Here is a 56,392-nt window from a genome sequence, read left to right as displayed (position 1 = left end):
CTTCGAACTGCGCCCGTTCACGGCGTGGTTGGCGACGGGCAGGTCCTTGTGGAGGAAGAAGGGCAGCGCCATGCCCCACCCGGTCTCGGGCGCGGCGTCGGCGTACTTCTGCGCGGCGGTGGAGTCACCGGCGATGTAGAGCGTGCGGGGGCGGTGACCGGAGGCGTGCGCGGGTGCGGCCGCGACAGCGCCGAGCGGGAGGGCGGCAAGAGCGGCGGAGGCGACCTGCCTACGGGTAAGGGACACGGACGTGCACCTCTCAACGGGGGGTGAGTGTCTCGACCTGAGGGGCGCGGGGCCATATCGATATGCGGCTTCCGCCGCGTGGGCGCGCCCAGCCGGGGACGGCCCGCAGCCCGCGGCGAAACGGACCGCCCCACGGCGAAACCCGGCACTGTCAGCCGGCCTGCTTGCTCCACTCGGCCTGAGCCGCGTTCAACTGCTCGGCCAGCGTGTCCAGGAACTCCTTGGCACTGAGCTTGCCCAGCAGCACCTTCTGGAAGTTCGGCTCGTTGTCGGCCTTGGAGATCGTGTTCCAGTCCGGCAGGTAGTACGGCAGCTGCACGATCGTCGTCGACCCGTCCGACAGCGCCTGCGCCGCCAGCTTCGTCGGCTCGGACTCGGTGACCCAGGTGTCCGACGCGGCCTCGGTGTTGGCCGGCACCTGCCCGGCGGACTCGTTGAACTTGGAGTTCTCCGCCTTCGAGACGGCGAACTCGATGAACTTCCAGGCGGCTTCCTTGTTCTTGGAGTTCTTGAACAGCCCGAGCCCGTCGACCGGGTTGGACACCTGGACGCGCTTGCCGTCGGCGCCCGTCGGCTGCGGGATGCCGCGGAAGGTGTCGGCGCCGAGCGCCTTCACGTGGTCCTGGTAGGAGCCCAGGTTGTGGTTGAGCATGCCGATGGTGCCCGAGTCCCACTGGGCGACCATCTTGGTGAAGTCGTTGTTGAGGTCGGCCGCCGGGGTGACCTTCTTGTAGAGGGCGGCGTACTTCTCCAGCGCCGCGACGTTCTTCGGGTCGTTGACCGTGGTTGTGTCGCCGTTCCAGAACGAGGTGATCCCGCTCTGCCCGTACATCGCGTCCAGCGCCTGCGCGATGGAGCCGGCGCCGCCGCGGATCGTGTAGCCGAACTCGTTCTTCTTGGAGTCCGTGAGCTTCTCCGCCGCCGCGTAGAACGCGTCCCAGGTCGTCGGGTCCGCCAGGCCCGCGGCCTTGAACAGGTCGGTGCGGTAGTATAGAACGCCGTTGTTGGCGGAGGTCGGGACCGAGTAGAGGGTGCCGTCGCCGCCGCCGGCCGCCTTCAGCGACTCCACCATGTCCTCGTTCAGCTTGCCCTTGAGGGAGGACGAGCCGAGCCGGTCGTCGAGCGGGTCGAGCGCGCCCTGCGCGGCGAACCCGGCGAGCATCGCCGCGCCGACGCCGCCGACGTCGGGCAGGCCGCCGCCCTGGATGGCGGTGTCGACCTTGGACTGGTACTCGGTGGAGGCGATGCCGACGTACTCGACGTCGATGTCGGGGTTGGCCTTCTCGAAGTCGGCGATGATCTCCTTCCAGATGTCGGTGCGCACACCGCCGTTGTTGTCCCAGAAGACGATCTTGCCCTTGCCGCTGCCCTCGGAGCCCTTGTCGCCGCCGGCGCCGCTGCCGTCGTCACCGCAGGCGGTGGCGGTCAGGGCGAGCACGGCACCCAGGGCGACGGCCGTGGCGGCGCGCCTGCTTCTGCGGATGCTGATCTTCATTGGTCGGCTCTCTTCTTCTGGATCCAACGAACTTCTGTGACGTGGTGGGGGTCAGTGGTGGCGGGCGTACGGAGCCCAGTCGTCCGTGCCCGCGAGGTAGTGCGCGACGGTGCGGGTCCGCGCCTCCTCGTCGCTCAGCTGCGGCCGGTCCGCGGCCTGGGCCGCCCCCGGTCCGGTGTTGCGGTACTCGGCGAACCGGGCGTCCCGCCAGGAGAAGCCGCTCATGTCGGTCCAGGGTGCGGACTTGACCGCGGCGGGCAGTTCGGTGTCCCGGATCAGCACCTGGGCGACCGCCGCCGGCTCCCCGCCCGGGTGCCAGGGCCGGCCGAGGTGGAAGGTGCCGTCCGGCGCGTCGCTCACGATCCTCGACCGGGTGATCAGGAACCCGTACGGGTTGCCCGTCCAGGTGGACGCGGCCGTGATGTAGCCGTTGTTGTCGGCGGAGCCGCGGCTCAGCGCCCGGATCACGGAGCGCTCGATGACGGTGGTCGCCCGCCCGTAGACGAAGTCGACGTCGCCCTCGACGTAGGAGTCGCGGATGTAGACCCGGCTGATCACGTCCAGCTTGGGGCTGTCGGTCATCAGGGTGTCCTGGTTGCCCAGGAAGGCGGTGTCCTCGAAGACGATCCGGTCGCCGGTCGTCTTCACCGCCAGCGCCTGCTCGCCGTTCAGCTCGTGCGCGGCCTCGTCGAAGTCGTTGCTGAAGGTGAGGTGGCGGGCGGTGACGTCGTGGGCCGCGATCCGTACCGTGGCGCTGCCCGTCGAACCGCCGTACGCCGCGGGCGTGTCGTAGACGATGACGGTGTCGGAGCGGTCCTGTCCAGTCCCCTGCAACGTGATGTCCGGCTTGGTCGCCGGGACGAACACCTTCTCGCGGTAGGTGCCGGGCGCGATCGCGATGGTCACGGGCAGGGTGTTGCCCTCGGGCACGGCGTCCACGGCGGACTGGACCGTCGGGTAATCCGCCGGGACGTGCAGCGTCACCGAGGCGCCGATCCGCCGCTGCGGCCCGGACCAGCGCGTCACCAGCGCGGGCACGGCCGCCGCCGGGTCCAGCCGGTAGGCGTAGAAGTCCCGCGGGTCGAACGCTTCACCCCACTCGTCGTGCCGGCCGGTGGTGTTCTTCAGGATCGACCCGCGCTCCACCAGCTCCGCGGTGGCGTCGGCCTGGTAGGGGTGCTGGACGTCCCGGTAGTAGCTGTTCTCGATGACCATCTTCGTCCGGCCGCGCGACCAGTTCCCGTAGGTCCACACGGGGTCGTCCGGATCGACCTGGGCGGTCAGGTAGTTGTTGTAGAGGTGCGCGTAGGCGGCGTTGTCGACGGACGGGTTGCGCTGCTTGGTGTGCGCGAACAGGTTGTGGTCGACGGTGATCTGCGTCCTGACGTCACTGGTCCAGCCCAGGCCGAAGGTCTTGTTGTTGTCCTCGAAGCGGTTGTAGGAGACGGTGACGTACTCGCTGTCCTTGCGGATGTCGAGCTGGCCGTCGCAGATCCGCGAGAAGCGGTTGTGGTCGACCCACACGTGGTGGACGGTGTCCATCTGGATGCCGTCGAAGTCGGTGTCCTTGCAGTCCCAGTTCCCCTCGATCGCCGAGTCGCGGATCGTCAGATTGCGGATCACCACGTTGTGCGTACCCGGGTTCAGGTGCAGCTCCCCGTGCACGATCTCGCCCGTGTCGCCGACGCCGAGGACGGTCTTGTCCGAGGCGACGGCGATCTCCGCGCCGAACGGCTCCACGGCGATGGTCCCGGCCACCCGGATGACGTACGGCTCCTCGGCGGCCGCGTACCGCTCCAGCGAGGCCTGGTCGGTGACCGTGACGACCTTGCCGCCGGCGCCGCCGGTGGTACCGCCGGCCAGGGAGGCGAAGCCATGGGCCCGGTCGGACCACCGCGGGGCGGCGGTGGCCGGCTCCGGCGCCGCGTGCGCCTCGCCGACCACGCCGAGGCCCAGCGCGGCGATCAGGCCCGCCACGGCGGCCATCACCGCACCCGGTCTCGGCAAGCGCTTGTTACGGAAGTGCGTCATTGCGGCTCCCCACAGGCGTACGGACGAAAAGGGGTCAGAGGGATCTGATCCGGAACTCGGTGAACGTGGCAGCCCCGGCGTGACCCGCTCCGTCGGGGGCGACGGCGAACAGGCCGAGCAGGGCGCCCACCCAGCGCCACGGCGTGGCGGCGAAGACGGGACCGGAGGAACGGAAGCCCTCGCCGAGGTCGTAGGCGAAGCGGCAGCGGGCACCGGCGCCGGTCTCCACGCGCAGCCGGGCCCGTCCGGCGGGGGCGAGCCGCGGATGGCCGGCGTCCCGCTCCTGCTCGGCCACCGCCTCGGCGAACCGGTGCACGAGGTGGACCGTGCCGTCGGTGCCGCGTTGCAGCCCGATCCAGCCGAAGGAGTCCCCGAGGACGGCGAGTCCGGCCCGCGCGCCCGGTTCCTCGCCGTGCAGTTCCAGCGTGACCTCGGCGACGGACGGGATGCCGGGCAGCCGCTGGGTGAGCACGTCCGGCAGCCGGCGCAGGTCGTGCGCGTCGGCCGTGCGGACGCAGCTCAGCCGTAGCCCGTCCCCCGAGTGGTGGGTGGCCCGGCCGTCCTGGGGGTTGGCCGTCCACTGCCACTGCCGGCCGAACCTGCCGCCGGGGAAGTCGTCGTCGGTGGCGGGGGCGGCGGGCGGCTGCGGCGGCAGCGCGGGGCGCCGGTGCGCGGCGACGGGGGCGCCGTCGTCCCCGATCACCGGCCAGCCGTCCGCGCCCCACCGCATCGGCTGGAGGTGGACGACCCTGCCGTACGCGCCGCGCTGCTGGAAGTGCAGGAACCAGTCCTCGCCGGACGGGGTGCGCACCCAGCCGCCCTGGTGGGGGCCGTTGACGGGGGTGTCCCTCTGTTCCAGGACGATCCGCTCCTCGTAGGGGCCGAAGAAGTCCCGGGCGCGGAAGGCGCCCTGCCAGCCGGTCTCCACTCCCCCGGCGGGCGCCAGGATCCAGAACCGGCCGTCGTGCCGGTAGAGCTTCGGGCCTTCGAGCGTGAACCAGCCGGGGATGCGGTCGCCGTCGACGATCACCTTGCCCTCGTCGAGCAGTGAGGTGCCGTCGGGGTGCATACGGTGCCCGGTGAGGCGGTTCTTGATCCCGGAGCGGGACCTGGCCCAGGCGTGCACCAGGTAGGCCTCGCCGGTCTCCTCGTCCCACAGGGGGCAGGGGTCGATCAGGCCCTTGCCCTCCTTGAGCAGGTGCGGCTCGGTCCACGGTCCCCTGATCGCGGGGGCGTTGACCTGGAAAATGCCCTGGTCGGGGTCGCCCCAGAAGATCCAGAAACGGTCGTCGTGGTGGCGGAGCGAGGGGGCCCAGACCCCGCAGTCGTGCCGGGGCCGCGCGAACTCGGCCGCCGGCCTCAGGCGTTCGAGGGCGTGGCCGACCAGGGTCCAGTTGACCAGGTCGCGCGAGTGCAGCAGCGGCAGTCCGGGGGCGCGGCCGAAGCTGGACGCGGTGAGGTAGAAGTCGTCGCCGACGCGTACGACGTCCGGGTCGGACCAGTCGGCGTTCAGGACGGGGTTGGTGTAGGTCTCCTGGGTCGGAGGCATTCCGCGGGTCACTGGCTGACCGCCTTCCGGGCGAGGGCCGCCGCGTCGTCGTGGCCGAGGCGGCCGTCGGCGACGACGGTGACGATCCGGCGGACGGCGGTGTCGCCGGGCGGGATCGCGAGCCGTTCGGCGGAGGCGAGGGAGGAGCCGACGCCCGGGTACTCGGCGGTCCGCACGAACCAGGGGTCGCGGCGGGTGGCGTCGGTGGCGCCCGCGAAGACCAGCGTCCAGTCGGCGCCCGCGAGGGCGAGCCAGTCGGCGCGGTGGCCGTGCACCCCGGTCTCGCCCTCGGCGGCGGCGGTGAAGACGTCCGGCGCCGAGGCCTCCTTGCGGGCCCGCCAGAAGAAGCCGCCGTAGGCCGCTCCGGGCCGTCCGTTGGTGGCGGGGCTGCCGATGGTCACCGGCTCGGCGGTGACGTTGGTGAGCGAGAAGGTGAAGTCCAGCGCCCAGGCGGTGTCGGTGAGTCCGGTGGCCGCGACGGTACGGCGCTCGCGCAGCAGCTCGGCCCCGGCGGCGACCCAGCGCAGCTCCTCCACGAAGCCGTCGGGGTCGCGCAGCTGGAAGCCGGTGTGCCGCTGGGCGCCGTGGTTGTCGAGCTCGGTCGGGCCCCGGTCGCGGACGTAGGTGCGCCCGCCCCAGAAGTTGTGCCCCTCGACGTCGGGAACGGCGACACCGACGCCGAGGTGGTGGGTGTGGTCGGCGGGGCTCAGCTCGGTGACCGCCGTGCCGGCCAGGGTGGTGACGGGGTGCAGGTAGGGGCGCGGGGAGAGCCGGGCGGGCAGCTCGGGCCGGGTGACGTAGCGGCCGACCGGGCGGCCCGCGACCCGCAGGACGACCGGTGCGTCGGGTGCCGTCATCAGGTCCTCACCTCTTTCACGAGCGCGGTCGGGGACGCCCAGGCGGCGCCCAGTTCGGAGAAGAGGGCGAGGGAGTCGGCGGCGGCCGCGACCAGGCCGTCGACGCCGGGGACCACCCGGCGGTCCTCGCCGGGCAGCCGGTGCCAGGCGTCCTCGGGGAGCTGGAGCGGGTCGGGGGCGAGCCGGATCGCCTCGACGACCCGCATGAACGACTCGGTCGCGGCCGGCGGGACCAGCAGCGGAACACCGTCGGTGAGGTGGTCGACGAGGTTCTCCAGCAGGTCGGTGCGGCCGTGCTCGAACTCCTCGGGGCCGTGGCCGGCGCGCTGGAGCAGGACGCGGTCCTGCTTGTACCAGAAGGTGATCCGGCCGCGGCTGCCGTGGACGAGGACGTACGGGTCGTCCGGGTCCTCGGCGCACAGCGTGGCCGCCACGACGACCGGGCGGCCGTCGGCGGTGGTGACCCGGACGCAGGAGGTGTCGTCGGCCTCGATGGCGTTGGCGTGCGCCAGCTCGGTCTCGATGCCGGTGACGTCGTCGGCGCGGGTGGCGCCGGCCAGCGCGAGGGCGGTGGCGACGGCGTGCGCGAGCGGGTTGGTGAGGGCGCCGTCGATCACGTCGACGCCGTTCAGGCGCCGCCTGCCCGCCCAGGGCGCCCGCCGGTAGTACGACTCGGCGCGGGCCCAGGCGCCGGCCCCGCCGACCCCGGTCACCTCGCCGATCACCCCGTCGGCGATCAGCTCGCGGATCGCGGGCAGGGCGTGCGAGCCCAGCGACTGGAAGCCGATCTGGCAGGCCACGCCCGCCTCGGCGACCCCGTCGGCCATCCGGCGGAAGGCGGCGTACGACGGCGCGGGCGGCTTCTCCAGCAGCAGGTGCACGCCCCTGCGGGCCGCGGTCAGGGCCAGGTCGGTGTGGGTGGGGATCGGGGTGCAGATCACGGCGATCCGCGCGCCGGTGGAGTCGAGCAGCGCGCCGAAGTCGGCGGACTGCTCGGGCGCGCCCAGCCCCTCCGGGATCTCGTCCGGGGTGAGCGGGGTCAGCTCGCAGACGCCCGCGAGGCGGACGATGCCCTTGTCCTGGAGCCGGCGGAGGTTGTCCAGGTGCCAGCGTCCGTGGCCGCGGGCGCCCGCGAGGACGACGGGGACGGCCGGACTCCGCTGTTCGGCGGTGCTCATGACAGCCTCCCCGCGCCCGCGCCGCGGGCCACCGCGCGGTCGGCCACCGCGGCGCTGTCGACGGTGGTGTGCAGGGTGGGCGTCCAGCCGACGTCCGCGGTGAGGTCGCGCTCGCTGCCGGAGTTGTAGGCGTTGTGGATGGCGAGCAGGTCGACGGGATAGCCGTCGAAGAGGGTGCCGCTCTGGTGCAGGGCGGTGCCGTTCCAGCTCTTGACCAGGTCGGCGACCTCGATGTGGCCGGGGGCGTGGAAGGCGTTGTTCTCGGCGTACACCGCGGACTCGGTGCCGGCGCCGAGGGAGTAGCGGTGGCCGTCGGTGACCTCGTACCGGTTGTTGTAGAGGTGCACCTGGCCGAAGCGGACGCGTGGCGCGCGCTGGACCACGGACGTGAAGGCGTTGTGGTGCAGGGTCACCCGCAGCTTGCCCCGGTCGCCGGTGGCGGTGTCGCCGTTGCCGATGAGGATCGCCTTGTCGTGGTCGGCGAACCGGCTCCAGGAGACGGTGACCAGGTCGGAGCCGTTCGTGATGTCCAGCAGGCCGTCGTGGCGGAGGTAGTTGCGGCCGAAGCAGGTGGGTTCGGCGGCGTCCGGGTGGCCCTGGTCGGAGGCGGTGACGTGGTCGATCCAGACATGGGTGGCGCCGGTGAGCCAGATGTTGTCGTAGGCCGTCTTCCAGTCGCCGAGGCCGCCGGTGTTGGGCTGCCAGACGGGGAAGCAGTCGTAGGCGTCGCGCAGGTCGAGGTTGCGCACGATGACGTTGTCCGCGTTCTTGACCTGGAGGCTGGCGCCCTTGAGGACGGCCTCGGAGCCGAGGCCGACGATGGTGGTGTTGGATCCGACGGGCAGCACGATCCGCTCGGCCTGCCGGGCCGCCGACGCCTGCCGGGCCTCCTCCTGCGGGCCGGACGGCTTGGCGGAGCCCCAGGTGCGGGGGTCGTAGGCGGCCAGGTACTTCTTCGTGGTGTAGCCGTCGGTGGCGTGGTCGGCGCAGTCCAGGGGGGTGCCGTCGTCGGCGGTGTCGGCGTCGATCGTCCCCGCGATCTTGATGATCTTCGGGGTGTCGCTGCCGTGGTCGAGGGCGCGGACCAGGCCGGCCCGGTCGGTGACGGTGTACACGTGGGCGTCGTCGGCGGCGGCGCCGCCCGTGGTGCCGGTGCCGTACGAGGCCCAGCCGTCGTTCGTGGCGAGGGTGTCCCGGGAGATGTCGCGGGCCTCGGCGTGCGCGGGGACGCACAGCAGCCCGAGCAGTCCGGCGGCGACGGCGATGTGACGTGTTCTCACCCCTTCACCGCCCCCGCGCTGAAGCCGGTGATCAGCCACTTCTGGATGAAGGCGAAGACGATCACGACGGGGACGGCGGCGATGATGCCGCCCGCGGCGAGCGCGCCGAGGTCGACGCTGTCCGAGCTCATCAGGGTGTTGAGGCCGACCGGGATGGTCTGCTTGGCCTGGTTGTTCAGGAACATCAGGGCGAACAGGAAGTGGTTCCAGGAGTGGACGAAGGCGAAGGAGCCGACGGCGATCAGGCCGGGCCGCAGCAGCGGCAGGACCACGATCCGGAAGGCCGTCAGACGGTTGCAGCCGTCGACCCAGGCCGCCTCCTCCAGCGAGTACGGCACGTTCTTGATGAAGTTGCTGATCAGGATCATCGACAGCGGCAGCTGGAAGACGGTCTCCGCGATGATGACGCTGCCCAGCGAGTTGATCATCCGGAGCTCGGCGAAGATCTCGAACAGCGGGACCAGGAGCAGCGCGCCCGGGACGAACTGCGAGCAGAGCAGCGCCAGCATGAACGCCTGCTTGACCTTGAAGTCGAAACGGGCGAGCGCGTAGCCGCCGGCGAGCGCGATCACCGTCGTCATCACCAGTGTGGCCAGGCCGACGAGCAGGCTGTTCTGGAAGTAGGTGCCGAAGCTCCGCTCGGTCCACACCTTGTCGAAGTGGTCGAAGGTCATCGGCCAGGGCACGAGCGAGGTCGAGCCGGCCGGGCGCAGGGCGAAGAGCAGGATCCAGTAGAAGGGGATCAGGGTGAAGACGAGGTAGACCGACAGGGGCAGGTAGATCTGCCAGCGCGGGACCTCGTCCCAGGAGCGGTTCCTCCCGTGCGGCCGCTGCTCGGGCGCGGCGGGGGCGCTCACGGGCGGGGGCGCCACCTCGGTGGCCTCCTTGGTGATCACTTGGCCTCCCTTCCGAACTTGCTCAGCCGCAGGTAGACCATCGAGCAGAAGAGCAGGATCACGAACGCGACCGTCGTCAGGGCGGACGCGTAACCGAAGTTGTGGGCGTCGACCGAGGTGTTGGCGATGTAGAGCGGGAGGGTCGTGGTCTCGCCCGCCGGACCGCCGCCGGTCAGGGTGTAGAGCAGGTCGACGTTGTTGAACTCCCACACCGCGCGCAGCAGCGTGGACAGGATGATGGCGTCCTTCAGGTGGGGCAGCGTGATGTGCCAGAACTGCTTGAGCCGGCTCGCCCCGTCGACCTCGGCGGCCTCGTACAGGTCCTTGGAGACGGACTGGAGGTCGGCGAGGATGAGGATCGCGAAGAAGGGCACGCCGCGCCACAGGTCGGCGACGACCGCCGCCGGGAACACGGTGGAGGTGTCCGACAGCCAGCTGGTGCCGTAGGAGCCGATGCCCATGTCCGCGAGGTAACGGGTGATGCCGGTCTGGGAGTTGTAGAGCAGCACCCAGATCGCGGAGGTCAGCACGCCGGAGACGGCCCACGGGGAGAAGACCAGGGCGCGTCCCAGCGCCCGGCCCACGAAGGTCTGGTTGACGATGAGCGCCAGCGCCAGACCGAACAGCAGTTGCAGCCCGACCTCGACGACGACCCACTGGGCGCTGAAGGTCAGCGTGTCCCAGAAGACCGGGTCGTCGGTGAAGGCGTGGACGAAGTTGTCGAAGCCCGCGTAGCCGTTCCGCCACGGCTTGGTGGGGTTGTAGTTCTGCAGGCTGTAGTAGAAGACGCTGATGACCGGGTAGGCGATGAACCCGAGCATCAGCAGGGCCGCCGGGGCGATCAGCAGGTACGGCAGCCTGCGCGGCGTGGCGGAGGCACGGCGCCGCCGGGGTGGCGCGGGCGGTTTCGCCACGGCTGCGGCTTGGGCCATGACTGTTCTCCGTTCTTGGTGCGTCGTGCGTGCGTCTAGCGTGTGTGCTTTCGTGGTGCGTGCTGGCGTGATGCGTGCTGTCGTGGTGCGTGCTGGCTCGGTGCGTGCGGTGAGCTGCGTGCGGTGAGCTGCGTGCTGTCGTGCCCCGCGCCCCCACGCAGGAAGCGCTTTCTCCATGGGCAGGGGTGTGCGCGGTGGTGCTGCTCCGGCTCAGCCGGCGTACGGGTCCTGCACCATGCCCGGGCGGGCCAGGAAGGCGAAGTCGCAGCCGGTGTCGGCCTGGGTGATCTGTTCGTTGTAGAGCGCGCCGTAGCCGCGCTCGTAGCGGGTGGGCGGCGGTGTCCACCGCGCCCGGCGCCGCTCGAGTTCCTCGTCGTCCACGTTGAGCTGGAGCAGACGGGCCTCGACGTCGAGGGTGACCGAGTCCCCGGTGCGCACGAGGGCGAGGGGTCCGCCGACGTACGACTCGGGCGCCACGTGCAGCACGCACGCGCCGTAGCTGGTGCCGCTCATCCGGGCGTCGGAGATGCGGACCATGTCCCGCACGCCCTGCTTGAGCAGGTGGTCGGGGATCGGGAGCATGCCGTACTCGGGCATGCCCGGGCCGCCCTTGGGGCCGGCGTTGCGCAGCACCAGGACGCTGTCCGCGGTGATGCCGAGCGACGGGTCGTTGATGGTGCGCTGCATGGTCTTGTAGTCGTCGAAGACGACCGCGGGACCGGTGTGCTTGAGCAGGTGCGGCTCGGCGGCGATGTGCTTGATGACCGCGCCGTCCGGGCAGAGGTTGCCGCGCAGCACGGCCACCCCGCCCTCGTCCGCGACCGGGTTGTCCCGGGGCCGGATGACGTCGTCGTGGTGCACCCGCGCGCCGGCGAGCTGCTCGCGCAGGGTGTCGTGGGCGACCGTCGGCCGGTCGAGGTGGAGCAGGTCCGGGATCCGGGAGAGGAAGCCTGGCAGACCGCCGGCGAAGTGGAAGTCCTCCATGAGGTACGTCCGGCCGCCGGGGCGGACGTTGGCGAGGACGGGGACGGTGCGGGCGATGCGGTCGAAGTCGTCGAGGGTGAGCTCGACGCCGGCCCGGCCCGCCATGGCGATCAGGTGGATCACCGCGTTGGTGGAGCCGCCGAGGCCGAGCACGGTGGTGACGGCGTCCTCGAAGGCGTCGCGGGTGAGGATCTCGCTCAGCTTGCGGTCCCGGTGGACCAGTTCGACGGCGGCCAGACCGGCCCGGGCGGCCATCCGGTCGTGCCCGGAGTCGACGGCCGGGATGCTGGACGCCCCCGGGACGGTCACGCCGAGGGCTTCCGCGGCGGCCGTGAGCGTGGACGCCGTCCCCATCGTCATGCAGTGGCCGGGCGAGCGGGCGAGGCCGTTCTCCAGTTCGGCCATCTCGCAGTCGCCGATGAGCCCGGCCCGCTTGTCGTCCCAGTACTTCCACATGTCGGTGCCGGAACCGAGGACCTCGTTGCGCCAGTGGCCCGGCAGCATGGGCCCGGCCGGCACGAAGACGGCCGGCAGGTCGGCGCTCGCCGCCCCCATGAGCAGGGCGGGGGTCGTCTTGTCGCAGCCGCCCATCAGGACCGCCCCGTCGACCGGGTACGAGCGCAGGAGTTCCTCGGTCTCCATGGCGAGCAGGTTGCGGTAGAGCATCGGGGTCGGCTTCTGGAAGGTCTCGCTCAGGGTGGCGACCGGGAACTCCAGCGGGAAGCCGCCCGCCTGCCACACCCCCCGCTTCACGGCCTGGGCGCGGTCGCGCAGGTGGACGTGGCAGGGGTTGATGTCGGACCAGGTGTTGAGGATCGCGATGACGGGCTTGCCGAGGTGCTCCTCGGGCAGGTAGCCGAGCTGGCGGGTGCGGGCCCGGTGGCTGAAGGACCGCAGCCCCTCGGTGCCGTACCACTGGTGGCTGCGGAGCTCTTCGGGGCGCTTGCGCTGCGGCTCGGTCATATGGACCACCCGGCGGCGATGGCGGCGACCTCGGCGCGCTCGTCCTCCGGCAGCGGCCGGCTGGGCGGGCGGACGTCACGGCGGCACAGCCCGAGGGAGGCGAGGGCCTCCTTGACGACGGTGACGTTGTTGGCGGAGCCGTTGGCGGCGCGCAGTTCCTCGAAGCGGCGGATCTGCTCCCAGACCTTCATCGCGGCCGGGTAGTCGCCGGATCGAAGCGCTTCGATCATGTTCAGCGAAACGGCCGGGGCGACGTTCACCAGGCCGGAGGTGAAGCCGGTGGCGCCCGCGGAGAAGTAGGAGGGGGCGTACGGCTCGGCGAGGCCCGCGACCCAGACGAACCGTTCCAGCCCGGCGTCGCGTGCGAAGGCGGCGAAGCGGGCGGCGTCCGGCACGGCGTACTTCACGCCGATCACGTTCGGGCAGGCGTCGGCGAGTTCGGCGAGGCGGACGCCGGCGAGCTGCGCGTTGCGGATGTAGGGGACCACGCCCAGTTCGGGCACGGCCTCGGCGACGGCGCGGTGGTAGTCGACCCAGCCGCTCTGCGAGACGTAGGGGTGGACGGGCTGGTGGACCATCACCATCTGGGCGCCCAGCTCGCGGGCGTGCCGGGCGGAGGCGACGGCGGTGGGCACGTCGTGGCCGACCCCCACCAGGATCACGGCCCGGTCGCCGGCCTCGTCCACGGTCAGCTCGGTGACCGTGCGGCGCTCCTCGGGGGTGAGGGCGTAGAACTCGCCGGTGTTGCCGTTGGGCGTGAGGGTGGTGACCCCGCCGTCGAGCAGCCGGCGCAGCAGGGCCCGGTGGACGTCCCGGTCGACGGAGCCGTCCTCGGCGAACGGGGTCACCGGGATGGCCACCACATCGGCCAGGGCCGCACGTTGGGTCTCGAACGCCACGCTGCTCATTCCTGACCTTCCTCTGCCTGGGCCGCTGCCTGGGCCTCGGGGAACGCTCGCTGTACGAACGACGCGATGTGGGCGTGCAGGGCGCGGGCCGCGCCGTCGGCGTCGCCGTCCAGGGCGAGCCGCAGGATCTCGCGGTGCTCGCCGGCCTCCCGCTCCCAGGAGGGCGAGGCCGCCCAGGCGACGGCGGAGACCAGGGCCGCCTGGTCGCGGACCTCGTCGAGCAGCCGGCCGAGCAGCGGGTTGCCGCACGGCAGGTAGAGGGCCCGGTGGAACTCCCGGTTGGCCAGCGACCGTTCGGCGGTGTCGGTGGCCTGGTCGGCCCTGGTCAGCGCCTCGCGTGCGGCGTCCAGGGAGGCACCGCGCCGCACCGCGCGCCCCAGCGCCTCGGGTTCCAGGAGCAGCCGCACGTCGTAGACCTCGCGCGCCATGTCCGCGTCCACCATGCGCACCGTGACGCCCTTGTACTGGCTCATCACGACCAGTCCGGTGCCGGCGAGCGTCTTGAGCGCCTCGCGCACGGGGGTCTTGGACACCCCGAACTGTGCGGCGAGCTCGGTCTCGACCAGCGCCTGGCCGGGCGTCAGCTGCCCGGTGAGGATGCGGCGTTTGATCTCCTCCAGCACGTACTGCGTGCGGGACGGGATCGGCGTGGGCACAGAGGTCATGCGCGCCTCTCGGATGTCGCGTATCTGATGTCGCGTATCTGATCTCGCGTATCGCGTCTCATATATGACGTACGAAGTACGACGCGTCGAAACTAGGAGGGGCCCTGTGTTTCGTCAATGCTTCTGACAGAGGAAGTTGCGGTTGCGCCGGAACCGGGCCGGGCGGGCGTCAGAGGGAGAAGGTGGCGCCCTCGACCGCCGCCCTGGTCGGGCCGCCGAACGCGGCACCGGCCCGCGCGGTGGCGGACTCCCTGGTCAGCGTGGGTCCGACATGGGTGACGGCCAGCTCCCGCACCCCGGCGGCACGGACGGCGTCCCCGGCGTCCTCCGGCGTCAGATGGACCTGTTCGCCCTCGCGATGCCGGTCGATGTCCGCCTCGCACAGGAACAGGTCGGCGCCCGAGGCGAGTTCGGTGAGCGCGGCGCACGGCCCGCTGTCCCCCGAGCAGGCGAGGACGCTGCCCTGGCACTCGGCGCGCAGCCCGTACGCCTCGGTGTCGTGCGCCACCGCGTGCGAGGTGAGCCGGAGGCTCCAGTGCCGGATGGCATGGCCGTCGTGCAGCGGCCGGAAGTCGAGCACGCCGCTCAGGAACCGCACGTCCGGGTGCCCGAGGAACACGGCGACCCGCCGGGCGCAGTCCCGCGGGGCGTACACCGGGACGGGCGCCGGCGGGGTGAGGCCGCCGAAGGCGAGGGCGTAGGCGGCGGCCAGGAGATCGGCGGTGGGGGCACCACCCGGTCGAGCACAGCCGGGACTGGGGGAGGTCGGCGTGCAGATGGGAGATCCAGATCGCGGTGAGCCGCCGCGGATCCGTGTGCCGCTACAACTCGGCGAACGTCCCTGTCCCCGCGTCCACCCACACCTCGGCGCCCCCGCCCCGCAGCAGGTAACCGGAGCAGGGGCGGCCGGGCCCGGGATGCGGGGAGGCGGTGCCGAGGACGGTGAGGCTGAGGGGCATGGTGAGGAGGGTACGTTTCGGTGTGGCCCGACCGCGCCCGTTCCACCGGGTCTACGGCTCGCCGGGAGGACCGTCCGTCCCGGCCGGCCGCCGTCGTAGGCGGATCTACGACGGCCGGCGTACTGGCGTACTGCTGACGACCGGCCTACTCCTACGGCGTCCAGCCGGGATCGCGCCCGCTGAGGCCCACCGCCCGGTCGAGCAGCGGGGCGTCGTCCGGTACCGGCACCACCGGGCCGAACAGGCCACCGCCCCGGTCCGTCTCCTCCGCGGCCGCCAGCAGGAAGGCGTACGACACGCGCAGCGCGGCCGGGTCGGGCCGGTACGCCTGGCCGGTGGCGCGCGCCAGGTCCCAGCCGTGGACGACCAGCTCGTCCGCGGCGACCGCGCCCGCTGCCGCGCCGGGCAGGTCGACGCCGCCCGCGCGGGTCGCGCCGGTCCAGGCGGCGGGGTCGCGCCAGACGGCGGCGAGTTCGTCGAGCACGCGGGGCAGTTCCTCGCGCCAGCCGGGCCCGATGTCCGGTACGGCGGCCGTCGGGTCGGTGTCCGTCGTCGGGCCCAGCTCCTTGCGGCCGGCGTCGCGGAAGGCGACGGCCAGACCGGTCAGATGCCCGAGCAGGTTGCGGACCGCGTGGCCGGGGCAGGGCGTCCGGTCCGCGAGCCGGTCGTCCGGCACGCCCGCCGCGAGGCGGGCCACGATCCGGGCCTGCGGTCCGAGGTCGAGGGTGGCCGGTGTGTCGGTGGTCATGGCTGCTCCTCCAGGTGGTGTGCCCCGAGAGGGGTCGTGTCCCCCGAGAGGGTGGACCGGCCGCACCGCACGAACTCATCGCGAACCGGGCAACCAGCCGTATCGCGCGCGGGGCCTCCGTGTCCTCCGTGTCCTCCGTGTCCTCCGTGTCCTCCGTGTCCTCCGTCCCCCCTGCCCCACCCGCACCACCCCGCCCCACCCGGCCACCACCCGCCCCGGCCCCGGTGGGCCGGCTGGCCGGCCCGGCCGTGGGGGTGGCGCCGGTCGAGACGGCCGACCGGACGCCTGCTGTCGGCCGCCGTGGGCACGGCACAGCGAAGGCGTGGCACGGCCGCGGGCGCAGGGCGCGGCACGGCGTGAGCGGGGCACGGCGTGAGCGCGGTACGGCGTGAGCGCAGCACGGCGTGAGCGGGGCACGGCCGTGGGCGCGGCACGGCCGTGGGCGCGGCACAGCCCGCGGCCGCCGGATCAGAGCGCGCCGAGCCCCCGGTGGACGGCCTCCAGGTCGTCGTCCGACGCCAGTCCGGCGTGGTAGAGCCGGAGCTCCGTGGCGCCCAGTTCCCGCGCGCGGGCCGCGTCCGCCGCGAGGGTGCCGGGGCTGCCGCCCATGCCGGCGACGACGGTGAGGTTGGCGGCGATCACGGCGCCCTCGCGGTTCTGCTCGGCGAAGGGCGCGAGCAGGCCGGGGCCGCCCGCGCAGGGCACGACCACGCCGTCCGCGACGGACAGGATGTGCGCCGGGTCGACGCCCGCGTTGGCGCCGACGTGGTAGGCCACGGGGTCGGCGTGCAGGAGGACCTGGAAGCCCTCCGGGGCCGCCGTACGGACGGCGGCGACCGCGGCCTCCTGGAGGGTGCGGGCGGTGTCGTCGCGCCACGCGCGCGTGGCGGCGGCCGTGTCCTCCCCGAGGAGCTTCTCGACGTCCGCCCACCCTCCCCCGGGCTCGGCTCCGCCCGAAGGGGCGGTGCCACCGCCCTCGGGCGCCCCCCGCCACAGCGGCTCCAGCGCGGCCCGTACGGCCGCCGCCAGTTCGTCCGCGTCCAGGCCCCGCGCGCCGTAGCCCTCCCGGCAGGCCGGGCAGAAGCAGAGCGCCATCAGGTAGTGCCCGGCGTCCCCGAGTCCGACCCCGCCGGTCTTGTCGTGGGCGTGCAGGTGCTGGAAGCCGTACCAGCCGAGGGACTCCAGCTCGGTTCCGGCCGCGCCAGGCCGTACCGCGGCCTCAGCGGCCAGGTCGACGAGGTACGCGCGCGTGGCGGGCTGCGCGATGCAGGGCGCCCACGGGTAGCGGTCGCCGTAGGCGTTGACGACCGAGGTGTCCGGATGCTCGGCGCCCAGGCGGGAGTTGTGCGCGAGGACGACCCAGCTGTGCACCTCCAGACCGGCGCGCGCGAGCGCGTCGGCAGCCTCCCCGTAGGCGTCGCCGGGGGCCCAGTCGCCGGCCGGGTACGGGCGCAGCGCGCGGCCGGTCCAGCGGCCGGGGTCGCCGGGGTACAGCACGGCCGCGTGCTCGGCGGTGACGACGCGGTGGCGGGGGTGGCGGGGGGTGAGGGCGCGGGTGGAGTGGTAGGCGGCGGCGAGCGTCACCTGGTCCACGCCGAGCGCGGCGATGCGGTCCGGTGCCCCGGGGTCCCCGTTGACGTCCCAGGGGTAGACGAATGTCGACGCCTTCACTCAGTCCTCCGTCGTGTCCCGCGCGAGCAGCGCGTATCCGCGCTCGATCAGCTGAGCGAGCTGCTTGAGATGATCCTCGCCCGGCTCGTGCAGCGGGGGGCGGACTTCGCCGACGTCGAGGCCGCGCAGCCGTACGCCGGCCTTGACGAGGGAGACGGCGTAGCCGCGGCCGCGGGCGCGCAGTTCGACGAACGGCCGGTAGAAGCCGTCCAGCAGGCGGTGCGCGGTGGCCCGGTCGCCGGTGGTGAGCGCCCGGTGGAAGGCGAGGGCGATCTCGGGGGCGAAGCAGAAGACGGCGGACGAGTAGAGGGTGACGCCGATGGCGTCGTAGGCGAGCTGGGTCTGCTCGGCGGTCGGCAGTCCGTTGAAGTAGAGGAAGTCGCCGGGGACCTCGGTGCGGACGGCGCTGACGATGCGCTGCATGAGGTCCAGGTCGCCGAGCCCGTCCTTCAGCCCGACGACGCCCTCGGTGCGGGCCAGCCCGACGACGGTCTCCGGGGTGAAGACCGCGTTGTCCCGCTGGTAGACGATCACCGGCAGGGGGGTGGCGGCCGCGATCTCCCGGTAGTGGCGCAGCAGTCCCTCCTGGCCGGCGACGACGAGGTACGGCGGCATCGCGAGCAGCCCGTCCGCGCCCGCGTCGTGCGCGAGCCGCGCGTACCGCACCGCGAGGGCGGTCCCGTAGCCGGCGCCCGCGACGACCGGCACCCGGCCGCCGGTCTCCGCCACGGCCGCCCGCACGCACCGCTCGAACTCCTCCGGCGACAGGGCGTGGAACTCCCCCGTGCCGCAGCACGCGAAGACGGCCGCCGCACCGGCCTCCACGCCGGCGCGGACGTGCGCGCGGTAGGTGTCGAGGTCGACGGAGCCGTCGGACCCGAAGGCGGTGACGGGGAAGAACAGCGGTCCGCTGGGGACGCGCAGGCGTGCGGCGAGCGGGGCTGGCGTCACGGGCTCTCCCTAGGACGACGCGTGCATTCTTATGATTGGTGTCCACATTTCTGAACACGGTCACCCTAAGGAGCCGTTTCCGGCCCGGTCAAGCGCACGGACGGCAGGTGAGGGGTGAAGTACGCGCTTTCGCCCCCCACTTGACGGGGCGCGCGCGAGATCCTTAGCGTGTCCACGAATGTGAATGAGGTCCATGCATACGGCCGCCGGGTCGCTCGTCCGCCGCCCCGCCGATCCAAGGAGACCCGAGGATGCCCGCTCCGCGCACCGTCCTGCTCACCGGCGCCGCAGGCGGCCTCGGCACCCTGATGCGGGACCTGCTGCCCGACTACGGCTACGAGCTGCGCCTGCTCGACCTGCGCCCCGTCGAGGGCGAACCGGACGCCATCGTCGCGGACCTCGCCGACAAGGACGCCGTACGGGAGGCCGTACGGGGCGTCGACGCGATCATGCACCTCGCGGGCATCTCCCTGGAAGCCCCCTTCGAGAAGATCCTCAAGGCGAACATCGAGGGGACGTACAACGTCTACGAGGCCGCCCGCGAGGAGGGCGTCGGCCGGATCGTCTTCGCCTCCTCCAACCACGCGGTCGGCTTCACCCCCCGCCCGCGGGGCGACGACCCGCTGATCCCCATCGGCACCCCGCGCCGCCCGGACACCTTCTACGGCCTGTCCAAGTCCTTCGGCGAGGACCTCGCCCAGTTCTACTGGGACAAGCACGGCCTGGAGACCGTGTCGGTGCGCATCGGCTCCTGCTTCCCCGAGCCGACCAGCGTGCGCATGCTGTCGGTGTGGATGAGCCCCGCCGACGGCGCCCGCCTGTTCCACGCGGCGCTGACCGCCGAGAACGTCGGCCACACCGTCGTCCACGGCTCGTCCGCCAACACCCGCCTGTGGTGGGACCTCACCAGCGCGCGGGCCCTCGGCTACGAGCCGCAGGACGACTCCGAGCCCTACGCCGAGAAGCTCATCGCCGAGCAGGGCGAACTGGACCCGGACAACGTCGCGCACGCCTACCTGGGCGGACACTTCGTCAACGACCCACCGATCTGGCCGTACTGACGCCGCGGGAACGGCACCGGCACGCCAACTGAACGGCGCCGGCACGGCACCGGCACGGCGGAAAACCATCGTTCGCGGGAGCGGGCGGGCACCGAACGGGCCCGCCCGCCGCCGCGTTCGGGCATCCGCGCCGCCCGGTCCCACGCCCCGCGCCGCGGCCGCGCAGGTCCGCGGCGGGCACCGCCCCCGCGGAACGGGCACGAACGGGCGGCATCGGGCCCGGAACAGACCTGGTCAGTGCCGCGACCCCGCTGTACAACTTCCCCCATGGGCCGCACCGGGCCCGAACGGGCAGGGGAGAGCGAGGTGTCGGGATGACCGCGAGGACGGCGGAGGAGCGCCAGCGGGAGATCGTACGGGTCGCGCGCGCCACCGGATCGGTCGACGTCACCGCGCTCGCCGCCCGGCTGGGCGTGGCCAAGGAGACCGTACGGCGGGATCTGCGCGCCCTGGAGGACCACGGTCTGGTGCGCCGCACGCACGGCGGCGCCTACCCCGTGGAGAGCGCCGGCTTCGAGACGACCCTCGCCTTCCGCGCCACCAGCCACGTGCCCGAGAAACGCCGGATCGCCGCCGCCGCGGCGGGGCTCCTCGGCGACGCCGAGACGGTCTTCGTCGACGAGGGCTTCACCCCGCAGCTCATCGCCGAGGCACTGCCCCGGGACCGGCCGCTCACGGTGGTCACCGCGTCCCTGCCGGTCGCCGGAGCCCTCGCCGAGGCCGGCACCGTCTCCGTCCTGCTGCTCGGCGGCCGGGTCCGGGCCGGCACCCTGGCGACCGTCGACCACTGGACGACGAAGATGCTGGCCGGCTTCGTCATCGACCTCGCGTACATCGGCGCCAACGGCATCACCCGCGACCACGGACTGACCACGCCCGACCCGGCCGTCGGCGAGGTCAAGGCACAGGCCGTGCGGGCGGCGCGCCGCACGGTGTTCGCGGGCGTGCACACCAAGTTCGGCGCGGTCAGCTTCTGCCGGTTCGCCGAGGTCGGCACCTTGGAGGCGATCGTGACGAGCACCCTGCTGCCGGCCTCGGAGGCCCACCGCTACTCGCTGCTGGGGCCCCAGGTCCTCAGGGTCTGAGGAACCCGCCCACCGGCCCCGCCCACCGGCCCTACCCAACGGCCCAGCCCACCAGCCCCACCCACCGGCCTCACCCCCCGCCCGTCCCGGGCCCCCTCTCCCCGGCCGCACCCCATATCTCCCCTTTCATCACCCCACGTCCCCTACCTGATGGAGCGATCCATGCGAACCCAGAGCCGACGACGGCCACCGCGAGCCCCGCTCGCCCTGGCCGTCGCAGGGACGCTGCTCGCCCCGCTGCTCTCCGGCTGCTGGGCCGGTGCGGGCGGAGCCGGATCGGGCGGCGACTCGATCAACGTCCTGATGGTCAACAACCCCCAGATGACGGAGCTTCAGAAACTCACCGCCGACCACTTCACCCGGCAGACCGGCATCAAGGTCAACTTCACGGTGCTGCCCGAGAACGACGTCCGCGACAAGATCAGCCAGGACTTCGCCAACCAGGCGGGCCAGTACGACGTGGCCACCCTCTCCAACTACGAGATCCCCATCTACGCCCGCAACGGCTGGCTGCACGAGATGGACTCCTACGCCGGCGAGGACCCGGACTACGACGAGCAGGACGTCCTCGAACCGATGCGCGAGTCCCTCACCGGCGACGACGGCAAGCTCTACGGCCAGCCCTTCTACGGCGAGTCGTCCTTCCTCATGTACCGCAAGGACGTGTTCGCCGAGCAGGGGCTGACCATGCCCGCCCACCCCACCTGGACCCAGGTCGCCGACCTCGCGGCGAAGGTGGACGGCGCCGAACCCGGCATGAAGGGCATCTGCCTGCGCGGCCTGCCCGGCTGGGGCGAGGTCATGGCCCCGCTCACGACCGTGGTGAACACCTTCGGCGGCACCTGGTTCGACAAGGACTGGAAGGCCCGGCTGGACTCCCCCGAGTTCGAGGAGGCGACGGAGTTCTACGTCGGCCTCGTCCGCGAGCACGGCGAGTCCGGCGCCGCCCAGTCCGGCTTCGCCGAGTGCCTGAACAACATGACCCAGGGCAAGGTCGCCATGTGGTACGACGCCACCTCCGCCGCCGGCTCCCTGGAAGCGGCGGAGTCCCCGGTCAAGGGCAAGGTGGGCTACGTCCCCGCACCCGTGGAGAAGACCGACTCCTCCGGCTGGCTGTACACCTGGGCCTGGGGCATCCAGAAGGCCTCCCGCAACACCGACAAGGCCTGGCAGTTCGTCTCCTGGGCGTCGAGCAAGGAGTACGAGGAACTCGTCGGCGAGGAGATCGGCTGGGCGAACGTCCCGGCGGGCAAACGCGCGTCGACGTACGAGAACGCCGCCTACGCCGCGGAGGCCGCCGCCTTCCAGGAGATGACCAGGGCGGCCATCGAGGCGGCCCGGCCGAACGACCCCGGCGTCCAGCCGCGGCCCGCGCCGGGCATCCAGTTCGTCGGCATCCCCGAGTTCACCGACCTCGGCACCAAGGTCTCCCAGGAGATCAGCGCGGCCATCGCCGGACGCCAGTCCGTCGCGTCGGCCCTGAAGAAGTCCCAGCAGCTCGCCGAGCGGATCTCCGAGGAGTACGAGGGACGATGACCGCCACCACGACGGCCCCCGCGGCCACCACCGCGCCGCCCGCCGCACGGCAGCCCTCCGCCCGGCTGCGCGCCTGGGCCACCCGCGCCCCCCTGCTGCCCGCCCTGATCTTCATGATCGCCGTGACCCAGCTGCCGTTCGTGGCCACGCTGGTGATCTCCTTCTTCGACTGGAACGCCCTCTACCCCGACGCCCGCCGCTTCACCGGCCTCGACAACTACCACCAGGTCCTCACCGACGCCGACCTGCGCCACTCGGTGTGGACGACGCTGCTCCTCACGGTGGCGGTGGTCCTGGCCAGTCTCGTCCTCGGCCTGCTCCTCGCCCTCCTGCTGGACCGCAGGTTCCGGGGCAGGGGCGTGGTCCGCACCCTGCTGATCGCCCCGTTCCTCGTGGTCCCGGTGGCGGCGGCCCTGCTCTGGAAGCACGTGCTGTACAACCCCGAGTACGGCCTGCTCAACGGCCTGCTCCACTACGTCGGCGGCCCGCAGCCCGACTGGATCTCCTCGACTCCGCTGCTCGCGGTGGAGGCCTCGCTGGTGTGGCAGTGGACGCCGTTCATGATGCTCATCCTGCTGGCCGGCCTCCAGAGCCGGGACCAGCAGCAGATCGAGGCCGCCCGGGTGGACGGCGCGAGCGACTGGCAGGTCTTCCGCCACCTGACGCTCCCGCACCTGCGCCGCTACCTGGAACTCGGCGCCCTCCTCGGCTCGATCTACATCGTCCAGAACTTCGACGCCGTCTTCACCCTCACCTCCGGCGGCCTGGGCACGGCGAACCTGCCCTACACCGTCTACCAGAGCTTCTACCAGGCCCACGAGAACGGCCTCGCCTCCGCCGCGGGCGTCCTGGTCGTCATCGGCTCGATCGTCATCGCGACCTTCGCCCTGCGCGTCGTCTCGTCCCTGTTCCGCGAGGAGGGGTCCCGCCCATGAGCGCAACCACCGCACGCGTCCGCCGCAAGGGCGCCGGCCTGGGCCTGGTCGCCTGGCTGGCGGGGATCGTGTTCTTCCTGCCCATCGCGTGGATGGCGCTGACGTCCCTGCACTCGGAGACGGACGCGGCGACCAACCCGCCCTCCTTCGCCGCGGCGCTGACGCTGGACGGCTACCGCGAGTTCTTCGGCGCGGGCGGCGGGGCGAGCCCCTGGCCGGCGCTGATCAACTCGACGGTGGCGTCGGTCGCCTCGACGCTGCTGGTCCTGCTGCTGGCGCTGCCCGCCGCGTACGCGCTGTCGATCCGCCGGGTGCGCAAGTGGACGGACGTGCTGTTCTTCTTCCTGTCGACGAAGATGCTGCCGGCCGTGGCGGGCCTGCTGCCGGTCTACCTGTTCGCGAAGAACGCGGGTCTGCTCGACAACATCTGGCTGCTGGTCGTCCTCTACACCTCCATGAACCTGCCGATCGCGGTGTGGATGATGCAGTCCTTCCTCGCCGAGGTCCCGGTGGCGGTCATCGAGGCGGCCCGGGTGGACGGCGCGCGCCTGCCGACCGTCCTCGCGCGCGTGGTCGCCCCGATCGCCCTGCCGGGCATCGCCGCGACAGCCCTGATCTGCTTCATCTTCAGCTGGAACGAGCTGCTGTTCGCCCGGGTGCTGACCGGCGTGGTCGCCGGGACCGCCCCCGTCTTCCTGACCGGTTTCATCACCAGCCAGGGCCTGTTCCTGGCCAAGGTGTGCGCCGCGTCGCTCGTCGTCTCCCTGCCGGTGCTCGCCGCGGGGTTCGCCGCCCAGGACAAACTGGTCCAGGGCCTGTCGTTGGGAGCCGTGAAATGAAGGCCGCCGTCATCGAGTCCGTGGGCCGGGCCGTCGTCGCCGAGGTCCCGGACCCGACGCCCGGGCCGCGCGAGGTCGTCGTCGAGGTCGCCGCCTGCGGCCTGTGCGGCACGGACCTGCACATCCTCCAGGGCGAGTTCGCGCCGAAGCTGCCGATCGTGCCGGGGCACGAGTTCGCCGGCGAGGTCGTCGGGGTCGGCACCCAGGTCACGGAGGTGTCGGTGGGCGACCGCGTCGCCGTGGACCCGTCGCTGTACTGCCACGAGTGCCGCTACTGCCGCACCGGCCACAACAACCTCTGCGAGCGGTGGGCGGCGATCGGCGTGACGACGGCCGGGGGCGCCGCCCAGTACGCGGTGGCCCCGGTGGCGAACTGCGTGAAGCTGCCGGAGCACGTGCGCACCCAGGACGCGGCCCTGGTGGAGCCGCTGTCGTGCGCGGTGCGCGGCTACGACGTCCTGCGCTCGCGCCTCGGCGCCCATGTCCTGATCTACGGCTCCGGGACGATGGGCCTGATGATGCTGGAGCTCGCCAAGCGGACCGGCGCGGCGAGCGTCGACGTGGTGGACGTGAACCCGGCGCGGCTGGAGACGGCGCGCCGGCTGGGCGTGTCGGGGTCGGCGGCGGACGCGGACGAGCTGGAGCGGCCGCAGGGCTGGGACGTGGTGGTCGACGCGACGGGCAACGCGGCGGCGATCCAGGACGGCCTGGGCAGGGTGGCCAAGGCGGGGACGTTCCTTCAGTTCGGGGTGGCGGACTACGCGACGCGCGTCACCATCGACCCGTACCGCATCTACAACCAGGAGATCACCATCACCGGCTCGATGGCCGTCCTGCACAGCTTCGAACGCGCGGCGGAGCTCTTCGCGGGCGGCGTGCTGGACCCGGACGTCTTCATCAGCGACCGCCTGCCGCTGGAGCGGTACCCGGCGGCGCTGGAGCAGTTCGCGGCGGGGGTGGGGCGCAAGATCGTCGTGGTGCCGTGAGGAACCCGGCCGGGGCCCCGGACCGCGGAGCCCCGGCCCGGCCCGCCGGACAGGGAGAGTCCAGCCTCCGAACCGGGAGGGTCCAGCCCTCCGGACCGGGAGAGCGCAGTCCCTCCGAACGGGGAAAGTAAGGGAACGGCAAAACGGCCTCGCTCGTTCATCCGGCATGACAGCTATGACCCCCGGCTCGAACATCCCGCTCCCCGCCGTCCGTGTGACGGTGGACGTCGCGGCCCCCGTGCGGCTCGACGTTTCGGGCCTGCTGCTCACCGCCGACGGCAAGGTGCGCTCCGACGACGACTTCATCTTCTACAACCAGCCGAGCGGGCCGGGCGTGGCGTACCGCTCGGGCGGCGGCGCCGCCCCCGACGCGATCACCGTCGACACCTCCGCCCTCCCCCCGGGCATCGAGAAGATCGTCGTCACCGCGAGCCCGGACGCCGCGGGCCAGACCTTCCAGGGCATCGAACCGACGGCCACGATCCGCAACGCGGACGACAACGGCGTCCTGGCCACGTTCACGCCCCCGCGGCTCGGCACCGAGACGGCGCTCGTCGTCGTGGAGATCTACCGGCGCAACGGCGCCTGGAAGGCCCGCGCGGTCGGCCAGGGCTACGCCGACGGCCTGGCCGGCATCGCCACCGACTTCGGCGTCACGGTAGAGGAGCCCGCCCCGGCCTCGGTCCCGCCGGCCGCCCCGCCCATGCCCGCCGCACCGCCGCCGGCGCCCGCGGTGTCCGCCCCGGCCGCACCGCCCGCGCCGCCCGCTCCCCCGGCCCCGCCCGCCCCCGGCGCCGGGAAGATCAACCTCGACAAGGGCCGCGTCAGCCTCCAGAAGAACCAGACGGTCTCCCTCGTGAAGGGCGGCCGCCCGCTCCTCGCCCAGGTCAGGATGGGCCTCGGCTGGGAGCCCGCCTTCCGCGGCCGGGACATCGACCTGGACGCCTCGGTCATCGCCTACGGCCCCCAGCGCAACCACATCGACAGCTGCTACTTCGGCAAGCTGACCATCGTCAACGGCGCGATCAAGCACTCCGGTGACAACCTCACCGGCGAGGGCGGCGGCGACGACGAGGTGATCACCGTCGACCTCGGCCGTCTCCCGCAGGAGGTCACGGGCCTGGTCTTCACCGTCAACTCGTTCACCGGCCAGAAGTTCACCGAGGTCGCCAAGGCCTACTGCCGCCTCGTGGACGCCACCACCGATGAGGAACTCGTCCGCTTCGACCTCACCGGCGCCGAGCCGCAGACGGGCGTGATGATGGCGAAGCTGATCCGCCAGTTCTCCGGCGAGTGGGAGATGACGGCCATGGGCGAGTTCGTGAAGGCCCGGACGGTCCGCAACATGGTGAAGCCCGCCGCCCAGGCCCTCTGAGACGACGGGAGACGACGGGCGGTGGGCGCCCTGGACGACAGGGTCCAGGCAACGCCCACCGCCCGGAGTCCGGTCAGCCGCGCTTCTGCCGCTTCCACGGCCCCGTGATCGCCAGCATGATGCCGGGCTCCTGGATGTTGGCGTACAGGGTCCGGCCGTCGGGCGAGAAGGTCACGCCGGTGAACTCGCTGTACTCCGGCTCGTCCTCGGTGCCGATGTTCAGCTCGTTGCGGGCGATGGGGTAGGTGCGGCCGCTGTCGGTGGCGCCGAAGAGGTGCTGGACGCCCTCGCCGTCCTCGGCGATGACGAGGCCGCCGTAGGGGGAGACGGTGATGTTGTCGGGGCCGTCGAAGGCGCCGTCGGCCGACGGGTCGGGGTTGACGCCGAGGAGGACCTTCAGGGTGAGGGTGCGGCGCCGGGGGTCGTAGAACCAGACCTGGCCGTCGTGCGGGGTGCCGGGGCTCTCCGAGCGGGCGTAGGAGGAGACGACGTAGGCGCCGCCGTCGGCCCACCACATGCCCTCCAGCTTGCGGGCGCGGGTGATCTCCCCGTCGGCGAACTGCTTGCGCACGGCGACGGTCGTGGCGTCGCGGTCGGGGACGTCGACCCAGTCGACGCCGTACACCGTGCCGATCCTGGTGGCCCGGGACAGGTCGTCGACGAACGTGCCGCCGGAGTCGAAGCACCGGGGGGCCTGGAGGACGCCGGCGTCGTCGGCGAGGCCGCGGAACCGTCCGCGGCCGTGCTCGAAGCCCGTCGGCGGGGTCCAGCGGAAGAGCAGGCCGTTGGGGCCGGAGGCGTCCTCGGTGAGGTAGGCGTGGCTGCGCTTGGGGTCGATGACGACGGCCTCGTGGTCGTAGCGGCCGAAGAACTTCAGCGGCTTGGGGTCCTGGTTGGCGCGGCGGTCGCGGGGGTCGACCTCGAAGACGTAGCCGTGGTCCTTGGTCATGCCGTTGGTGCCGGCCCGGTCGGAGTTCTCCTCGCAGGTCAGCCAGGTGCCCCAGGAGGTGCGGCCGCCCGCGCAGTTGGTGGAGGTGCCGGCGATGCCGACCCACTCGGCGACCTGTCCGTCGGGGCGCACCTCGACGACCGTGCAGCCGCCGGCCGCGGCCGGGTCGTAGACCAGGCCCTCGGTGAGCGGCACGGGGTGGGTCCAGCCGGCGCGCGGGCCCTTCAGCTCGTGGTTGTTGACGAGGAGGGTGGTGCCGCGCGGGCCGTCGAAGGTGGCCGTCCCGTCGTGGTTGGAGGGCGTGAACTCGCCCGACTCCAGCCTGGTCCTGCCGCTGTGGGTGATGACGCGGTAGGTGAAGCCGGCGGGCAGCGCGAGGATGCCGTCCGGGTCGGGCAGCAGCGGCCCGTAGCCGACCCCGCCGTGCCCGGCCGCCGACGCCCCCTCCGCGCTGTCCGTGTCCGTGTCCGTCGACGCGAGCGCGTTGGGCGCGCTGGCCAGGGCCCCGACGCTGCCCGCCAGCGCGACCCCCGCACCGGTGGCCGCTGATGTCCTGGCGAAGTCCCTGCGAGTGAGCGACATGGTGTCTCCTGAGACGGTGGGAGTGCCGTGGAGGCCGGCGGTCCTCGGATCGGCGCCACCGTCCCGCCCAGGTCTGAACGGGCGTTGAACGGCGGACGGCCATCGCGGGCCCGCTTGCGTGAACCCGCGCCACCACCGGCTCCCCCACCGGCTCCCCCACCGGCTCCTCACCGGCTCCTCACCGGGAGGGGGCGCTCATCCGCCCTGCTGCGACCGCGCCTTGAACGCGGCCTTGCGCGCCTCCTTGGCGATCCGCTTGTCCGGGTGCAGCCGGCCCATCGCCTCCAGGACGTCGGCGGTGGCCGGGTGGTCCACCCGCCAGGCCGCCGCGAAGAAGCCGCCGTGCTGCTGGGCGAGCCCCTCGACGAGGCCCTGGAGTTCCTCCGAGTTGCCCTCGGCGGCCAGTTGGGCGGCCACGGTGTCGATGGTGAGCCAGAAGACCATCGCCTCGGAGGGGGGCGGTACGTCGCCGGCGCCCAGCTCGCTCAGCCAGACCCGGGCGAGGCCGCCCAGTTCGGGGTCGTCGAGCACCTCGCGCACCGCGGGTTCGGCCTGGCCTCCGACGAGGGAGAGGGCCTGCTGGCAGCGCAGCCGGCGCAGCGGCGCGCCCTCGTCCGAGCCGCGGGCGGCGGCCAGCAGCTCCCGGGCGGCGTCGACGGGTTCCCGCAGGTGCAGCCACTGCTCGGTCTCGGCGCGCGCGGCGCGCGGCCCGTAGGCGGCGCTGCCGTCGAGCAGGACGTCGGCCCCCTTGTCGGCGAGGTCGCCGACGGCGGGCGCCTGGAAGCCGGCCTCCTGGAGCCGGGCCCGCAGTCCGTAGAGGCCGAGCGGGGTGAGGCGGACCATGCCGTAGCGGGAGACGTCGGTCTCGTCGACCGGGGCGGCGGGCTCCTCGTCGGGGTCGCCCATCAGGGCCTCGTCGACGGGCCGGTAGGCGACCAGGCCGATCGGCTCCAGCAGCCGGAACTGGTCGTCGAGGCGCATCATCGCGTCGGAGACCTGTTCCAGCACGTCGTTGGTGGGGTGGGCCATGTCGCCGGGGACGAGCACGGAGGCGGCGAGCGCGGGCAGCGGCACGGGGTCGTCACCGGGGCCGTCCTCCCCGACCGTGAGCAGGTAGAGGTTGCCGAGGACACCGTCGAGGAAGGCGGCCTCGGCCTCGGGGTCCCAGTCGAGCCGGGAGAAGTCGACCTCGCCGCCCTCGTCCATGACCTCCATCAGCTCGTCGAGGTCGGGCACGGTCGCGTCGGCGAGCACCGTCTCCAGGGCGCCGAGCCAGACGGCGAGCACGTCGTGCGGGGAACCGCCGGTCAGCAGGGCCAGGTCCGCGCCGGCGGCGACGGTGCCGGCCTCCTCGTCGGTGACCTCGACGAGCCCGGCGTCCACGGCGATCCGCCAGGCCTCGCTCGCGTACGCCGCGGCCTCGTCGCCGGTCAGCCCGAGCACCTCGGCGGCGGCCGGCAACTGCTCGTCGACGAGTCCGCCCCCGGCGTCGACGCGGGTGTCGGGGCCGGCCCAGCGGGCGAGACGGGCGGCCCGGGAGAGCAACGGGGTCGACAGCGCGTCGCGCGCCAGCTCCGCTTCGGGGTGCAGCCGCACGGGCGGCAGGGGGGAGCTGTCTGACATCGGCTGGTTCTCCTCGGACGGGTCGTTCCACTCGACCGCTCAGCCTAGACGGATATGAACCCATGCCGCCCGGTTCATCTCCCGGTCGGCCTGCGTACATGGCCGAAACCTTGACAACCGGCGTTGCCAGGCAGGAGATTGACGCGCGTAGAAGTTGGGGCGACAGGTGTTCACCGTCTGTCTCCGCGCGTCGCCGCGCCCCACGCATCACCCTCGTCCCGGCGCTCTCGTACGTCCCCGGAGGGAACCCCTTGCCCAGCAGGTCTTCCGCGCGGCTCGCCGCGCTCACCGTCGCCGCCGTGTGCTCCGCGGCGTCCACCGTCGTCGTCGCCGCGCCCGCGCAGGCCGACTCCGTGCGCATCCACGACATCCAGGGCACCACACGCGTCTCGCCGTACGCCGGCCAACAGGTCACGGACGTGACCGGAATCGTCACCGGCGTGCGCACCTACGGCTCCTCCAGAGGCTTCTGGATCCAGGACCCGGACCCGGACGCCGACCCGGCCACCAGTGAGGGCGTCTTCGTCTTCACCAGCTCCACCCCGAAGGTCGCCGTCGGTGACGCGGTCACCGTCACCGGCACGGTCTCGGAGTACGTGCCGGGCGGCACCTCGACCGGCAACCAGGCGCTGACGGAGATCGTCCGCCCGACCGTGACCGTCGTCTCCAGCGGCAACACGGTCCCCGCCGCGACCGTCGTGAGCGCGCGGTCGGTCCCGGCGGCGTACGCCCCGGCGGGCGACCCGGCCGCGAACAACTCCGTCAACGGCCTCACCCTGCGGCCCGACACGTACGCCCTGGACTACTACGAGTCCCTGGAGGGCATGAACGTCCAGGTCGCCGACGTCCGCGTGGTCGGCGCCACCGACCCGTACACGGAGCTGTGGGTCACGGTGAAGCCGGGCGAGAACCGCACCCGCCGCGGCGGCACGGTCTACGGCTCCTACGACTCCCAGAACACCGGCCGGCTCCAGATCCAGTCGCTCGGCGCGGTCGCCGACTTCCCGGTGGCGAACGTCGGCGACACCCTCACCGGCACCACCGCCGGCCCGCTGGACTACAACCAGTACGGCGGTTACACCGTCGTCGCCAACCGCATCGGCACGCTGGACAGCGCCGGTCTGGAGCGCGAGACGACGGCCGAGCAGAAGAGCGGCGAGCTCGCGGTCGCGACGTACAACGTCGAGAACCTCGACCCGTCCGACGCCACGTTCGAGGAGCACGCCTCCGCGATCGTGAACAACCTGAAGTCGCCGGACATCGTGTCCCTGGAGGAGATCCAGGACAACAACGGCGCCACGGACGACGGCACGGTCGCCGCCGACCTGACGGTGGGCAAGCTGATCGACGCGATCGTCGCGGCGGGCGGCCCGAGGTACGACTGGCGCTCGGTCGACCCGACGGACGGCACCGACGGCGGCGAGCCGGGCGGCAACATCCGTCAGGTGTTCCTGTTCGACCCGGAGCGGGTGTCCTTCACCGACCGCGCGGGCGGGGACGCCACGACCGCCGTCGGCGTCACGAAGGAGCGGGGCAAGGCCGCGCTGACGGTCTCCCCCGGCCGCATCGCCCCGGCGGACACCGCCTGGGACTCCAGCCGCAAGCCGCTGGTCGGCGAGTTCGTCTTCCGCGGCCGGACGGTCTTCGTGATCGCCAACCACTTCAACTCCAAGGGCGGCGACCAGGGTCTGACCGCGCAGTACCAGCCGGTGGTGCGCAGCTCCGAGACCCAGCGCCACCAGCAGGCGGCGCTCGTCAACTCCTTCGTCAAGGACGTCCTCGCCGTCCAGAAGAACGCGGACGTCGTCGCCCTCGGCGACATCAACGACTTCGAGTTCTCCGGCACCGCCCGGATCCTGGAGGACGACGGCGCGCTGTGGTCGGCCGTCAAGTCCCTGCCGAAGAGCGAGCGGTACTCGTACGTCTACCAGGGCAACAGCCAGGTCCTCGACCAGATCCTGGTCAGCCCGTCGATCCGGCGCGGTGCCTTCGCGTACGACAGCGTGCACCTCAACGCCGAGTTCAACGACCAGATCAGCGACCACGACCCGCAGGTGCTGCGCTTCAGGCCGTGACCGGGGAGCGGTGAACGCGCGGGGCCGGGCCGGACGGGTGTCCGGCCCGGCCCCGCCGCGGACGGGGGCCCGGCATCCGCCCCACGGATGCCGGGCCCGCCCGTCGCCCCTCCGGCGCCCTACGGCGTCCGGGGGCGGGTCGGTGACGGCCCGTCAGTGCCGGGCCCTGCGCCACACCAGCACGCCCGCCGCGACGAGCGTCGCGCCCGCCACCACGAGCACGACCGACCCCGGGTGCCGCGCCACGACCCGCACCGGCGGGCGCAGCCGCTCGGGGACGCGCTGCTCCACGGTCTGCCCGGCGTGCACGCTCCTGTCCTGGAGCGCGTGACCGGTTTCCTTCGCCCGGTCCTGGAGGACATGGCCGGTCTCTCGCGCCCTGTCCTGGAGAGCGTGACCGGACTCCCGCGCCCTGTCCTGGACGGTGTGCCCCGCGCCCTTCGCCCTGTCCTGGAGCGTGTGACCGGTTTCCTTCGCCCGGTCCTGGAGCGCGTGACCGGTCCCCTTCGCCTTCCCCTGGAGGACGTGGCCGGTCTCCTTCGCCCTGTCCTGGACGGCGTGGCCCGCCTGGGCCGCCGTGCTGCGGAGCTGGACCGTCATGGCACCGGCGCGGTCACGCAGATCGGCCGCCCGGGCCCGGGCCCGGCCGCGGATGTCCGTCTTCGCCGCCAGTTCCTCCACGGTGTGCCCCAGCTGGCTCCGGGTCTGCGCTATCTGCCGGCGCAGCTCCGCGGTGCCGTCCGCGCCGGCCGCCGTGCCGTCCGCCCCTGTCCTGTCCGTCATCGGTGCGCCCTTTCCCTGATCTCCTCGACATCGGCCCTGACGCTGCCGAGAGCCTCCTCGGGCGTGGGGGGCGTGGCCCGGCGCAGCTGGCCGCGGCCGGTCGCGGCCAGGACGGCGGCGATCACGAACAGCACCGCCGTGACGATGAGCGCCGCGGCCCACACGGGCAGCGCCAGCGAGAGGGCGGCGACGCCCGTGCCGGCGAGGGCGAGCAGACCGGCGTAGGCGAACGCGCCCGCCGCTCCCAGCAGGCCGCCGCCGCGGCCGGCGCGACGGCCCTTCTCGGTCAGTTCCTCCTTGGCGAGGGCGATCTCCTGCCGTACGAGCCGGGAGAGCTGCTCGCTGGCCTGGCCGACGAGTTCGCCGACCGTGCGGTGCCCGTCGTGGACGGGCCGGGTGTCCATGGTCCCGGTCACGGTGTTCCGCCTCCTCTCGGTTCGGAGACACCCGGGTACCCCGGCAGCCCGCCGCTACCCCTGCGACGCCCCGCCGCGCCGCGCCCTCGCCCGCCCCCATGCCGTAGCACTGCTTATGGATACCTCGTACGAAATTTAAGTAGAGCTACACCATCGACCCGCCGAGACTACCCCCATGACGCACCCGCACCCCGCTCCGCCCCCTGCCACCGCCCCCTCCCCCGCCGCTCCCTTCGGCCGCGCCCTCTGCGCGATGGTCACGCCCTTCACCCCGACGGGAGCCCTCGACCTCGACGGCGCCCAGCGGCTCGCCGACCACCTGGTGGCGGCCGGGTGCGACGGACTCGTCCTGTCCGGGACGACGGGAGAGTCGCCGACCACCACGGACGCCGAGAAGACGGAGCTGGTGCGGGCCGTACGAGCGGCCGTCGGCGACCGTGTCCCCCTGGTGGCGGGCGTGGGCACCGCCGACACCCGCCACACCGTCGGCCTCGCCCTCGCCGCCGAGAAGGCCGGCGCCGACGGGGTGCTGGTGGTCAGCCCCTACTACAGCAGGCCCCCGCAGGACGCCCTGGAGGCGCACTTCCGGGAAGTGGCGGACGGATGCGGGCTGCCCGTGATGCTGTACGACATCCCCGGCCGGACCGGCACCCGCATCGAGCCGGAGACGGTGATCCGGCTCGCCGAGCACCCCCGGATCGTCGCCGTCAAGGACTGCTCCTACGACCTCCTCGGCACCCAGAAGGTCCTCGCCCGCACCGGATTGGCCGCCTACGCGGGCTGCGACGAACAGAACCTCGCCCTGTACGCCGTGGGCGCCGCCGGGTACATCAGCACCGTCGCCAACGTCGTACCGGCCGAACTCCGCGCCGTCCTCGACGCGTTCGACACCGGCGACACCGGGCGGGCCGCCCGGCTCCAGCAGCGGGCCCTCACGCTCATCGAGCCGATGATGGCCGCGGACCTGCCCGGAACGGTCACCGCCAAGGCCCTCCTGAACCTGCTCGGCCTGCCGGCCGGCCCGGTCCGGGCACCCCTGCGCGAGGCGGGCCCGGACGCGCTCGACACCCTGCGGGAGGCCTACGAACGGTTCACCGCCGAGTCCATGCCATAAGTCCGGGCGCGGCTGCGCCGTTCGGCCTACGGTGGCCTCATGCGCCGGCCGTTGCTCTACCTCGACGTCGACGGACCGCTCAACCCGTACGCGGCCCAGCCGGAGCGCCGGCCGCAGGGCTACACGACGATCAGGGCCACCCTCCGCCCCGGCCGCCCCCTGCGGGTGTGGCTCCACCCCGGGCACGGGGCCGCCCTGCTGGAGCTGCCCTACGAGCTGTGCTGGGCGACCACGTGGATGGGCGAGGCCAACCGCTGGATCGCCCCGGTCGTCGGCCTGCCCGAGCTGCCGTACGTCGACTTCGGGCGCGGGCTGTTCGCCGAGCGGCCCGACGGGGTGCACTGGAAGACGGAGGCGCTCGTCGCCCACGCCGCGGGGCGCCCCTTCGCCTGGGTGGACGACGAGCAGTCGGCCGCCGACGCGGCGTACGTCGCCCGCCACCACCCCGCGCCGGCCCTGCTGCACCACGTGGATCCCCGGGTCGGGCTGCGCACGGAGGACTTCGAGGCGCTGGGCCGGTTCGCCGCGGGCCTGACCGCGCCCTGACCTCACGACGAAGCGCCCTCCCGGCGGGCGGGAGGGCGCTTCGGCCGGGCGGGTCAGGTCAGTTGTGGCTGTGCAGGACCTCGTTCAGTCCGCCCCACACCGCGTTGTTCGGGCGGGCCTCGACCGTGCCGGTGACCGAGTTGCGGCGGAAGAGGATGTTTGAGGCGCCGGAGAGCTCGCGGGCCTTGACGATCTCGCCGTCGGGCATCGTCACGCGGGTGCCCGCGGTGACGTACAGGCCGGCCTCGACCACGCACTCGTCGCCGAGGGCGATGCCGACGCCCGCCTCGGCGCCGACGAGGCAGCGCTCGCCGATGGTGATCCGGACGTTGCCGCCGCCCGACAGGGTGCCCATGGTGGACGCGCCGCCGCCGATGTCCGAGCCGTCGCCGACCACGACACCGGCGGAGATACGGCCCTCCACCATCGACGTGCCGAGGGTGCCGGCGTTGAAGTTGACGAAGCCCTCGTGCATGACGGTCGTGCCCGCGGCGAGGTGCGCGCCGAGGCGTACGCGGTCGGCGTCGGCGATGCGGACGCCCTTGGGCGCCACGTAGTCCGTCATGCGCGGGAACTTGTCGACCGACGTCACCTGGAGGTGCAGGCCCTCGGCGCGCGCGTTCAGGCGGACCTTCTCGAGGTCGTCGACCGCGACCGGGCCGAGGGAGGTCCAGGCGACGTTGGCGAGCAGGCCGAAGATGCCGTCCAGGCTCTGGCCGTGCGGCTCGACCAGGCGGTGGGAGAGCAGGTGCAGACGCAGGTAGGTGTCGTGCGTGTCGATCGGCTTGTCGTCGAGCGAGGCGATGACCGTGCGGACCGCGACCACCTCGACGCCCCGGCGGGCGTCCGGGCCGATCGCCTTGGCGGCGCCGTCACCGAGCAGCTCCACGGCCTTCTCGGCGGACAGGCGCTCGGTGCCGGACGGGCCGGGCTCGGTGACGAGCTCGGGCGCGGGGAACCAGGTGTCGAGAACCGTGCCGTCGGCGGCGAGGGTGGCGAGGCCGGCGGCCGCGGCGCCGGTGGTGCGAGGAGCAGTCGTGTCGGTCATGAGGGAAACCTAACCGGCGGGAGGCCGCGGAGGCCAACCAGCCCGGCGGCGTCTCAGGTGGCGGGCGGGGGGACCGGTGGCCCGGCCTCAGTGGGCGCCGCCGACGTTCAGCACCACCACTCCGGCGACGATCAGCAGGATTCCGGCGACCTTGGTGAGGGTGAGGGCCTCGCCGAAGAGCAGCAGCCCGAGGACGGCGATCGCCGCGGTGCCGATGCCGGACCATATGGCGTAGGCCGTGCCGATGCCGACGGTCTTCAGGGTCTGGGAGAGCAGGGAGAAGGAGACGACGTAGCCGAGGGCCGTCACCAGGGAGGGCCACAGGCGGGTGAAGCCGTGGCTGTACTTCATGGCGGTCGTCGCGGCCACCTCGGCGGCGATGGCTCCGGCGAGCGTCACGTATCCCATGCGCGGGAGCGTACTGAACGCGGCGCGCGCCCCGGACAGCCGGGAGCGGCGGCACCCGGGCCGGGTGCCGCCGCTCCCGCGCGACCTCTGTCGGGCGGCCTCAGACGTTGAAGCCGAGCGCCCTGAGCTGCTCGCGCCCGTCGTCCGTGATCTTGTCGGGGCCCCACGGCGGCATCCAGACCCAGTTGATCCGCAGTTCGCTGACCAGACCGTCCGTGGCGGACTTGGCCTGGTCCTCGATGACGTCCGTCAGCGGGCACGCCGCGGAGGTCAGGGTCATGTCGACGGTCGCCACATTGGAGTCGTCGACGTGGATGCCGTAGATCAGGCCGAGGTTGACGACGTCGATGCCCAGTTCGGGGTCGACGACGTCCATCAGGGCCTCACGGAGTTCCTCCTCCGAGGCGGGCTTCATCTCCACGGTCTCGCTCATGCCGTCTTCCTTTCGGCGTCGGCGCCCAGCGCCTGGGCCGTCGCGTCCTTCCACGCCATCCAGCTCAGGAGGGCGCACTTGACCCGGGCGGGGTACTTGGAGACACCGGCGAACGCGACGGCGTCCTCCAGCACCTCCTCCATCGCGTCGTCCGGTTCGATCCTGCCCTTGGACTGCATCAGCTCCAGGAACGTCTCCTGGATGCGCTGCGCCTCGGACAGGTCCTTGCCGACGAGCAGGTCGTTCAGTACGGAGGCCGAGGCCTGGCTGATGGAACAGCCCTGGCCCTCGTACGAGACGTCCTCGACCGTGGTGCCGTCGTACTTGACACGGAGGGTGATCTCGTCGCCGCACGTCGGGTTGACGTGGTGCACCTCGGCGTCGCCATCCCGCAAGCCCCGCCCGTGCGGGTGCTTGTAGTGGTCCAGGATGACTTCCTGGTACATGGAGTCCAGCTTCATGCGATCGCTCGTCCCGTCAGCCGAAGAAGTTCCGTACGTGCTCCAGCCCCTCGACCAGCGCGTCGATCTCGGCAGGCGTGGAGTACAGATAGAACGACGCTCGCGTGGTCGCGGGAATTCCGTAGCGCAGGCAGACGGGACGGGCGCAGTGGTGCCCCACCCGTACCGCGATGCCCTGCTCGTCCAGCACCTGGCCCACGTCGTGCGGGTGGATGTCACCCAGCGTGAAGGAGATCGCGGCGCCGCGGTCCTCGGCCGTGGTGGGGCCGATGATGCGCAGGTCCGGGACCTCCGCCAGCCGCCGCACCGCGTACTCGGTGATCGCGTGCTCGTGCGCGAGGATCTTGTCCATGCCGATGGAGGACAGGTAGTCGATCGCCGCGCCCAGACCGACCGCCTGCGCGATCGGCGGGGTGCCCGCCTCGAACTTGTGCGGCGCGGGGGCGTAGGTCGAGGAGTGCATCGACACCGTCTCGATCATCTCGCCGCCGCCGAGGAACGGGGGCAGGTCCTCCAGGAGCTCCTGGCGGCCCCAGAGGACGCCGATGCCCGTCGGGCCGCACATCTTGTGACCGGTGAAGGCCACGAAGTCGGCCTGGAGGGCCTGCACGTCGAGGGGCATGTGCGGTGCCGCCTGCGACGCGTCGATCAGGACCAGGGCCCCGACCTCCTGCGCCCGGCGGACTATCGCCTCGACCGGGTTGACGGTACCGAGGATGTTCGACACCAGCACGAAGGAGACGATCTTCGTCTTCTCGGTGATGACCTCGTCGATGTTCGACAGGTCGAGCCGGCCGTCGTCGGTCAGGCCGAACCACTTCAGCTTCGCGCCCGTGCGCTGCGACAGCAGCTGCCACGGCACGATGTTGGAGTGGTGCTCCATCTCCGTGATGACGATCTCGGTCTCGGAGTCCACGCGGTAGGGCTCGTCGGCCCAGCCCAGCATGTTCGCCACGAGGTTCAGCGACTCCGAGGCGTTCTTCGTGAAGATCACCTCGTCGCGGCTGGGCGCGTTGACGAACGCGGCGACCTTGTCACGCGCGCCCTCGTACAGCGCCGTGGCCTCCTCGGCGAGCACATGCACACCGCGGTGGACGTTGGCGTTGTACCGCTCGTAGTACTCGCTCAGGGCGTCCAGCACCTGGCGCGGCTTCTGCGAGGTCGCCGCGTTGTCCAGGTACACGAGCTTCCGGTCGCCGTGGACCAGACGGTCCAGGATCGGGAAGTCCTTGCGGATCGCCTCGGTGTCGAGGAGGCCCGGCAACTGCGTCACGCGGATGCGCCACCCTTCGAGTAGGACTCGTAGCCCTCGTTCTCCAGCTTGTCGGCGAGCTCGGCACCGCCGGACTCGACGATCCGGCCGCCGGAGAAGACGTGCACGTGGTCGGGCTTGATGTAGCGCAGGATGCGCGTGTAGTGCGTGATCAGCAGGGTGCCGACCTCGCCGGTCTCGCGGACGCGGTTGACGCCCTCGGAGACGATGCGCAGGGCGTCGACGTCGAGACCGGAGTCGGTCTCGTCGAGGATCGCGACCTTCGGCTTGAGCAGCTCCAGCTGGAGGATCTCGTGGCGCTTCTTCTCACCGCCGGAGAAGCCCTCGTTGACGTTGCGCTCGGCGAAGGAGGAGTCCATGTTGAGGCGCTCCATGGCCTCCTTGACCTCCTTCACCCAGGTGCGCAGCTTGGGGGCCTCGCCGCGGATGGCGGTGGCGGAGGTGCGCAGGAAGTTGGAGACCGAGACGCCGGGGACCTCGACGGGGTACTGCATCGCCAGGAACAGGCCGGCGCGGGCGCGCTCGTCGACGGACATCTCCAGGACGTCCTCGCCGTCGAGGGTGACGGTGCCGCCGGTGATCGTGTACTTCGGGTGACCCGCGAGGGAGTAGGCGAGGGTCGACTTGCCGGAGCCGTTGGGGCCCATGATGGCGTGCGTCTCGCCCTGCTTCACGGTGAGGTCGACGCCCTTGAGGATCTCCTTCGTGGCGTTGTCTGCCTCGACGGTGACGTGCAGGTCTCGGATTTCAAGCGTTGCCATGGGTGCCTCAGGACTCCTGGGTGAGGGAGACGAGCACGTCGTCCCCTTCGATCTTTACGGGGTATACGGGGACGGGGCGCGTCGCGGGGAGGCCGGACGGCTTGCCGGTGCGGAGGTCGAACGCGGAGCCGTGCAGCCAGCACTCGATCTGGCAGTCCTCCACCTCGCCCTCGGAGAGCGAGACGTTCGCGTGGGAGCAGATGTCGTGGATGGCGAACACCTCCCCCTCGGTACGGACGACCGAGACCGGCGTGCCGTCGAGTTCCACCCGTTTGGGGGTGTCCTCCTCCAGCTCGCTCAGCCCACAGGCGCGTACGAACGACGTCATGCGACCGACGCCTCCAGCTCCTCTTCGATCTTGGCGATGAGGCGCTCCTCGATGTCCTGGACACCGATCTGCTGGACCAGCTCGGCGAAGAAGCCGCGGACCACGAGGCGGCGGGCGTCGTGCTCCGGGATGCCGCGGGCCATCAGGTAGAAGAGCTGCTCGTCGTCGAAGCGGCCGGTGGCGGAGGCGTGGCCCGCGCCGACGATCTCGCCCGTCTCGATCTCCAGGTTGGGGACCGAGTCGACGCGCGCGCCGTCCGTGAGGACCAGGTTGCGGTTCATCTCGTACGTGTCGGTGCCCTCGGCCTTGGCCTCGATCAGCACGTCGCCGATCCACACCGCGTGCGCGTCCTCGCCCTGGAGCGCGCCCTTGTAGACGACGTTCGAGGTGCAGTGCGGGGTGTTGTGGGTGACCAGGAGGCGGTGCTCCTGGTGCTGGCCGGCGTCGGTGAAGTACAGGCCGAAGAGCTCGGCCGAGCCGCCGGTGCCGGCGTACTCGACGCGCGGGTGCAGGCGGACGACGTCGCCGCCGAAGGTGACGACCACGGACTTGAAGGAGGCGTCGCGGCCGATGAGGGCGTTGTGCTGGGCGACGTGGACGGCCTTGTCGTCCCAGTCCTGGACCGAGACGACGGTCAGCTTGGCGCCGTCGCCCAGGATGTAGTCGACGTTGGCGGCGAGCACGGCGTCACCGGTGTGGTCGATGACGACGACGGCCTCGGCGAAGGCGCCCAGCTCGATGATCTGGTGGCCGAAGGCGGTGCCGCCCTCGCCGTGCACGGCGATGCGGACCGGCTCGGTGAGCACCGTCTCCTTGGGGACGGTGACCACGCCGGCCTGCTCGAAGGCGGAGTAGGCCTGCGCCGCGATCCGGTCGACGGGGGTGCCGGCCCGGCCGAGGCGGGCGTCGTCGCGGCCGACGGTCTCGACGGTGACGCCCTCGGGGGCCTCGACCGTGATCTTCACGCCTTCGCCGGAGGCGACGGCGGTGCCGTCGTGCAGACCGCGCAGGCGCTCCAGCGGGGTGAACCGCCACTCCTCCTCACGGCCGTGCGGGACGGGGAAGTCCGCCACGTCGAAGGACGGGGGGGCGCTCATGCGCGAGACGACGGTCGACTCCGCGGCGACCGCGATCGAGCCGGCGGTAGTGGACCCCACGGGTGGGGGTCCCCCCGCTCGAGCGGAGCCGAGAGTGGGGGAGTTCTGGGCCTCAGCCATGGCTGTCGTTGTGCTCTCTTTCCTACGTCAGTGGGTGATCCTCGGCCCGCCCGGAGGGGGCGGGCCGGTGCTGCCGGAAGGGCTGTGCGGCCGTCAGCCGACCGCGCCCTCCATCTGCAGCTCGATCAGCCGGTTGAGCTCCAGCGCGTACTCCATCGGCAGCTCCTTGGCGATGGGCTCGACGAAGCCGCGCACGATCATCGCCATCGCCTCGAACTCGCTCAGACCACGGCTCATCAGGTAGAAGAGCTGGTCCTCGGAGACCTTGGAGACGGTCGCCTCGTGTCCCATGGACACGTCGTCCTCGCGGACGTCCACGTAGGGGTAGGTGTCGGAGCGGGAGATGGTGTCGACGAGCAGCGCGTCGCACAGCACGTTCGACTTGGATCCGGCCGCGCCCTCGCCGATCTCGACGAGACCCCGGTAGGAGGTACGGCCGCCGCCGCGCGCCACCGACTTGGAGACGATGTTGGAGGAGGTGTTCGGCGCCATGTGGACCATCTTGGAGCCGGCGTCCTGGTGCTGCCCCTCGCCCGCGAAGGCGATGGAGAGGGTCTCGCCCTTGGCGTGCTCGCCCATCAGGTAGACGGCCGGGTACTTCATCGTCACCTTGGAGCCGATGTTGCCGTCGATCCACTCCATGGTCGCGCCCTCGTAGGCGACGGCGCGCTTGGTGACCAGGTTGTAGACGTTGTTCGACCAGTTCTGGATGGTCGTGTAGCGGCAGCGGGCGTTCTTCTTGACGATGATCTCGACCACGGCGCTGTGCAGCGAGTCGGACTTGTAGATCGGGGCCGTACAACCCTCGACGTAGTGCACGTAGGCACCCTCGTCGACGATGATCAGGGTCCGCTCGAACTGGCCCATGTTCTCCGTGTTGATACGGAAGTAGGCCTGGAGCGGGATCTCGACGTGCACGCCCGGCGGCACGTAGATGAAGGAGCCGCCCGACCACACGGCGGTGTTCAGCGAGGCGAACTTGTTGTCACCGACCGGGATGACCGTCCCGAAGTACTCCTTGAAGAGCTCCGGGTGCTCCTTGAGGGCGGTGTCGGTGTCGAGGAAGATGACGCCCTGCTCCTCCAGGTCCTCGCGGATCTGGTGGTAAACGACCTCGGACTCGTACTGGGCGGCGACACCGGCGACGAGGCGCTGCTTCTCCGCCTCCGGGATGCCGAGCTTGTCGTACGTGTTCTTGATGTCCTCGGGCAGGTCCTCCCAGGACTCCGCCTGCTTCTCGGTGGAGCGCACGAAGTACTTGATGTTGTCGAAGTCGATGCCCGACAGGTCCGAGCCCCAGGTGGGCATGGGCTTCTTCTCGAAGAGCCGCAGACCCTTGAGGCGGAGCTTCGTCATCCACTCCGGCTCGGACTTCTTCGCCGAGATGTCCTTGACGACGTCCTCGTTCAGACCGCGCTTCGCAGAGGCGCCGGCTTCGTCGGAGTCGGCCCAGCCGTATTCGTACTTGCCCAGGCCCTCGAGTTCGGGGTGGGCAGTCTCCGTGGGGAGAGTCATGCGGGGTTCCTCCCGGCCGTGCTTGCAGATGCGTTGTGGGAAATCTTGGGGATGAACGTCGTGCAGACGCCGTCGCCGTGCGCGATGGTCGCCAGCCGCTGGACGTGTGTTCCGAGCAGCTGGGAGAAGATCTCGGTCTCCGCCTCGCACAGCTGCGGGAACTGCTCCGCGACGTGGGCCACCGGGCAGTGGTGCTGGCACAACTGCTCGCCCTTTTGCGGGAGGGGCGCGCTGCGCGCCGTAGCAGCGTACCCGTCCACGCTCAGGGCCTTGGCCAGCGCTTCGGTGCGCTCCTCGGGCGCGGCGGCCTCGACCGCCTCGCGGTAGGCGGCGGCCTGCTCGGCGATCCTCGCGCGCGCGAAGGCGACGACGGCCTCGTCCCCGCCGAACCGCTGCTGGATCCACCGCATCGCGTCCGCGGCGAGCTTGTCGTACGACTGGTCGAAGGCGTCCCGGCCGCAGTCGGTGAGGACGAAGACCTTGGCGGGGCGTCCGCGGGTCCGCGTTCCGTACACCCGCTGCTCACGGGCCTCCACGACATCGTCGGCGGCCAGCGCGTCGAGGTGCCGGCGTACGGCCGCCTGGGTGAGTCCCAGCCGTCCGGCCAGCTCGGCGACGGTCGACGGCCCGTGGTCCAGGATGGACCGCGCGACCCGGTTGCGCGTGGAGCGCTCACCGGTCGCTAGCTCCTCCTGAGGGGCCCCCGTGGGGGTCTCCCGAGCCTCGCCGACGTTTTTCACAACGCCATTGTTGCGTAATTCATCGGAGCCAGGCAAGCCGCGTCCGGACGGGCGGACGGTGCCCTGCGTCACTTAGGTATACCTAATCTGACCTGCGGAAACGATCTTTGATCGATCAAACCCGCACCGGCCCCACCCCTCCCCGAGCACCTCCTCGAAGGCCCTCCCGGACCCCGCCCACACCCCCTCCGACCGGCCCACTTGCCACCCGTGACACCCTCTCCGCACAGCTCGGCACAGGCAGGATCGAAAGCGGAGAAATCACCCGCGCCCGTGCGGGGCGCCCGGCGCGCCCTCCCCGCGGGGAGGGGAGCGGGCACCCGCCCGTCCGGGCGCCCGCCCGCGTACCTAGACTCTGGGGCCATGCGAACTGAGCCTGTCGTCGAGGTACGGGCCCTGGTGAAGCGGTACGGGACGAAGACCGCGGTGGACGGCCTGGACCTCACGGCCCGGCCCGGTGTCACCGCCGTCCTCGGCCCGAACGGCGCCGGCAAGACGACGACGATCGAGACCTGCGAGGGGTACCGCGCGCCGGACTCCGGCACCGTGCGCGTCCTCGGGCTCGACCCGGTGGGACAGGCCCGCGCGCTGCGGCCCCGGATCGGCGTGATGCTCCAGTCGGGGGGTGTGTACTCGGGCGCGCGGGCCGACGAGATGCTCCGGCACGTGGCCCGGCTGCACGCCCGCCCCCTGGACGTGGACGCCCTCGTCGAGCGGCTCGGCCTCGGCAGCTGCGGCCGGACCGCCTACCGGCGGCTGTCGGGCGGCCAGCAGCAGCGGCTCGCGCTGGCGATGGCCGTGGTCGGCCGCCCGGAGCTGGTGTTCCTGGACGAGCCGACCGCCGGCCTCGACCCGCAGGCCCGCCGCGCCACCTGGGACCTGGTCCGCGATCTGCGCGCCGACGGCGTCTCGGTCATCCTGACCACCCACTACATGGACGAGGCCGAGCAGCTCGCCGACGACGTCGCGATCATCGACGCCGGCCGGGTCATCGCCCAGGGCTCCCCCGATGAGCTGTGCCGCGGCGGCGCCGAGAACACGCTCCGCTTCACCGGCCGCCCCGGACTGGACGTCGGCTCGCTGCTCAAGGCCCTGCCCGCGGACTCCACCGCCGCCGAGCCGACGCCGGGCTCGTACCGGGTGACCGGCAAGATCGACCCGCAGCTGCTGGCGACCGTGACCTCGTGGTGCGCGCAGCACGGCGTGCTGCCGGACCGGATCTCGGTGGAGCGGCACACCCTGGAGGACGTGTTCTTGGAGCTCACAGGCAAGGAGCTGCGCTCATGACCACCGCCGGCACCTACTCCCCCGCCCCCGGGGCGGCCCCTCTCCCGCGCATGATCGCCGCCCAGGCGGCGCTGGAGACGAAGATGCTCCTGCGCAACGGCGAGCAGCTGCTGCTCACCGTCGTGATCCCGACCCTGCTTCTGGTGCTGTTCAGCTCGGTGGACATCGTCGACACGGGCGAGGGCGAGGCGGTGGACTTCCTCGCCCCCGGCATTCTCGCGCTCGCCGTGATGTCGACCGCGTTCACCGGCCAGGCGATCGCCACCGGCTTCGAACGCCGGTACGGCGTGCTGAAGCGGCTGGCGTCCTCCCCGCTGCCCCGCTGGGGCCTGATGACCGCGAAGACGCTGTCCGTGCTGGTCACGGAGGTCCTCCAGGTCGCCCTGCTGACGGTGATCGCCTTCGCGCTGGGCTGGTCCCCGCACGGCAACCCGTTCGCCGTGCTGCTCCTGCTGGTCCTGGGCACGGGCGCCTTCTCCGGGCTCGGCCTGCTGATGGCGGGCACGCTGCGGGCGGAGGCGACGCTGGCCGCCGCCAACCTGGTCTTCCTGCTGCTCCTGGTCGGGGGCGGGGTCGTCGTGCCGCTGGAGAAGTTCCCGCCGGCCGCGCAGGACGTCCTGGGCCTGCTGCCGATCTCCGCCCTCTCCGGCGGACTGCGCGACGTGCTCCAGCACGGGGCCGGCATGCCGTGGGGCGACCTGGGCGTACTGACGGTGTGGGCGGTGGCGGGCCTGGCGGCCGCCGGGCGGTTCTTCCGCTGGGAGTAGCCCGCCGCCCTGAAGGGAGCAGCCCGCTCCGCACGCCACCGGGGCCCCTCGTGAACGCGTGCACAAGCGGCCCCCTACGATGGAGGGCGTGCCGAACGTGACCCGTGCAGACGCCGCAGCGGCCGTCCGCAACCCCCTCGCCTTCATCGCCGAACGCTGGACCCCCGCCCCCCGGACGGTCCGGCGAGCGGCCCTCGCCGCGCTCGTGATGTCGGTGATCATCGTGATCACCGGCGGTGCCGTGCGGCTCACCGGGTCCGGGCTCGGCTGCCCGACCTGGCCCAAGTGCACCGCCGACTCCCTCACCGCGACCAGCGAGATGGGCCTGCACGGCGCCATCGAGTTCGGCAACCGCATGCTCACCTACGTGCTGTGCGCCGCGGTCGGCTGGGCGATCATCGCCGCCCGTGCGCAGAAGCCGTACCGGCGCGGTCTGACCCGACTGGGCTGGGCGCAGTTCTGGGTCGTGATGAGCAACGCGGTCCTGGGCGGGATCGTGGTCCTCGTCGGCCTCAACCCGTACACCGTCGCCGCGCACTTCGTGGCGACGTCGGCCCTGATCGCGATCGCCACCGTGATGTGGCACCGTGCCGGGGAGGGCGCCGACGGAGCACCCCGCCCGCTGATCGGCGGGGCGGTGCGGCAGCTGGTGTGGTTCCTGGTGGCGGCCTCGGTGCTGCTGATCCTGGTCGGCACGGTCGTCACCGGCGCGGGCCCGCACGCGGGCGACTCCAGCGAGGTCGAGCGGATGCCGGTCGACTGGGAGACGGTCACCAAGATGCACGCCGTGCTGGCCTGGATCGTGGTGTCGCTGACGTTCGCCCTGTGGTTCGTCCTCAAGGCGGTCGACGCCCCGAAGGCCACCCTGCATCGCACCCGCGAGCTGTTCGTCATCCTGCTGTGCCAGGGTGCGGTGGGCTACATCCAGTACTTCACGGACCTTCCCGAAGCCCTGGTGGGCCTCCACATGCTGGGCTCCGCCGTGATGTGGATCTGGGTGGTGCGGGTGCTCCTGTCGTTGCGCGAACGCTCGCACACCGGCCCTGACGTTCCGGCTGCCGCCCCGGGAGACCGGCTGGAGCCCGCTTCGAGCTGACGGGAGCGTGCGCTGCGCGAGGCGGGGACGAACTCGCCCAAGGCGTGATCGGGTAAGTACGAACTCACCCAAGGCGTGATCAGGTACGTACGAACTCACCCAAGGCGTGATCAGGTACGTCCGGTACGGACCATCCCCGCAGGCGGCGCACGCCTGCCGTCTCGACGACCGGACTGTTTCTCAGTCACCCAGCGCATACACCCGCCGCGCGTTCCCCGCCGCCACCAGCCCCGCGACCCGGTGCGCGTCCGCCGGCGACCAGGCGCCCTCCGCGACCCAGGTGCCCAGCACCCGGCCGAGGGCCTCGCGGAAGAGCCGGGCGCCGACCACGTGCAGTTCGGGCAGGCCCTGGGCGCCCGTGGAGAAGAGGATCTTCCCGAAGGGCGCCAGTTCCAGGATCTCGGCCAGGATCGCCGCCGCGCGGGCACCGGTGCGCACGAGCGCCGCGCCGGAGTCGGCGTAGACGTGCGGGAAGACGCCGGCGAGGTGGGCGGCGTGGCGGTGGTAGGGATAGCCGTGCAGCAGCACCAGGTCCGTGCCCAGTCCGGCCGTCGCACGGACGAAGTCCGTCAGGAGGACGGGGTCGGTCCGGTCGGTGCGCGGGCCCGGCGTGCCGAGCCCCGCGTGCAGTTGCAGCGGCAGCCCCGAGGCGACGGCGATCCACAGCAGGTGCCGCAGCAGCACCGGGTCGCTCAGCTCCCCGCCGACCCGGCGTGCGGCCAGCCAGCGTCCCGCCGCGCCCCGCACCTCCCCCGGCCCGGGCGGCTCCGGCGCGAGCGCCAGGCCGTGCCGGACGCCGGCCACGGAGGTGAAGGCGACGGCGTGCGCGGCGGCGGTGTGCACGGCCTCGGCGAGGTTGGCGAGGAAGGACTCGACGGTGCCGGAGGTGTCGGCGACCTGCTCGGCGAGGAGCTCCAGGCGCACGATCTCGCGGGCCTGCGCACCGCCCGCGGAGGCGATCTCGTCGGGGCCCGTGAGGTCGCCGGGCAGCCCGGTGTCGACCAGGTAGGTCGTGATGCCGCTGCCGCGCAGCAGCCGGCGGCCCGCCTCCAGTACGCCGATCTCACGACGCCGGGCGAGGTAGCGGGCGGGCGGGCAGTGCGGCTCCAGGCCGAGGAGCGGGGGGCACCAGCGGCGTACCGCGAAGCCCGTCTGGGTGTCGAAGAGGGTGGTGCCCGGGGCGGGCGGGCCCGCGGTGCGGGCCAGCTGGGCCTCGAAGGTGCCGAGGCCCAGCTCCGTTCTCAGGACGCCGTGGCAGTACTGGTCCACCAGGGACGGCGTTTCGATCATCCGGGACTCCCCGACGGCTGGACCGTGTGTTCGGCGTGCTCCTCACACGGCCTAACGGGTGAACCCGGCGTCAGGTGTTGGCCGGAGGGTGCTCAGGTGTTGGACGGGCCGCCGACCTGGATCCCGGCCATGCGCGTCCACTCGTACGGCCCGGTGCGCACCTTGGCCGCGAACTCGCCGTCGAACGTCTCGTGCACGGTGATCCCGGCCTTCTCGACGGCCTTGCGGGCGGTCTCGACCGAGGTCGCCACCAGGTCGCCCCAGCCGCCGTCCTCGCCGACCAGCACGATCCGGGCGCCGCGCTCCCCGAGGTAGGCGATCTGGCCCTCGGCCCCGCCGTGCGCCGTGGAGAAGGCGCCGATCCGCTTGGCGAGCCGGGCGACCTCGCGGCCGTCCTTCGCCTCAACCTGCTTGGTGTCTGCCATGGCCAGGATGCTACCGACGGGTAGACCGAACGGCGACGGCCGGGGTGGGTGGCCTTGGCCACCCACCCCGGCCGTCCGGCCGTACATGATGTCGAGGGGTCAGCGCAGGAACGGGTCGACCGCCACCGCCACGAACAGCAGCGAGACGTAGGTGATGGACCAGTGGAAGAGACGCATCTCCTTCAGCTTCGCGCCCGTGGCCTGCGCCCGCGCGCGGTTCTGGAGGGCGTGCGCCTCCCACAGCCACCAGCCGCCGGCCGCGAGCGCGACCGCCGTGTAGAACCAGCCGGTGTAGCCGAGCGGGGTGAGCAGCAGCGACACGCCGACCATGACCCAGCTGTAGATCACGATCTGCCGGGCGACCACCTTGTTGGAGGCGATGACCGGCAGCATCGGCACGCCCACGCGCGCGTAGTCCTCCTTCACCTTCATGGACAGCGGCCAGTAGTGCGGCGGGGTCCAGAAGAAGATGACCGCGAAGAGGACGACCGGGGCCCACGACAGCGAGTTCGTCACGGACGACCAGCCGATCAGCACCGGCATGCAGCCCGCGATGCCGCCCCACACGATGTTCTGCGCGGTACGGCGCTTGAGGAGCATCGTGTAGACGACGACGTAGAAGAGGAGCGCCCCGAGGGCGAGCCAGGCGGACAGCCAGTTGACGGTGAGGCCGAACAGGAGCGTCGAGACGACCGCGAGGGTGATGCCGAAGGCGAGGCACTCGCGCGGGCTGACCATGCCGGTCACCAGCGGACGCTGGGAGGTGCGGTCCATGAGCGCGTCGATGTCACGGTCGATGTACATGTTGAGCGCGTTGGCGCCGCCCGCGGACAGGTAGCCGCCGATGGAGGTGAGCAGGACCAGCTTCAGGTCCGGCACACCCCGCTGCGCCAGGAACATCACCGGAACGGTGGTGATCAGCAGCAGCTCGATGATCCGTGGCTTGGTCAGCGCCACGAACGCCTTGACCCGGGCCCCGACCGGCCGCCGACTCGGGCTCTGGCTCGTCCCGATAACCCCCGCTGGACGGGATTCAACGGCCGTCACGCACACCCCTGACAGAGACATCCCAGCAAGCCCCCCGTGTGAAGTCCCGGTAAAGCTCGCGCGTACCACGCCACTGTAGACGTTGCCCATACCCCGCTCTTCGCGGGGGTGGGGTCGTGTTGGGAGAGGCCACCCGGGGGTGTGGTCACCGGGGTCCCCGGGGCCGCCCGGGGTGGGGTCGCGGGGATCCCCGGGAACGCCCGGGGTGCGCCGGGGCCGCCCGGGGGTGCTCCGGCACCGCGGACGGGGGTGTTCCGACACCGCGGACAGGGGTGCTCCGGCACCACGGACGGGGGCGTTCCGGCACCACGGACAGGGATGTCACCGGGCGTGTGCGCAGGGTGTCCGCGGGGCGCGCGACCGGCCCGCTCATCGGTCGCCCGGAGGCTCGATTGAGCAGTCAGATGAGCGGCTCCGTATTCATGTGCCGAATGCGCTTCCGGCCGGTCGGGAGGCGGATCGCGATGCGGCCCGGCAGTCTGGAATGACTCGAAAAAACGCACGTCCTCACGGGGGTAGGCTCGACAGCGGCCGGTGGGCACCCAGTGCACCGGCAGCCGGTGGGCGCGCGCCCGAAGCAGCCGGTATTCGACATGTGGAGAGGAGCCCTGACCCAGGGTGAGCACCAAGCCGACCACCACAGACCTCGAGTGGACCGAGTTGGACCAGCGGGCCGTGGACACCGCGCGTGTCCTGGCCGCCGATGCCGTACAGAAGGTCGGCAACGGCCATCCCGGTACGGCGATGAGCCTGGCGCCGGCCGCGTACACGCTCTTCCAGAAGGTGATGCGGCACGACCCGGCGGACGCCGACTGGGTCGGCCGCGACCGTTTCGTGCTGTCCGCGGGCCACTCGTCCCTGACCCTCTACACCCAGCTGTACCTGGCCGGTTTCGGCCTGGAGCTGGACGACCTGAAGTCGTTCCGCACCTGGGGCTCGAAGACCCCGGGCCACCCGGAGTACGGGCACACCACGGGTGTGGAGACGACGACCGGCCCGCTGGGCCAGGGTGTCGCCAACGCCGTCGGCATGGCGATGGCCGCCCGCTACGAGCGCGGTCTGTTCGACCCGGAGGCCGCCGAGGGCGAGTCCCCGTTCGACCACTTCGTCTACTGCATCGCCGGTGACGGCTGCCTCCAGGAGGGCATCTCCGCCGAGGCGTCCTCCCTCGCCGGCCACCAGAAGCTCGGCAACCTGGTCCTGCTGTGGGACGACAACCACATCTCGATCGAGGGCGACACCGAGACGGCCGTCTCCGAGGACACCGTCAAGCGGTACGAGGCCTACGGCTGGCACGTCCAGCGCGTCGCGCCGAAGCCGGACGGCGACCTGGACCCGCACGCCCTCTACGACGCGATCGAGGCCGCCAAGGCGGTCACCGACCGGCCGTCGTTCATCGCGATGCGCTCGATCATCGCCTGGCCGGCGCCGAACGCGCAGAACACCGAGGCCGCCCACGGCTCCGCCCTGGGCGACGACGAGGTCGCCGCCACCAAGCGTGTCCTGGGCTTCGACCCGGAGCAGACCTTCGAGGTCACCGACGAGGTCATCACCCACACCCGCAAGGCCCTGGAGCGCGGCCAGGCGGCCCGCGCGGTCTGGGAGAAGTCGTTCCAGCAGTGGCGCGACAACAACCCCGAGCGCGCCGCCGACTTCGAGCGGATCGCCGCGGGCGAGCTGCCGGCCGGCTGGGAGGAGAAGCTCCCGGTCTTCGAGCCCGGCAAGGCCGTCGCCACCCGCGCCGCGTCCGGCAAGGTCCTCCAGGCGCTCGGCGCGGTCATCCCCGAGCTGTGGGGCGGCTCCGCCGACCTCGCCGGTTCGAACAACACCACGATCGACAAGACGTCGTCGTTCCTCCCGGCCGGCAACCCGCTGCCCGAGGCGAACCCGTACGGCCGCACGGTCCACTACGGCATCCGCGAGCACTCCATGGCCGCGGAGATGAACGGCATCGCCCTGCACGGCAACACCCGCATCTACGGCGGCACCTTCCTGGTGTTCTCCGACTACATGCGCAACGCCGTGCGCCTGTCGGCGCTGATGCACCTGCCGGTGACCTACGTGTGGACCCACGACTCCATCGGCCTGGGCGAGGACGGCCCCACCCACCAGCCGGTGGAGCACCTGGCCTCCCTGCGCGCCATCCCGGGCCTGAACGTGGTCCGCCCGGCCGACGCCAACGAGACCGCCATCGCCTGGCGCGAGATCCTGCGCCGCTGGACGAAGGAGTTCGGCAAGGGCGCCCCGCACGGCCTCGCGCTGACCCGCCAGGGCGTGCCGGTCTACGAGCCGAACGAGGACGCCGCGCGCGGTGGGTACGTGCTGTTCGAGGCGTCCACCGGGACCCCCGAGGTGGTCCTGATCGCGACCGGCTCCGAGGTGCACGTCGCCGTCGAGGCGCGCGAGCGGCTGGAGGCCGACGGGGTGCCGACGCGGGTCGTGTCGATGCCGTCCGTCGAGTGGTTCGAGGAGCAGGACCAGGGGTACCGGGACAGCGTGCTGCCGCCGTCCGTGAAGGCCCGTGTCGCCGTCGAGGCGGGCATCGGACTGACCTGGCACAAGTACACCGGGGACGCCGGCCGCATCGTCTCCCTGGAGCACTTCGGTGCCTCTGCCGACGGCAAGGTCCTCTTCCGCGAGTACGGCTTCACCGCCGAGAACGTGGCCGCCCAGGCCCGGGAATCGCTCGCGGCCGCCCAGCGCTGACGCTCACACACGACCTGTAGGAGATGTAATCCATGACAGACGCACTCAAGCGCCTCTCCGAGGAAGGCGTCGCGATCTGGCTGGACGACCTGTCGCGCAAGCGGATCACGTCCGGCAACCTCGCCGAGCTGATCGACCAGCAGCACGTCGTGGGCGTCACCACCAACCCGTCGATCTTCCAGAAGGCGATCTCCCAGGGCGACGGCTACGACCAGCAGCTGTCGGACCTCGCCGCCCGCAAGGTCACCGTCGAAGAGGCCATCCGCATGATCACGACGGCGGACGTCCGCGACGCCGCCGACATCCTGCGCCCGGTCTTCGACGCCACCGGCGGCCAGGACGGCCGGGTGTCGATCGAGGTCGACCCGCGCCTGGCCCACCACACCAAGCCGACCGTCGCCGAGGCCAAGCAGCTGGCCTGGCTGGTCGACCGGCCCAACACGCTGATCAAGATCCCGGCGACCCTGGGCGGCCTGCCGGCCATCACCGAGGTCATCGGCCTCGGCATCAGCGTCAACGTCACGCTGATCTTCTCCCTGGAGCGCTACCGCCAGGTCATGGACGCCTACCTGGCCGGCCTGGAGAAGGCCAAGGAGCGCGGCCTGGACCTGTCGAAGATCCACTCCGTGGCGTCCTTCTTCGTGTCCCGCGTGGACACCGAGATCGACAAGCGCCTCGACGCGCTCGGCACCGACGAGGCCAAGGCCGCCCGCGGCAAGGCCGGCGTCGCCAACGCCCGGCTCGCCTACCAGGCCTACGAGGAGGTCTTCGCCTCCGACCGCTGGAGCGCGCTGGAGCAGGCGGGCGCCAACAAGCAGCGTCCGCTGTGGGCCTCCACCGGTGTGAAGGACCCGGCGTACAAGGACACGCTGTACGTGGACGAGCTGGTGGCGCCGAACACGGTGAACACCATGCCGGAGGCGACGCTGGCCGCCACCGAGGACCACGGCGAGATCACCGGCAACACCATCGCCGGCACCTACGAGCAGGCCCGCGCCGACCTCGACGCCGTGGAGAAGCTCGGCATCTCCTACGACGAGGTCGTGCAGCTGCTCGAGGACGAGGGCGTCGACAAGTTCGAGGCGTCCTGGAACGACCTGCTCAAGTCGACCGAGGCGGAGCTGGAGCGCCTCGCCCCTTCGGAGGGCTGAGGATTTGTCCCCTCATTCCGGTTCCGGGGCGAACCCGCTCCGTGACCCCGCGGACCGACGGCTCCCGCGCATCGCGGGGCCGTCGGGCCTGGTCATCTTCGGCGTCACGGGGGACCTCTCCCGCAAGAAGCTGATGCCGGCCGTGTACGACCTCGCCAACCGGGGTCTGCTGCCGCCGGGCTTCTCCCTGGTGGGCTTCGCCCGCCGCGAGTGGGAGCACGAGGACTTCGCGGCCGAGGTGCACGACGCCGTCAAGGCGCACGCCCGCACGCCGTTCCGCGAGGAGGTCTGGCAGCAGCTCATCCAGGGCATGCGCTTCGTCCAGGGCACCTTCGACGACGACGACGCCTTCGAGCGGCTGCGCGGCACCATCGAGGAGCTCGACAAGGCGCAGGGCACGGGAGGCAACTTCGCCTTCTACCTGTCCGTGCCGCCGCGGTCCTTCCCGGTGGTCATCCAGCAGCTGAAGAAGCACGGCCTCGCCGACCAGAAGGACGGCTCCTGGCGGCGCGCGGTCATCGAGAAGCCGTTCGGCCACGACCTGGAGTCGGCCGAGGAGCTCAACGCGATCGTGCACGAGGTCTTCGCCCCGGACCAGGTCTTCCGCATCGACCACTACCTGGGCAAGGAGACCGTCCAGAACATCCTGGCGCTGCGCTTCGCCAACACGATGTTCGAACCGATCTGGAACCGGTCCTTCGTGGACCACGTGCAGATCACCATGGCCGAGGACATCGGCATCGGCGGCCGGGCCGGGTACTACGACGGCATCGGCGCCGCCCGTGACGTCATCCAGAACCACCTGCTCCAGCTGATGGCGCTCACCGCGATGGAGGAGCCCGCCTCCTTCGACGCGGACGCGCTCGCCGCGGAGAAGACCAAGGTGCTCGGCGCGGTGAAGCTGCCCCGGGACCTCGGTGCGGACACCGTGCGCGGCCAGTACGCGGCCGGCTGGCAGGGCGGCGAGAAGGTCATCGGCTACCTCCAGGAGGAGGGCATCGACGCGAAGTCGAAGACCGACACCTACGCCGCGATCAAGCTGAACATCGACAACCGCCGCTGGGCGGGCGTCCCGTTCTACCTGCGCACCGGCAAGCGCCTGGGCCGCCGCGTCACCGAGATCGCGGTCGTCTTCCAGCGGGCCCCGCACTCCCCCTTCGACACCACGGCCACCGAGGAACTCGGGTCGAACGCGATCGTCATCCGCGTCCAGCCCGACGAGGGCGTCACCGTCCGCTTCGGCTCCAAGGTGCCGGGCACCTCCATGGAGATCCGGGACGTGTCGATGGACTTCGCCTACGGCGAGTCGTTCACCGAGTCCTCGCCGGAGGCGTACGAGCGGCTGATCCTGGACGTGCTCCTCGGCGACTCCAACCTCTTCCCGCGCACGGAGGAGGTCGAGCTGTCCTGGAAGATCCTCGACCCGATCGAGGAGTACTGGGACGCCAACGGCACTCCGGCCCAGTACCAGGCCGGCACCTGGGGACCCGTCGAGGCGGACGAGATGCTCGAACGAGACGGACGGAGCTGGCGCCGGCCATGAAGATAGACCTCACGGACACCACGGCCAGCAAGATCAACAAGGCGCTGGTGAAGGGCCGCCGGGCGATCGGCACACCGGCCGTGGGCATGGTGCTCACTCTGGTCATCGTCACGGACGAGGAGAACGCCTACGACGCGCTCAAGGCCGCCAACGACGCGTCGCGCGAGCACCCCTCGCGCACGCTGGTGGTCATCAAGCGGGTCTCCCGCTCGCCCCGTGACCGCACGAAGTCCCGGCTCGACGCCGAGGTGCGGGTGGGTGCCGACGCGGGCACCGGCGAGACGGTCGTCCTGCGGCTGTACGGCGAGGTGGCCGACCACGCGCAGTCGGTGGTGCTGCCGCTGCTGCTGCCCGACGCGCCCGTCGTCGTCTGGTGGCCGGTGAACGCGCCCCTCGACCCGGCCCAGGACCCCCTCGGCGCACTGGCCCAGCGCCGTGTCACCGACACCTACGCCGCCGAGCAGCCGGTACGGGACCTGGTGGCCCGCGCCGAGCGCTACACCCCGGGCGACACCGACCTGTCGTGGACCCGCATCACGCCCTGGCGCTCGATGCTGGCCGCGGCCCTGGACCAGGTCACCTGCACGGTGGAGGCGGTCGAGGTGGAGGGCGAGGAGTTCAACCCGAGCTGCGAGCTGCTCGCGATGTGGCTCGGCGACCGGCTGGGCGTCCCCGTCCAGCGCTCGCTGTCCGGCGGGCCGGGTCTCACGGCGGTGCGCATGGCCACCGACTGCGGCCCGATCGCGCTGGACCGGGCCGACGGCTCGCTGGCCACGCTGTCCATCGAGGGCCAGCCCGACCGTGCGGTGGCGCTCAAGCGCCGGGACACGGCCGAGCTGATCGCGGAGGAACTGCGCCGGCTCGACCCGGACGACACGTACGCCGCCACGCTGCGGTTCGGGGTGGAGCGGCTGAACGCGGGAACGTCCGCGCCGGACGCCGGGGCCGTGGCCGAGGAGTCGGCGGCACCGGCCGGCGAGCCTGCCGCTGCCGGTGAGGAGCCTGCCGCCTCGGATGGGGAGCCTGCCGCCTCGGGTGCGGAGTCTGCCGCCTCGGGTGCGGAGTCTGCCGCCTCGGGTGCGGAGTCTGCCGCCTCGGGCGGGGAACCGGTGGCGTCGGGTGAGCCGGTCGCCGTCGGGACTCCCGTCGAGGAGGCCGCGAAGGCGCCCGCCAAGCAGGCGGCGAAGAAGACCGCCCGCAAGGTGCCGACGAAGAGGGCGGCGGCGAAGTGAGTGTTCCGCAGCTCGTCGTGCACCGCGACAAGGAACTGATGGCACAGGCCGCCGCGGCCCGCCTGATCACGAAGATCGTGGACGCGCAGGCCTCCCAGGGCCACGCGTCCGTGGTCCTCACCGGTGGCCGCAACGGCAACGGCCTGCTGGCCGCGCTGGCGTCCGCTCCCGCCCGGGACGCCGTCGACTGGGCCCGGCTCGACCTGTGGTGGGGTGACGAGCGCTTCCTGCCCGGGGGCGACCCGGAGCGCAACGTCACGCAGGCCCGCGAGGCGCTGCTGGACTCCGTGCCGGTGGACCCCGAGCGCGTGCACGCCATGCCCGCGTCCGACGGTCCCCACGGCACCGACGTGGAGGCGGCCGCGGCCGCCTACGCCGACGAACTGGCCCGGGCGGCCGGCCCGGAGAACCACGGCACCGTCCCCACCTTCGACGTCCTGATGCTGGGCGTCGGCCCGGACACCCATGTGGCCTCGCTCTTCCCGGAGCTGCCGGCCGTACGGGAGACCGAGCGCACGGTGGTCGGCGTGCGCGGCGCGCCGAAGCCCCCGCCGACCCGCGTCACCCTCACCCTCCCGGCGATCCGGGCGGCCCGTGAGGTGTGGCTGCTCGCGGCCGGCGAGGACAAGGCGCAGGCGGTCGCCATCGCCCTGTCCGGCGCGGGCGAGATCCAGGCCCCGGCGGCGGGAGCCCGCGGCCGGTCCCGCACCCTGTGGCTCCTGGACTCGGCGGCGGCCTCCCAGCTCCCGAAGGCGCTGTATCCGCCGGCGTCCCCCTGACGGAGACCCGCCCCTCTCCCGGAACCCGTACGGTCGACCGCCGTACGGGTTCCGCCCGTTGTGGGGACCGGAGGAGCCGTACGGGTGGCTGTACGGGCCGTACGGCTGCCCCTGCCGCGGGACCGACGGGGGTGCCGTCGACGGCATCGGTGCCGGAGGGGCGGGCGAGGCCGGCGGGGGCGGTGCCGGGACGGAGGCCGCGACCACTCCGGCGACGACCCGGATCCGTTTGAGGCGTTCCACGGTCGGATCGAGCGCCGCCGGGATCCACACCGGGTGGAACACCGCCCGTGCCACACGGTGGGGCTTGAGGAAGGAGCCGGCGGTCAGACTGCCGTCGGTCCAACTCCCCTGTGCACGCACCACGTTGCACTCCCCGACGATCGTGTTCATGACCGCCGGGGCGTCTACAAGAGTCCCGCTCAGCTACGCCCGCGCAGCTCCCGGTACGTGGCGACCAGGGCCTGGGTCGAGGGATCCAGGCCGGGCACGTCCGCGCCCTCGGTCAGCGCGGGCTCGACACGCTTGGCGAGGACCTTCCCGAGCTCCACCCCCCACTGGTCGAAGGAGTCGATGTTCCAGACGGCGCCCTGCACGAACACCTTGTGCTCGTAGAGGGCGACGAGCTGGCCGAGGACCGAGGGGGTCAGCTCGGTGGCGAGGACGG

At 72.1% G+C, this 56,392-nt stretch carries 50 protein-coding genes and 2 pseudogenes (1 of these 52 cut by a window edge); 18 read left to right on the top strand and 34 right to left on the bottom strand.

All coding sequences use genetic code 11. The features are described 5' to 3' along the window. The 16 genes and pseudogenes from ACFYWQ_RS39890 to ACFYWQ_RS39815 form a co-directional block, all read right to left on the bottom strand. Positions 1-246, bottom strand: partial view of a rhamnogalacturonan acetylesterase gene (locus ACFYWQ_RS39890; protein ID WP_389524532.1) — the start only. Its footprint begins 552 nt before the window's first position; 246 of the gene's 798 nt are visible here — the first part of the coding sequence; the start codon lies at positions 244-246; the stop codon falls past the left edge of the window. Between the two features lie 151 nt (positions 247-397). Continuing rightward, positions 398-1,741, bottom strand: coding sequence for an ABC transporter substrate-binding protein (locus ACFYWQ_RS39885; RefSeq protein ID WP_389524530.1), 1,344 nt, complete (start codon positions 1,739-1,741; stop codon positions 398-400). Between the two features lie 51 nt (positions 1,742-1,792). Next, positions 1,793-3,772, bottom strand: a complete 1,980-nt coding sequence (locus tag ACFYWQ_RS39880; RefSeq protein ID WP_389524527.1) for a pectinesterase family protein — start codon at positions 3,770-3,772, stop codon at positions 1,793-1,795. A gap of 34 nt (positions 3,773-3,806) precedes the next feature. After that, positions 3,807-5,321: a family 43 glycosylhydrolase gene (locus tag ACFYWQ_RS39875; RefSeq protein WP_389524524.1), complete on the bottom strand. Its 1,515-nt coding sequence runs from the start codon at positions 5,319-5,321 to the stop codon at positions 3,807-3,809. Between the two features lie 8 nt (positions 5,322-5,329). Then, on the bottom strand, positions 5,330-6,178 hold the full coding sequence (locus tag ACFYWQ_RS39870; protein WP_389524521.1) for a PmoA family protein: 849 nt from the start codon (positions 6,176-6,178) through the stop codon (positions 5,330-5,332). Continuing rightward, positions 6,178-7,356 (bottom strand): Gfo/Idh/MocA family protein, encoded by a 1,179-nt coding sequence (locus ACFYWQ_RS39865; RefSeq protein ID WP_389524519.1) that lies wholly within the window; start codon positions 7,354-7,356, stop codon positions 6,178-6,180. Before ACFYWQ_RS39865 ends, ACFYWQ_RS39870 begins: the two co-directional genes overlap by 1 nt. After that, complete coding sequence (locus ACFYWQ_RS39860; protein WP_389524517.1) at positions 7,353-8,636, bottom strand: polysaccharide lyase family 1 protein; 1,284 nt, start codon at positions 8,634-8,636, stop codon at positions 7,353-7,355. Before ACFYWQ_RS39860 ends, ACFYWQ_RS39865 begins: the two co-directional genes overlap by 4 nt. Continuing rightward, positions 8,633-9,532, bottom strand: coding sequence for a carbohydrate ABC transporter permease (locus ACFYWQ_RS39855; RefSeq protein WP_389524514.1), 900 nt, complete (start codon positions 9,530-9,532; stop codon positions 8,633-8,635). The genes ACFYWQ_RS39860 and ACFYWQ_RS39855 overlap by 4 nt, the downstream gene beginning before the upstream one ends. Next, positions 9,529-10,464 (bottom strand): carbohydrate ABC transporter permease, encoded by a 936-nt coding sequence (locus tag ACFYWQ_RS39850; protein ID WP_389524511.1) that lies wholly within the window; start codon positions 10,462-10,464, stop codon positions 9,529-9,531. The genes ACFYWQ_RS39855 and ACFYWQ_RS39850 overlap by 4 nt, the downstream gene beginning before the upstream one ends. Before the next feature lie 210 nt (positions 10,465-10,674). Further along, complete coding sequence (gene araD / locus ACFYWQ_RS39845) at positions 10,675-12,411, bottom strand: L-arabinonate dehydratase (protein WP_389524508.1); 1,737 nt, start codon at positions 12,409-12,411, stop codon at positions 10,675-10,677. Beyond that, a complete protein-coding gene (locus ACFYWQ_RS39840; protein WP_389524505.1) occupies positions 12,408-13,319 on the bottom strand; it encodes a dihydrodipicolinate synthase family protein in 912 nt (303 codons plus the stop codon). The genes araD and ACFYWQ_RS39840 overlap by 4 nt, the downstream gene beginning before the upstream one ends. Beyond that, positions 13,316-13,984 (bottom strand): GntR family transcriptional regulator, encoded by a 669-nt coding sequence (locus ACFYWQ_RS39835; protein WP_389524503.1) that lies wholly within the window; start codon positions 13,982-13,984, stop codon positions 13,316-13,318. The genes ACFYWQ_RS39840 and ACFYWQ_RS39835 overlap by 4 nt, the downstream gene beginning before the upstream one ends. Before the next feature lie 169 nt (positions 13,985-14,153). After that, positions 14,154-14,943 (bottom strand): annotated as a pseudogene (locus ACFYWQ_RS39830) (MBL fold metallo-hydrolase). A gap of 151 nt (positions 14,944-15,094) precedes the next feature. Beyond that, entirely contained in the window at positions 15,095-15,691 is a 597-nt protein-coding gene (locus ACFYWQ_RS39825; RefSeq protein WP_389524500.1) for a TIGR03086 family metal-binding protein, read from the bottom strand. Between the two features lie 468 nt (positions 15,692-16,159). Further along, positions 16,160-17,362: a hypothetical protein gene (locus ACFYWQ_RS39820; RefSeq protein ID WP_389524498.1), complete on the bottom strand. Its 1,203-nt coding sequence runs from the start codon at positions 17,360-17,362 to the stop codon at positions 16,160-16,162. Further along, positions 17,363-18,313, bottom strand: a complete 951-nt coding sequence (locus tag ACFYWQ_RS39815; RefSeq protein WP_389524495.1) for a 5-dehydro-4-deoxyglucarate dehydratase — start codon at positions 18,311-18,313, stop codon at positions 17,363-17,365. Positions 18,314-18,564: 251 nt separating this feature from the next. On the opposite strand from ACFYWQ_RS39815, the gene ACFYWQ_RS39810 reads away from it, so the two are divergent. From ACFYWQ_RS39810 to ACFYWQ_RS39780, 7 genes are all read left to right on the top strand, one after another. After that, on the top strand, positions 18,565-19,374 hold the full coding sequence (locus ACFYWQ_RS39810) for an NAD-dependent epimerase/dehydratase family protein (protein WP_389524492.1): 810 nt from the start codon (positions 18,565-18,567) through the stop codon (positions 19,372-19,374). Between the two features lie 314 nt (positions 19,375-19,688). Further along, positions 19,689-20,459 (top strand): DeoR/GlpR family DNA-binding transcription regulator, encoded by a 771-nt coding sequence (locus ACFYWQ_RS39805; protein WP_389524490.1) that lies wholly within the window; start codon positions 19,689-19,691, stop codon positions 20,457-20,459. Positions 20,460-20,621: 162 nt separating this feature from the next. Further along, entirely contained in the window at positions 20,622-21,995 is a 1,374-nt protein-coding gene (locus ACFYWQ_RS39800; RefSeq protein ID WP_389524487.1) for an ABC transporter substrate-binding protein, read from the top strand. Continuing rightward, the gene (locus tag ACFYWQ_RS39795) at positions 21,992-22,930 is read left to right on the top strand and encodes a carbohydrate ABC transporter permease (protein ID WP_389524485.1); all 939 of its coding nucleotides are present in this window, start codon (positions 21,992-21,994) and stop codon (positions 22,928-22,930) included. The genes ACFYWQ_RS39800 and ACFYWQ_RS39795 overlap by 4 nt, the downstream gene beginning before the upstream one ends. Next, a complete protein-coding gene (locus ACFYWQ_RS39790) occupies positions 22,927-23,769 on the top strand; it encodes a carbohydrate ABC transporter permease (RefSeq protein ID WP_389524483.1) in 843 nt (280 codons plus the stop codon). The genes ACFYWQ_RS39795 and ACFYWQ_RS39790 overlap by 4 nt, the downstream gene beginning before the upstream one ends. Beyond that, positions 23,766-24,755, top strand: a complete 990-nt coding sequence (locus ACFYWQ_RS39785; RefSeq protein ID WP_389524481.1) for a zinc-dependent alcohol dehydrogenase family protein — start codon at positions 23,766-23,768, stop codon at positions 24,753-24,755. Before ACFYWQ_RS39790 ends, ACFYWQ_RS39785 begins: the two co-directional genes overlap by 4 nt. 175 nt (positions 24,756-24,930) lie before the next feature. Beyond that, on the top strand, positions 24,931-26,130 hold the full coding sequence (locus ACFYWQ_RS39780; protein WP_389524790.1) for a TerD family protein: 1,200 nt from the start codon (positions 24,931-24,933) through the stop codon (positions 26,128-26,130). Between the two features lie 73 nt (positions 26,131-26,203). Here the strand turns inward: ACFYWQ_RS39780 and ACFYWQ_RS39775 are convergent, their stop codons facing one another. Next, a complete protein-coding gene (locus tag ACFYWQ_RS39775; RefSeq protein WP_389524478.1) occupies positions 26,204-27,661 on the bottom strand; it encodes an alkaline phosphatase PhoX in 1,458 nt (485 codons plus the stop codon). Positions 27,662-27,856: 195 nt separating this feature from the next. Next, positions 27,857-29,284, bottom strand: a complete 1,428-nt coding sequence (locus tag ACFYWQ_RS39770) for a hypothetical protein (protein WP_389524475.1) — start codon at positions 29,282-29,284, stop codon at positions 27,857-27,859. Positions 29,285-29,535: 251 nt separating this feature from the next. On the opposite strand from ACFYWQ_RS39770, the gene ACFYWQ_RS39765 reads away from it, so the two are divergent. Then, positions 29,536-31,359 (top strand): endonuclease/exonuclease/phosphatase family protein, encoded by a 1,824-nt coding sequence (locus tag ACFYWQ_RS39765; RefSeq protein WP_389524472.1) that lies wholly within the window; start codon positions 29,536-29,538, stop codon positions 31,357-31,359. A gap of 153 nt (positions 31,360-31,512) precedes the next feature. Here ACFYWQ_RS39765 and ACFYWQ_RS39760 read toward each other — a convergent pair whose 3' ends face one another. Both ACFYWQ_RS39760 and ACFYWQ_RS39755 read right to left on the bottom strand, forming a co-directional pair. After that, positions 31,513-32,142, bottom strand: a complete 630-nt coding sequence (locus ACFYWQ_RS39760; RefSeq protein ID WP_389524470.1) for a DUF3618 domain-containing protein — start codon at positions 32,140-32,142, stop codon at positions 31,513-31,515. After that, complete coding sequence (locus ACFYWQ_RS39755) at positions 32,139-32,558, bottom strand: phage holin family protein (protein WP_389524467.1); 420 nt, start codon at positions 32,556-32,558, stop codon at positions 32,139-32,141. Before ACFYWQ_RS39755 ends, ACFYWQ_RS39760 begins: the two co-directional genes overlap by 4 nt. A gap of 175 nt (positions 32,559-32,733) precedes the next feature. Here ACFYWQ_RS39755 and dapA point away from each other — a divergent pair, with 175 nt between their 5' ends. Then, complete coding sequence (dapA, locus tag ACFYWQ_RS39750; protein WP_389524465.1) at positions 32,734-33,672, top strand: 4-hydroxy-tetrahydrodipicolinate synthase; 939 nt, start codon at positions 32,734-32,736, stop codon at positions 33,670-33,672. Positions 33,673-33,711: 39 nt separating this feature from the next. Beyond that, a complete protein-coding gene (locus ACFYWQ_RS39745) occupies positions 33,712-34,218 on the top strand; it encodes a hypothetical protein (protein ID WP_389524462.1) in 507 nt (168 codons plus the stop codon). A gap of 58 nt (positions 34,219-34,276) precedes the next feature. Here ACFYWQ_RS39745 and dapD read toward each other — a convergent pair whose 3' ends face one another. The 10 genes from dapD to ACFYWQ_RS39695 form a co-directional block, all read right to left on the bottom strand. Then, positions 34,277-35,266, bottom strand: a complete 990-nt coding sequence (dapD, locus tag ACFYWQ_RS39740; protein WP_389524459.1) for a 2,3,4,5-tetrahydropyridine-2,6-dicarboxylate N-succinyltransferase — start codon at positions 35,264-35,266, stop codon at positions 34,277-34,279. Positions 35,267-35,353: 87 nt separating this feature from the next. Next, positions 35,354-35,674 carry a DMT family transporter gene (locus tag ACFYWQ_RS39735; protein WP_389524456.1) on the bottom strand — a complete coding sequence of 107 codons (321 nt, stop codon included), beginning with the start codon at positions 35,672-35,674 and terminating at the stop codon, positions 35,354-35,356. Between the two features lie 100 nt (positions 35,675-35,774). Beyond that, positions 35,775-36,107 (bottom strand): metal-sulfur cluster assembly factor, encoded by a 333-nt coding sequence (locus ACFYWQ_RS39730; RefSeq protein ID WP_004989638.1) that lies wholly within the window; start codon positions 36,105-36,107, stop codon positions 35,775-35,777. Next, entirely contained in the window at positions 36,104-36,568 is a 465-nt protein-coding gene (gene sufU / locus ACFYWQ_RS39725) for a Fe-S cluster assembly sulfur transfer protein SufU (protein WP_389524451.1), read from the bottom strand. The genes ACFYWQ_RS39730 and sufU overlap by 4 nt, the downstream gene beginning before the upstream one ends. A 16-nt stretch (positions 36,569-36,584) precedes the next feature. Continuing rightward, on the bottom strand, positions 36,585-37,841 hold the full coding sequence (locus ACFYWQ_RS39720; RefSeq protein ID WP_389524448.1) for a cysteine desulfurase: 1,257 nt from the start codon (positions 37,839-37,841) through the stop codon (positions 36,585-36,587). After that, entirely contained in the window at positions 37,838-38,602 is a 765-nt protein-coding gene (gene sufC / locus ACFYWQ_RS39715; protein ID WP_389524445.1) for a Fe-S cluster assembly ATPase SufC, read from the bottom strand. Before sufC ends, ACFYWQ_RS39720 begins: the two co-directional genes overlap by 4 nt. A 7-nt stretch (positions 38,603-38,609) precedes the next feature. Beyond that, complete coding sequence (locus tag ACFYWQ_RS39710; RefSeq protein ID WP_250403840.1) at positions 38,610-38,930, bottom strand: non-heme iron oxygenase ferredoxin subunit; 321 nt, start codon at positions 38,928-38,930, stop codon at positions 38,610-38,612. Further along, positions 38,927-40,147: a Fe-S cluster assembly protein SufD gene (gene sufD / locus ACFYWQ_RS39705; RefSeq protein WP_389524441.1), complete on the bottom strand. Its 1,221-nt coding sequence runs from the start codon at positions 40,145-40,147 to the stop codon at positions 38,927-38,929. The genes ACFYWQ_RS39710 and sufD overlap by 4 nt, the downstream gene beginning before the upstream one ends. A 93-nt stretch (positions 40,148-40,240) precedes the next feature. Then, entirely contained in the window at positions 40,241-41,662 is a 1,422-nt protein-coding gene (sufB, locus tag ACFYWQ_RS39700) for a Fe-S cluster assembly protein SufB (protein WP_389524438.1), read from the bottom strand. Next, positions 41,659-42,402 carry a helix-turn-helix transcriptional regulator gene (locus ACFYWQ_RS39695; RefSeq protein ID WP_389524435.1) on the bottom strand — a complete coding sequence of 248 codons (744 nt, stop codon included), beginning with the start codon at positions 42,400-42,402 and terminating at the stop codon, positions 41,659-41,661. Before ACFYWQ_RS39695 ends, sufB begins: the two co-directional genes overlap by 4 nt. Before the next feature lie 363 nt (positions 42,403-42,765). On the opposite strand from ACFYWQ_RS39695, the gene ACFYWQ_RS39690 reads away from it, so the two are divergent. The 3 genes from ACFYWQ_RS39690 to ACFYWQ_RS39680 all read left to right on the top strand — a co-directional run bounded on the left by ACFYWQ_RS39690 (position 42,766) and on the right by ACFYWQ_RS39680 (position 45,552). Then, entirely contained in the window at positions 42,766-43,689 is a 924-nt protein-coding gene (locus ACFYWQ_RS39690; protein WP_389524432.1) for an ABC transporter ATP-binding protein, read from the top strand. Continuing rightward, positions 43,686-44,456 (top strand): ABC transporter permease, encoded by a 771-nt coding sequence (locus ACFYWQ_RS39685; RefSeq protein WP_389524429.1) that lies wholly within the window; start codon positions 43,686-43,688, stop codon positions 44,454-44,456. Before ACFYWQ_RS39690 ends, ACFYWQ_RS39685 begins: the two co-directional genes overlap by 4 nt. Positions 44,457-44,535: 79 nt before the next feature. Then, a complete protein-coding gene (locus ACFYWQ_RS39680; RefSeq protein WP_389524787.1) occupies positions 44,536-45,552 on the top strand; it encodes a heme A synthase in 1,017 nt (338 codons plus the stop codon). Between the two features lie 180 nt (positions 45,553-45,732). Here ACFYWQ_RS39680 and ACFYWQ_RS39675 read toward each other — a convergent pair whose 3' ends face one another. From ACFYWQ_RS39675 to ACFYWQ_RS39665, 3 genes are all read right to left on the bottom strand, one after another. Continuing rightward, the gene (locus ACFYWQ_RS39675; protein ID WP_389524426.1) at positions 45,733-46,842 is read right to left on the bottom strand and encodes an amidohydrolase family protein; all 1,110 of its coding nucleotides are present in this window, start codon (positions 46,840-46,842) and stop codon (positions 45,733-45,735) included. A gap of 92 nt (positions 46,843-46,934) precedes the next feature. Continuing rightward, positions 46,935-47,267, bottom strand: coding sequence for a hypothetical protein (locus tag ACFYWQ_RS39670; RefSeq protein WP_389524423.1), 333 nt, complete (start codon positions 47,265-47,267; stop codon positions 46,935-46,937). Positions 47,268-47,366: 99 nt separating this feature from the next. Beyond that, positions 47,367-48,320: a heme o synthase gene (locus tag ACFYWQ_RS39665; protein WP_389524784.1), complete on the bottom strand. Its 954-nt coding sequence runs from the start codon at positions 48,318-48,320 to the stop codon at positions 47,367-47,369. Positions 48,321-48,932: 612 nt separating this feature from the next. Here ACFYWQ_RS39665 and tkt point away from each other — a divergent pair. From tkt to pgl, 5 genes are read left to right on the top strand one after another with little or no spacing between them, the layout of a single operon-like run. Next, positions 48,933-51,020 carry a transketolase gene (gene tkt, locus ACFYWQ_RS39660; RefSeq protein ID WP_389524420.1) on the top strand — a complete coding sequence of 696 codons (2,088 nt, stop codon included), beginning with the start codon at positions 48,933-48,935 and terminating at the stop codon, positions 51,018-51,020. A 32-nt stretch (positions 51,021-51,052) separates the two neighbouring features. Next, positions 51,053-52,171: a transaldolase gene (gene tal / locus ACFYWQ_RS39655; protein ID WP_389524417.1), complete on the top strand. Its 1,119-nt coding sequence runs from the start codon at positions 51,053-51,055 to the stop codon at positions 52,169-52,171. Positions 52,172-52,175: 4 nt separating this feature from the next. Beyond that, complete coding sequence (gene zwf, locus ACFYWQ_RS39650; RefSeq protein ID WP_389524414.1) at positions 52,176-53,714, top strand: glucose-6-phosphate dehydrogenase; 1,539 nt, start codon at positions 52,176-52,178, stop codon at positions 53,712-53,714. Further along, on the top strand, positions 53,711-54,946 hold the full coding sequence (opcA, locus tag ACFYWQ_RS39645; RefSeq protein ID WP_389524411.1) for a glucose-6-phosphate dehydrogenase assembly protein OpcA: 1,236 nt from the start codon (positions 53,711-53,713) through the stop codon (positions 54,944-54,946). Before zwf ends, opcA begins: the two co-directional genes overlap by 4 nt. Continuing rightward, positions 54,943-55,725: a 6-phosphogluconolactonase gene (gene pgl, locus ACFYWQ_RS39640; protein ID WP_389524408.1), complete on the top strand. Its 783-nt coding sequence runs from the start codon at positions 54,943-54,945 to the stop codon at positions 55,723-55,725. The genes opcA and pgl overlap by 4 nt, the downstream gene beginning before the upstream one ends. Positions 55,726-56,147: 422 nt before the next feature. On the opposite strand, the pseudogene ACFYWQ_RS39635 reads toward pgl, so the two are convergent. Further along, a pseudogene (locus tag ACFYWQ_RS39635) lies at positions 56,148-56,392 on the bottom strand (glucose-6-phosphate isomerase); the annotation flags it as partial.

It is taken from the genome of Streptomyces sp. NPDC003247, from assembly GCF_042888135.1.
Classification (GTDB): Bacteria; Actinomycetota; Actinomycetes; order Streptomycetales; family Streptomycetaceae; genus Streptomyces.
Note: the sequence above shows the minus strand (reverse complement) of the source record. Positions and strands in the feature narration are given on the sequence as shown.

Excerpts from the sequence above, each read along its gene's own strand:
- sufB (WP_389524438.1), bottom strand. The coding sequence starts at position 41,662 with ATGACTCTCCCCACGGAGACTGCCCACCCCGAACTCGAGGGCCTGGGC.
- ACFYWQ_RS39850 (WP_389524511.1), bottom strand. The coding sequence starts at position 10,464 with ATGGCCCAAGCCGCAGCCGTGGCGAAACCGCCCGCGCCACCCCGGCGG.
- ACFYWQ_RS39800 (WP_389524487.1), top strand. The coding sequence starts at position 20,622 with ATGCGAACCCAGAGCCGACGACGGCCACCGCGAGCCCCGCTCGCCCTG.
- ACFYWQ_RS39810 (WP_389524492.1), top strand. The coding sequence starts at position 18,565 with ATGCCCGCTCCGCGCACCGTCCTGCTCACCGGCGCCGCAGGCGGCCTC.
- ACFYWQ_RS39785 (WP_389524481.1), top strand. The coding sequence starts at position 23,766 with ATGAAGGCCGCCGTCATCGAGTCCGTGGGCCGGGCCGTCGTCGCCGAG.
- ACFYWQ_RS39685 (WP_389524429.1), top strand. The coding sequence starts at position 43,686 with ATGACCACCGCCGGCACCTACTCCCCCGCCCCCGGGGCGGCCCCTCTC.
- ACFYWQ_RS39670 (WP_389524423.1), bottom strand. The coding sequence starts at position 47,267 with ATGGCAGACACCAAGCAGGTTGAGGCGAAGGACGGCCGCGAGGTCGCC.
- ACFYWQ_RS39780 (WP_389524790.1), top strand. The coding sequence starts at position 24,931 with ATGACCCCCGGCTCGAACATCCCGCTCCCCGCCGTCCGTGTGACGGTG.
- ACFYWQ_RS39825 (WP_389524500.1), bottom strand. The coding sequence starts at position 15,691 with ATGACCACCGACACACCGGCCACCCTCGACCTCGGACCGCAGGCCCGG.
- dapA (WP_389524465.1), top strand. The coding sequence starts at position 32,734 with ATGACGCACCCGCACCCCGCTCCGCCCCCTGCCACCGCCCCCTCCCCC.
- ACFYWQ_RS39710 (WP_250403840.1), bottom strand. The coding sequence starts at position 38,930 with ATGACGTCGTTCGTACGCGCCTGTGGGCTGAGCGAGCTGGAGGAGGAC.
- dapD (WP_389524459.1), bottom strand. The coding sequence starts at position 35,266 with ATGACCGACACGACTGCTCCTCGCACCACCGGCGCCGCGGCCGCCGGC.
- ACFYWQ_RS39875 (WP_389524524.1), bottom strand. The coding sequence starts at position 5,321 with ATGCCTCCGACCCAGGAGACCTACACCAACCCCGTCCTGAACGCCGAC.
- ACFYWQ_RS39865 (WP_389524519.1), bottom strand. The coding sequence starts at position 7,356 with ATGAGCACCGCCGAACAGCGGAGTCCGGCCGTCCCCGTCGTCCTCGCG.
- ACFYWQ_RS39690 (WP_389524432.1), top strand. The coding sequence starts at position 42,766 with ATGCGAACTGAGCCTGTCGTCGAGGTACGGGCCCTGGTGAAGCGGTAC.
- ACFYWQ_RS39840 (WP_389524505.1), bottom strand. The coding sequence starts at position 13,319 with ATGAGCAGCGTGGCGTTCGAGACCCAACGTGCGGCCCTGGCCGATGTG.
- sufC (WP_389524445.1), bottom strand. The coding sequence starts at position 38,602 with ATGGCAACGCTTGAAATCCGAGACCTGCACGTCACCGTCGAGGCAGAC.
- araD (WP_389524508.1), bottom strand. The coding sequence starts at position 12,411 with ATGACCGAGCCGCAGCGCAAGCGCCCCGAAGAGCTCCGCAGCCACCAG.
- tal (WP_389524417.1), top strand. The coding sequence starts at position 51,053 with ATGACAGACGCACTCAAGCGCCTCTCCGAGGAAGGCGTCGCGATCTGG.
- ACFYWQ_RS39680 (WP_389524787.1), top strand. The coding sequence starts at position 44,536 with ATGGAGGGCGTGCCGAACGTGACCCGTGCAGACGCCGCAGCGGCCGTC.
- ACFYWQ_RS39770 (WP_389524475.1), bottom strand. The coding sequence starts at position 29,284 with ATGTCAGACAGCTCCCCCCTGCCGCCCGTGCGGCTGCACCCCGAAGCG.
- ACFYWQ_RS39885 (WP_389524530.1), bottom strand. The coding sequence starts at position 1,741 with ATGAAGATCAGCATCCGCAGAAGCAGGCGCGCCGCCACGGCCGTCGCC.
- ACFYWQ_RS39805 (WP_389524490.1), top strand. The coding sequence starts at position 19,689 with ATGACCGCGAGGACGGCGGAGGAGCGCCAGCGGGAGATCGTACGGGTC.
- ACFYWQ_RS39735 (WP_389524456.1), bottom strand. The coding sequence starts at position 35,674 with ATGGGATACGTGACGCTCGCCGGAGCCATCGCCGCCGAGGTGGCCGCG.
- ACFYWQ_RS39675 (WP_389524426.1), bottom strand. The coding sequence starts at position 46,842 with ATGATCGAAACGCCGTCCCTGGTGGACCAGTACTGCCACGGCGTCCTG.
- ACFYWQ_RS39760 (WP_389524470.1), bottom strand. The coding sequence starts at position 32,142 with ATGACGGACAGGACAGGGGCGGACGGCACGGCGGCCGGCGCGGACGGC.
- sufD (WP_389524441.1), bottom strand. The coding sequence starts at position 40,147 with ATGGCTGAGGCCCAGAACTCCCCCACTCTCGGCTCCGCTCGAGCGGGG.
- ACFYWQ_RS39745 (WP_389524462.1), top strand. The coding sequence starts at position 33,712 with ATGCGCCGGCCGTTGCTCTACCTCGACGTCGACGGACCGCTCAACCCG.
- ACFYWQ_RS39870 (WP_389524521.1), bottom strand. The coding sequence starts at position 6,178 with ATGACGGCACCCGACGCACCGGTCGTCCTGCGGGTCGCGGGCCGCCCG.
- sufU (WP_389524451.1), bottom strand. The coding sequence starts at position 36,568 with ATGAAGCTGGACTCCATGTACCAGGAAGTCATCCTGGACCACTACAAG.
- ACFYWQ_RS39835 (WP_389524503.1), bottom strand. The coding sequence starts at position 13,984 with ATGACCTCTGTGCCCACGCCGATCCCGTCCCGCACGCAGTACGTGCTG.
- ACFYWQ_RS39880 (WP_389524527.1), bottom strand. The coding sequence starts at position 3,772 with ATGACGCACTTCCGTAACAAGCGCTTGCCGAGACCGGGTGCGGTGATG.
- ACFYWQ_RS39790 (WP_389524483.1), top strand. The coding sequence starts at position 22,927 with ATGAGCGCAACCACCGCACGCGTCCGCCGCAAGGGCGCCGGCCTGGGC.
- ACFYWQ_RS39730 (WP_004989638.1), bottom strand. The coding sequence starts at position 36,107 with ATGAGCGAGACCGTGGAGATGAAGCCCGCCTCGGAGGAGGAACTCCGT.
- opcA (WP_389524411.1), top strand. The coding sequence starts at position 53,711 with ATGAAGATAGACCTCACGGACACCACGGCCAGCAAGATCAACAAGGCG.
- ACFYWQ_RS39795 (WP_389524485.1), top strand. The coding sequence starts at position 21,992 with ATGACCGCCACCACGACGGCCCCCGCGGCCACCACCGCGCCGCCCGCC.
- ACFYWQ_RS39775 (WP_389524478.1), bottom strand. The coding sequence starts at position 27,661 with ATGTCGCTCACTCGCAGGGACTTCGCCAGGACATCAGCGGCCACCGGT.